Consider the following 47,194-nt stretch of genomic DNA (forward strand, 5'->3'; position numbering starts at 1 on the left):
ATTGCGCGATTATTTTCTAACAACAAATACAAGACCCATTTTTTTCTAATAGTATAGCTTGTATTGATTGCCTCATGGGGCTTCTAGCGATCGCCCTCCCGGAAAGTGACAGAAGAGGGATACAGCAGATTGCAGGTAAATGAGGTACATTAATACCAGTGCATCAACGGGTAAAATGAAAGCTTACTCAATAGACTTGCGAGAAAAAATAGTAAACGCTTACTCTGAAGGTGACACCTCAATCAGAAAAGTAGCCCAGAGATTTGGTGTAGCCAAAAGTTTTGTACAAAAACTACTCTCTCTGAATAAGACTGTTTTTCTTTAAAGAGTCGTCGCGTTTGTAAAAATGGTGTTTACTACACCTCTAATTATTGAATTTCAGCAAATGCCACTTGAACTACAAAATCTCACAGGCGGTTACGCCTTGACACCAATTATCCAAGATATTAACCTCACTCTGCAAACAGGAGAATGGTTGAGTTTAGTTGGTGCTAATGGCTCAGGTAAATCTACTTTACTGAAATTGCTGAGTCATATTCTCTCGCCACAAAAGGGAATAGTGCTACTTGATGGTAAAGCAATTCACTCTCAACCCCCCAATATAGTTGCACAAAAACTAGCATTATTGCCGCAACAACAAACTGTTCCTGTTGGCTTAACAGTGCGACAATTAGTAAGCTTAGGACGCACACCGCATCAAACTTGGTGGCAATGGGAATTAAACGACCAAGATTGGCTCAAAGTTGAAGCTGCAATTAAAAAGACGCAACTAGAAAAATTAAGCGATCGCTTAGTAGAACAACTCTCAGGCGGTGAAAGACAACGCGCTTTTTTAGCTCTAGCACTAGCGCAAGAACCAAAAGTATTACTATTAGATGAACCTACAACTTTTTTAGATATCAACTATCAATTGCAACTATTAGAACTGCTTAAAGAACTGAATCAGCAGCAGGGATTAACTATTATCACAGTTTTACACGAACTGAATTTAGGAGCACGGTATAGTTCCCGTATTGCATTGTTAAAACAGGGTCACATTTGGGAAATTGGTACACCTGAAGAAGTTCTAACACCAAATGCGATCGCACAAGTATTTGGTGTGGAATCTGTGATTATTTACACTCCTGTTGGATTACAGGTTTGTGCTATTTCTGCTGTTTAAGATTCTAGTCCATTAAAGTTTTCATCATAAAAAACCCTTGCAATAATCAGCAAAAGTAGTTTTAACTTTCCTAAACTTTTATTCCGCCATTTATCAACAAGCAAGCTTAAATGAGAAAAAGATACCGCGATCACTTAATTTCTGATTTTGTATAAGGTTCAGATTGGGTATAGTATTTTTCTTTCCCCGTAGTGATTAAAGAGAGATTATTTTAAACTCCAGTCATAAGTAATAATTTTTGTCTACCTAATTTTTGTTTTCGTCAGTTAGAGGTAGACGTATAGTGAATGTGCTACCCTTTCCTGGTTCAGATGTCACATCGATTGTGCCTTGATGTGCTTCAATAATGCAGCGAGATAGATATAGTCCCAAGCCACTACCAGAACGTTGATGTTTCCCTTGACGAAATCGCTCGAATAATATTGCCTGATCTGGTTTAGAAATTCCTGGGCCTGTATCTTGGATATCAATATTCACAGCTACCGGAGTGAGATAGCAATGAATATCTACAGAACCTTTGTCTGTAAATTTAATGGCATTGCCGATGATATTTGTCAAAACTCGCCGCAGTTCTACGCGATCGCCCATGATGATACTTAAAGTTTTGCCTTTCTCAAGGTTTACAGCTAATCCTTTTTCTTCAGCTAGAGGAGTTAACTCTTGGGAAACTTCACTAATTAATTCCTGAATATTGCAGGGAGAAATTTTTAATATTTTACAGCCCGCTTCATGGCGATAAACTTCTAGTAAAGTATTTACCATTTCCAGCAGGTCTTGATTACTGCCAATCATGGTATCAATTATTTCTTGCAATTGCGGTGAAACATCGCAAAACCTGCCTTCCAGCAATAATTTTAATACACGGTTGGAGGCTACTAGCGGTATGCGTAAATCGTGAGTAAAACGCGAGACAAAATCTGCCCGGAGATTAGCCATCTGATCTCGTTCGTCGATACTATGCTTGAGGCGCAGGAGCGATCGCACTCGTGCATGTAGTTCATCAGGATCGAATGGTTTACGAATAAAGTCATCTGCACCAGCATCGAGTCCTTCAACAACACTAGATTCATAGTGAGCCGTGAGCAGCAGAATAGGGATAAATGGTAACGCCGGATTCTGCCGGATGCGTCGAGTGAATTCATACCCATCAATCTCCGGCATCATTACATCTAAAAGAATTATGTCTGGTGGTGACTCCTCAACCATAGTTAGAGCCATTTTGCTATCTTCCACCAAACTAATTTCATAGTCCTCATCTTCTAGGACTGCTTCTAAGACCAGTAGATTGTCAAAAACATCATCGACAACGAGAATTTTATCTTTTTTGACAGTTTTAGTTAAAGACATGGCTAAATAAAAAAAGAAGTGCTTGGCTATCCCTCGCAAATCTAGTAATAGCTTACTTCACCAGCGCTGAGATTATTAAGGATTCACATTTTCCTTTAAAGTTTCCTGGATTAAATATCTAATTTTTAAGTAATTATATTTAAAACTATATTTTTTAATTGTGGTATTTAATACCTTGATATAAGGTATGTTACTCAAACAATATCTGTGTTTGGGTCTTAGGTTGAGGTAGTTTAGTCCCTTTTATGTAGATTATCCTAGTTGTTGCAAGCGCAACTACTTAATAGTCAACCATTCTTGCTTGCTACCAGATTGTCTATAAGAAATTGTTTACCATTAGACATCTATTATCAGGTAAATGTATAAAAATATTTTTTGATTGAATTATACTGTCAAATCGAAACTCTTGCCTTGGAAAAGCTTACGAGATAAGGTAATCTATGTCTAATGATAGATGAAGTTCAGGAACTAATACCAAACGCATTGCTTTTTGTATAAGATCCCGAATAAAAGAACTAGATTATTTTAATCTGTACTTTAGATAAATAACAGTAAAGTTAAGCAACTATGAGTGAAATCAAGATCCTTGTGATTGAAGATCACAACCTGACAAGAATCGGCTTACGGTCTGCCTTACAAACCCAGCCAGAGTTCAACATTGTTGGTGAAGCAGCCAATGCAGCCGATGGCATCAAGCTTCTAAAAACTCTCAAGCCGGATGTTGCTACTATTGACATCGGTTTGCCTGACATGGATGGTATTGAGCTAACACGCACATTTAGGCAATATCAAGCAGAGAATGAAGATTATACTACAAAACTACTAATTTTAACCATGCAAAACAGCGAACAGGCTGTTTTAGCAGCATTTGCAGCAGGTGCAGATTCTTATTGCATGAAAGATATTGAAACTGAGAGACTAGTTGAGGCTGTGCGAACGACCCATGCAGGTAGTTCATGGATCGATCCAGCGATCGCAGACCTTGTACTACAGCAAATACGTCAAGATTTCCCTGATGGCAGTAGAGGGGCATCTGGAAAACGAGTTTTGATTGAAGGTATTGATCCAGATGTTGAGAAAAGTATAGTCACCTATCCTTTAACTCACCGGGAGATGGATGTTTTAGAGTTGATTGTCGCTGGATGTGACAATGCAGAAATTGCGAAAAGGCTCTATTTAACAGTCGGCACTGTAAAAACTCATGTTCGAGGTATTCTCAATAAACTCTGTGTTGCTGACCGTACACAGGCTGCCGTCCGTGCTTTGCGGGCTGGATTAGTACCGTAAATATACTTTTTAATAGTTATTTCTCGGTCAAAAGGATCACCTGTACAAAGATTTATTAAGAAATTGTTACACAGTTTAGTAAAATGACATAATTGACGAACAAATAAGTATTTTTCCTCATATACATGATAGCGGATCAATTTCCCTGGCTTACCGCGATTGTTGTGCTGCCACTCGTTGCTTCCCTGCTCATTCCTGTGCTACCTGATAAAGATGGCAAGCGCGTGCGGTGGTATGCACTGGGTGTAGGTATCGCAGATTTTGCATTAATGTGCTACGCCTTTTGGAAGCATTACGATCCCAGGAGCGCTAGTTTTCAAATGGTGGAAAATTATGCCTGGATGCCTCAGTTGGGTCTTAACTGGGCGGTATCAGTGGATGGACTTTCAGCACCACTTGTGCTTCTAGCGGGATTTGTCACCACACTCTCGATTTTCTCAGCTTGGCAAGTTAATCACCGTCCGCGCCTCTTCTATTTTTTGATGCTGGTGCTGTATTCCGCACAAGTAGGGGTGTTCGTTGCCCAAGACTTGCTGCTATTTTTCATTATGTGGGAAGTAGAACTGATTCCCGTTTACTTACTAGTTTGTATTTGGGGTGGGCAAAGGCGACGTTATGCGGCTACAAAATTTTTGTTGTATACCGCAGCTGCTTCTATATTTATTTTGGTGGCAGCCTTAGCAATGGGGCTATACGGTGGCGGTGATATGACATTTGACATAACTGCCCTCGCTAGGAAAGAATATCCCCTTGGGCTACAACTGCTACTTTATGCAGGGTTATTGATTGCATTTGGTGTCAAGCTTGCTGTTTTCCCGATGCATACTTGGTTGCCTGATGCCCACGGCGAAGCATCATCTCCTGTGTCGATGATTTTGGCTGGTGTGTTGCTGAAGATGGGCGGATACGGACTGATTCGCCTGAATCTTGAGTTGCTTCCCGATGCACACATTTACTTTGCGCCTGTTCTAGCCATTCTGGGTGTCGTCAATATTATCTATGGTGCATTAAACTCCTTTGCTCAGACGAATATGAAACGGCGTTTGGCTTATTCGTCAATTTCTCATATGGGTTTTGTACTGCTTGGGATTGCCTCATTCACTGATTTAGGAATCAACGGCGCGATGTTGCAAATGATTTCGCATGGTTTAATCGCATCAGTGCTATTCTTCTTGGCTGGCGTTACTTACGATCGCACCCACACAATGGTAATGAAAGATATGGGCGGTATTGGTCAAGCCATGCCCAAAGTCTTTGCCCTGTTTACAATCGGAGCAATGGCATCCCTAGCACTTCCTGGTATGAGCGGCTTTGCTGGCGAACTCTCGGTATTCGTTGGGATGACAAGCAGTGATGTTTACAGTTCAACTTTCTGCACCGTCACGGTTTTTCTCGCCGCAGTTGGAGTCATCCTCACACCTATTTATTTACTTTCCATGCTGCGAGAGGTATTTTATGGTAAAGGTGCAGCACTACTATGCGACATTAATAATTCAGGTTCGGAAAATCAAGAAGATGAAGGAACAGTTTGTTTTGGTACAGACTGCCTAGTGCCAGAGGATGCAGTCTACGACGATGCTAGACCGCGTGAAGTGTTTATCGCTGCCTGTTTTCTGCTGATAATTATTGGTATTGGTTTCTATCCCAAGATGGCGATGCAGATGTACGATGTGAAGACCGTCGCAGTGAATGCTAATCTTCGCCAGTCTTATGCTATAGTCTCGCAAACAAATCCCCAGATTTATGCTAAGGGTTTCTTGGTTCCGCAAATTTCAGAGGTTGAGGTAGCGCCAGTTTTGGGAACTTTGAAGTAAGCTTTTTGACGAATAGACTTGTCGAAAAGAGCGATCGCTAACTTGGAGAACTTCTAGGTATTTTTCTGAGGATAGACAGAGTATAGCAATCCTATTTGAGTTGTAAAAATTATTGTAGACGCGCAGTGGCTTGCCGCAGGCTACCGCCAAGCCGCCAAGAGCGGCAAGAAAAGAAGGAAAGAAGTTTACGAATCATTTAAGACTGCTATATTGATAGCTTATCAGAATAGGTGGGCTATCAATTCCCTATTGAAGTTATATTAATGTTAACGATGGACTCTACACCCAACTACAGCGTTCAGTTGCTTTATAAATTAACTAAAAATTAGACTATGAATACCACAAAACAAAAAGTTCAATCTTTGCTGAACCAATTGCCAGATGATTGCTCAATCGAAGATATTCAATACCATCTTTATGTAATTGAGACAGTTAGCCGTGGATTAGAAGCAGCCGACAACATAGAAGCAGTAATTACACAAGAGGAAGCTGAAAAACGTTTGAGCAAATGGCTTATGAAGTAGTCTGATCTTCTAAAGCACTAGAAGATGTAGAAGCGATCGCCACATATATATCTCGTGAATCGACTGCTTATGCTGCATCAGTGGTTCAGAGGATAATTGATGTAACTCGTCAATTGAATAACTTTCCACTCTCAGGTCGAATAGTACCAGAGTTTGGCGAAGATGCTATTAGGGAAAAGTTTGTATACAGTTATCGAATCATCTATCGAATTCAGGGCGACACTGTAACTATTGCAGCAGTGATTCATGGAAAAAAACTATTGGATACACTGGATGCAGATTGAGGTTAAGTCAAAAGCAATATTGGATTACCATAACTCATGAGCAAATCAACCCTTTACATGAGATGCTGGTTGATGATTAGTGAGTTTAGCCAATGTCTGTTGTTTCTGCCATCACTGTTAGTGTTCCCGCCACAACTGCAAATTTAGGGCCTGGTTTTGATTGCATCGGTGCAGCTTTAAAGCTGTACAACGAGTTTAAGTTCACTCGCCAAGAAAGTGGGTTAACTATTCATGTCACTGGTACGGAAGCTGAACGAGTCCAAACTGATGAAAGTAATCTCCTCTACCAAGCGTTTGTCAAGTTCTATCAACATATAGAACAGACACCGCCGACTGTGAAAATAGAGATTAAGTTAGGTGTCCCACTGGCGAGGGGTTTGGGTAGTTCGGCGACAGCAATTGTTGGCGGCTTGGTTGCTGCTAATCAACTTGAGGGTGCTACTCTTTCTCAGTCGCAGGTGATGGAGTTAGCGATCGCAATGGAAGGACATCCTGATAATGTAGTTCCAGCTTTGTTGGGAGGATGTCGTCTCGCTGCTACCACTGGCACAGCTTGGGAAATTTGTGATGTTCCCTGGCATAAAGATGTTGTACCAGTTGTAGCTATTCCTAATTTTGAACTTTCCACTTCCGAGGCGCGGGGCGTTCTGCCAACAGAAGTGAGTCGTGCGGATGCGATTTTCAATACCGCCCATTTGGGGTTATTGTTGCGCGGTTTGGAAACTGGTAATGGACAATGGTTAAAGACAGCTTTGCAAGATAGATTGCATCAGCCCTATCGTAAAGCTTTGATTCCTGGTTATGATGCTCTCAACATCGCAGCCGTTAGTGCTGGTGCTTATGGTATGGTAATTAGTGGTGCGGGGCCGACACTGTTAGCTTTGGCGGATAAGTTACACTCGAAAGCTGTGGAGACGGCGATGTTAGCTGCTTGGCAAGAAGAAGGAATTACAGCCGAGGTGCGATCGCTTTCTCTCGATACCCAAGGCGCAAAAAGCTTTTAATATTTTATTCAGCACTTAAAACTCGGTTTATGGAGCAAATTCAGGCTGAAATGGCGGCGCTTAAATCTCAAATTCAGATTCTCCTAGAAGAACGCGCTGCACTCACTATTAATAATGTCATCTCTAGCGAGAATGATTCACCCCAGGCAATGGTTGAAGCCTATCGCCGTCAAGCCAGGGAAAATGCCCAATTATCAGTTGAACTCCAGGGCATAGATGCAGCGATCGCAGCCCTAGAAACCCAGATCAAGCAAAAACAAGGTAAGTTAGTGCGATCGCAAGTTGCATCAAAAGAACTTATTTTACAACAAGAGCTAGAAGAAGCCAAAGAAGTGGCTCAGTTTCATGCTCAACGCATTAATCAACTAGCAGGTGAACTGGCGACAGAAGTCCGTCTCCTTAAACGTTGTGCTAATGAACTAAGTCCAATGTATTGGCGGATTTATTACAAGCCCTTCATCACTGGGTTTAAAACAATCTCCGTTCCTTATGTCCGCTCTGATGGGGAAGTGTGGACAATTGTCAATCGGATTGTTTAATGCTTTAGCTCCAACTACAAGCGGCTAAAGTATTTTTAGTTTAATCATAAAATATGACGGAATTGTAACGGTGGCCTTAGCTGCCGTTTTTTGTTGACGTTGCAAAAGTTTACATTTAAAATGGAATCGTCAAATTTCAATAAGTATTTATTCTTATTTATCCTGAGAATTTGACATTCAATGAGTATATATTCTTGTCAATAATTAAGATTCCATCTTCTAGGATTCAAGATAGTTTACAAAAGTATAGATTCCTTAATATAATGAAACCAAAAGCGAGAAGGCAAATTGATTGTCAGAAGTGATGAATGCTATTGAATTTCCCTGGCTAACAGCCATAATTTTTTTACCATTGGTGGCTGCCTTAGCCATTCCCCTAATCCCAGACAAAGAAGGTAGAACTGTGCGGTGGTATGGTCTGGGAGTTGCGATCGCCGACTTTGCACTGATGATTTATGCTTTTTGGTATAAGTACGACTTTCAGAGTTCAACACTCCAATTTGTAGAAAACTATCCTTGGATACCGCAGTTAGGTTTGCATTGGGCTGTGGGGGTTGATGGTTTATCGATGCCCTTGCTGCTTCTAACAGGCTTAATAAATACCCTCGCAATATTCGCGGCTTGGAAAGTTACCACCAAGCCGCGATTATTTTATGGTTTGATGTTAGCGATGTACAGCGCCCAACTTGGCGTATTTGTTGCCCAGGATTTACTATTGTTCTTCCTGATGTGGGAAATCGAATTAGTGCCGGTTTACCTGCTGATTTCCATTTGGGGAGGACAAAACCGCCGTTATGCAGCTACCAAATTCATCCTTTACACCGCCGCCGCATCAATATTTATCTTGATTGCCGGTTTTGCAATGGCGTTCTCTGGAGATACCGTCACCTTCGACATGGCAACTCTGGGAATGAAAGAATACCCCAAAACCTTGGAATTATTGGTTTATGCAGGTTTCTTGATTGCCTTCGGTGTGAAGTTACCGATTTTCCCTTTACACACTTGGCTACCTGATGCCCACGGTGAAGCATCTGCACCTGGTTCAATGATTTTGGCTGGTGTGTTGTTAAAAATGGGTGGTTATGCTCTTATCCGCTTCAATGTAGAAATGTTGCCCAATGCCCATGTGACTTTTGCTCCAGTGCTGGCAATTTTGGGTGTGGTTAACATTGTCTACGGTGCGTGCTGTGCTTTTGCTCAAACCAATCTCAAACGCCGCTTGGCTTACTCTTCAATTGCCCACATGGGGTTTGTGCTGATTGGGATTGCCTCTTATACAGAACTAGGTATCAGTGGTGCAGTGCTACAGATGGTTTCCCACGGCTTGATTGCTGCTAGCTTGTTCTTCCTGTCTGGCGTGACTTACGATCGCACCCACACTTTAATGATGGATAAAATGGGCGGTATGGCCAAGGTAATGCCCAAAACCTTTGCTCTGTTTACCATAGGTTCAATGGCTTCTCTCGCCTTACCCGGAATGAGTGGTTTTGTGGGTGAGTTGATGGTATTTCTCGGTATCGCCAGCAGTGATGTTTACAGTTCCAGCTTCAAGGTTGTAGTTGTGTTGCTATCAGCAGTTGGCGTGATTTTGACACCAATTTATTTACTGTCGATGCTGCGTCAAGTATTCTACGGTGAACAAAGTCAAGAGTTACACTTGGATGCTGTAATATCTGATGTCAAACCCCGCGAAATATTTATTACCGCTTGTTTGTTGCTGCCAATCATCGGTATTGGGTTTTATCCCAAATTGGCAACGCAGACTTATGATGTGAAGGCAATAGAATTAGCCGCCCATGCTCGTGAAGTTCTACCAGTCGTTGCTCATCAACAACCATCAAGTCTGTACTCGCGGATTTTCTCTGCGCCAACATTGGCTAATTCTCAAGTTGAAAGTTTGATTAACATTTCTGAGTAAATTAACTTCCCATTAAGGGGTCTGCAAGTAAATTCTAAATTATTAGGGCAATAAAGGGGTGGTTACGAAACCACCCCTAAAATTTTGCCAAGATATATCCTAAAGACAGGTGAAACTCCCAAATATGAATTATGACCATTAACTTACCTATAGCCACAGAAATTATACCAATGGTCTTACAATTGCAACCTGCGATCGCACTAACCGAAGACCAGTTTTATGAGTTTTGTCAGTTAAACCGCGATTTTCGCATTGAACGTAATGCTGCTGGAGAATTAGTGATTATGCCCCCTACTGGTTCCGAAACTGATGAACGCAACTTTAACTTAGTTGGGCAGTTGTGGGTATGGACAAAGCAAGATGGTACAGGGGTAGGATTTGGTTCCAGTGGTGGGTTTACTTTGCCGAATGGTGCGGTGCGATCGCCTGATGCAGCGTGGATAAAACGCGATCGCTGGGAAGCCATACCGCCAGAACTGCGAAAAAAATTTGCACCGATTTGCCCTGAATTTGTGATTGAATTGCGTTCTGAGAGTGATAACTTACGAATTTTGCAAGATAAGATGCAAGAGTATATTGATAATGGCACTCAACTTGGTTGGTTAATTGATAGAAAACAGCGCCGAGTTTTTATTTATCGTCCTAATATTGCGGTTGAACAATTGGATAATCCTAACACGCTTAATGGTGAACCTTTGCTACTTGGATTTGTTTTGGATTTAAGTCAGATTTGGTAGGAAGTAAGCTAGTTTTATAGGAACAAAATCAAAATTATAGGAATCTATGGCGGTGAAAGACATATTCCATGATGCAGTAAAACGCGCTTGGAGAAAGAGGGCTGGCTCATTACTAATGACCCGCTTTTCCTGCGTTTTGGTGGTTTGGATATGTACATCGACCTTGGTGCAGAGAAAGTTTTAACAGCTGAACGAAATCAAGAAAAAATTGCGGTTGAAGTTGAAAGCTTTGTTGCTCCATCTACTACAACTGAATTTAGTACTGCTCTAGGACAGTATCTCAAATATCAATTAGCACTTGAGGAAGAACAACCTGAGAGACTTTTATATTTAGCAGTTCCCTTAGACACCTATCGTTCTTTTTTCACCTTAGAACTACCAGGCTTATTAATCCAACGCTACCAAGTTCGGCTGATTGTTTTCGATCCAGAAGAGGAGGCGATTGTAAAATGGCAAAAGTAGAAGAGTACCGTCAACTTATTCAAGAACTGCTGCTAACTTACAGCGAAATCAAAGCCAGCAACGAAGAAGTCGAAGCAGAAGTTATTTTTGATAGAGAGCGCGTTGGGCTTTGCCCCGCCGTAGGCATCACTACCAAGTTGTTCATGCGGGGTGGTCAAATAAGCGCCGTGTATATGGCTGTGTTTTGCATTTAGATATTAAAAACGAAAAAATTTGGATTCAACACGATGGTACTGAAGGAGGGATAGCCAATGAACTCATTAGTAGAGGCATACCCAAAAAAGACATCGTTTTAGCTTTTCATTCCCCCTTTAAACGGCAATTTACTGAGTTTGCTGTTGGTTAAAGTAATTTCAATTGCTAAACTTTTCGTGATTTAGGATATAGCCAAAAGCTAAACAAACGGCTAACTCTAGGCATGACAATATATGTCAACAGTAAAACCATAGTAATTGTAACGATCAAAGAAATAATCAAAGGTGGTAAACCACGAAGTAGGGGGACTATAAACGTACCCAACAAATTAATCAACACATATACAGCTCCCCAAGTTAGCAATGCTATTTTGTAGCGCGGTGGAGTTTTCAGTGGTTGGCCGGGAAGAGAAAACCAAGCTTCTAATCCACACATTTGTTGAACATAAGGATCAGATTCAACCAAATGCTTACCTTGATTCAGCCAATATTCGCGATCGCGCGATGTCATCCACACCTTCAAATTTTCATAACCGTCAAACCGGAAGATAATCACATATTCATTTCGCACGCCAAGTTGGGGACGAATTATATTTGTCCCCATGTGACCAATATAGGTTCTGGCAACACTAGTAATATCTTTTAACCAAATTTCGTAAGCGTTTTCGCATCCTGGTTTGACAAGTTGTGTAATGACCACGGTTACAAATTGCTCGTTTTGTTCCATCTCCATATCAAGTTAATAGTTCTGAGTTTTTGTAACCGTAGCATGGTTGAGTCATTCTCAAGTTAAGGAATACCCAGTTTTTCCAACTTCAAGCCGAACAACATTAGCAGGAACGACACCAGTGGGTGGAGGTAAAAACATTCCACCATTAGTTACAACATAAATCGCGGTGCGATCGCCCTCAGTTTGACCAAAAGCCACGGCTGTGCTGCCAATTACACCTTGCTCGGCTTGAGCAATAATAGTAGTACTACCATCGGGCGCAATTCGTACTACACTATTGTAAATGTGCGTTGCTCCATAAAGGTTGCCTTCCACATCAAAGGCAAAGTCATCAATATTAGTTTGCTCAACAAAAATTTCCGGTTCACCTGGTTTATTAGTGATATCAATGGGAATCCGCAACAGCAACATTTTTTCCGTATTTGAAACGTAGAGGAAATCACCAAAACGCTTCAAGCCATTTGCAGCAGGAGTGACATTTTCCGAATTACTACGAGCAAGCATTGGATGTTCTAGCCAAATTGATCCACGGCGTTGAGCAATATCAATTAGCCAGATTGCACCGCGATAGGAATCTGCTGTCAAATACTGAGTGCTAGAAAGTGGGGTGATGCCATTGAGAAATATTGCATCTGGCAGTGTCAGCAAAGTTTCCACCGTACCATCACTTTTAACTAGAGAAAGCACGGGTATAGAATCAGCATTCCAGCCTGTTGCCACCAGATTACCGTTGGTAGTCAAAGCAAGACCACTTACTTTACCTTCAACAGTCGCATGAATTTGCTGATTGCCATCTGGGGTAATGCGAACAATCTTGCCGATCTCATGATTGCTTACAAAAATTGTGCCATCTGGTGCGTAGGCATAGCCCGCCGCAGGTATCGCTAAATTTTCTAAAAAAGTATTGACTGGGAACGAGGTAATAACTTTAGCAGGTGCTAATTGAATGGTTGTATCTACGTAAATAGGCGGTAAATCTGCGGAATTTGCCATATTAACCTACCACTGTAATTGAATGGGGCCACCAAACTTTCGTATCTCTGCAAAAAACAGACCATTTGTTTCATTACGACTCGTCAGAATTAAGCTCCTAATCAATTTTATGGGGCAGGCAAGATGCCCAACCCCACAAAATGTTACAGGATACTTTTTTATTTGGAAAATCCCTTAACAGGTTACAGGCTCGATATTACATCCCGTGCTACTGCTAAAGTCTGATCAATATCCTCTTCGGTGTGAGCAAAAGACGTAAATCCAGCTTCAAACTGAGAGGGTGCTAAGTAAACACCATGCTCTAACATTCCGCGATGAAAGCGTCCGAATTTGGCTGTATCAGACTTTTTCGCATCTTCGTAGTTATGAACTGGGCCAGAGGTAAAGAATAAGCCGAACATGGCGCTGATTTGACCACCGCAAGCCGCATGACCATTTTCTTTAGCAATTTGCAGCAAACCATCTCCTAGCTTTTTAGTAATCCGGTCAAGATACTCGTAAGTACCTGGCTTTTGGAGCAATTCTAAAGTTTTAATGCCAGCAGTCATTGCCAAGGGATTACCAGAAAGTGTCCCTGCTTGATATACGGGGCCGGCGGGAGCAACCATTGACATAATATCTCGGCGACCACCATAAGCTCCCACTGGCAAACCACCACCAATCACCTTGCCCAAAGTTGTTAAATCGGGAGTAACGCCAAATTTTTCCTGAGCGCCACCGTAAGCAATGCGGAAACCTGTCATCACTTCGTCAAATACCAATAATGCTCCATACTCGTGAGTCAGTTCCCGTAATCCTTCTAGGAAGCCAGCATCAGGCGCAATAAATCCAGCATTTCCAACAACTGGCTCAAGAATGACACCAGCAATCTCGTCGCGGTTTTCTTCAAACAAAGCTTTAACTGCTTCTAGGTCATTGAAAGGTGCGGTTAGAGTGGTGCTAGTTGCCGCTTTAGGTACTCCTGGTGAGTCTGGCAAGCCAAGTGTGGCAACACCAGAACCCGCCTTCACTAGAAACGTATCGGCGTGTCCGTGGTAACAGCCTTCAAATTTGATGATTTTGTCTCGGTTGGTGAAAGCCCGCATCAGCCGCAAAACTCCCATACAGGCTTCAGTTCCAGAGTTGACAAATCTGACCATTTCGATGCTAGGAACGGCATCAATAACCATTTCTGCCAAAACATTTTCTAGGACTGAGGGAGCGCCAAAACTGGTACCTTTTTCTAAAGCTTCATGTAGCGCTGCAATGACTTCTGGATGAGCATGACCACAAATAGCTGGGCCCCAAGTACCTACATAGTCTATATATTGATTGCCATCTACATCCCAAATATATGCGCCTTTAACACGATCAAAAACGATGGGCTGTCCGCCCACAGATTTAAAGGCACGAACTGGAGAACTGACTCCTCCGGGCATGAGGTTTTGAGCTGCGGCAAAGACTTCTTGTGATTTTGTTGTTTTAATTGTGGTATTTACCAAGGTTCTCTCCTAAATAGTAGGCAATAAAAAGCTCTATCTTAGAATAGGGTCAAACAGTGCTGATAATTTCTATCCTATAGAATTAGCTGAACCATAAAAATAACAATATGTTATGCAAGTCCAATGAAGACTTGACTTTAGATATTCAAACTTGATGATTTGAGGCATAACAAAATCTTTGGCGAACTGTATGCTTGCATCACTTTAGGGGTATGTCACAGCTAGATAACATTGTTCAATTCGAAAAAACATACCAGTTACCCTATTCTGAATGGTATCGTAAATCCATAAATTATTCTCATTAGAGCAAACTAGCAGGTATGTCTTCTAACGATTCGCGATCGCTGCATTACACCATCCCGGTTGATAAAATTCGCTACGATGAACGGGGTCTAGTGCCTGCAATTGTCCAAGACTATCTAGATGGTACTGTCCTGATGATGGCGTGGATGAATCAGGAGTCGTTACAAAAGACTTTGGAAACTGAAGAAACTTGGTTTTGGAGCCGTTCTCGGCAAGAACTATGGCACAAGGGGGCGACTTCTGGACATATTCAAAAAGTACAAAGTATCCGTTATGACTGTGATAGTGATGCGCTCCTCATCGGGGTAGAGCAATTAGGAGATATTGCCTGCCATACTGGAGAACGCAGTTGCTTTCACCAAATAGAAGGTAAAATTGCCCCACCACCAGGAGATACATTGTCGCAATTGTTTCAAATAATATGCGATCGCCGCGATAATCCTACTGAAAGTTCTTACACTTGTAAACTATTTGCAGGTGGCGATAACAAAATTTTGAAAAAGATCGGTGAGGAAACTGCTGAGGTGGTAATGGCTTTTAAGGATGATGAAGCAGATGCGATCGCAGGTGAAGTGGCTGATTTGCTATATCATACTTTGGTTGCCTTAGCTCACCATCAAGTTGATTTAAAATCTGTATATCGCAAGCTCCAAGAACGTCGGCAATAGATCAAAAAAACAATTCATCCTACCGTGGATTTGTGAAAAATCTTTGCTGAATAGTTTTTATTCCTTATCCACTCCAACGGTTATCAGTGATAATACTGCCGTCTGGCATAGTGGTGTTATGGAGAATAACACAGTCAAAGGTGCAATGAGCGGCATCAGCATTCAACAGGTTGGCATTAGTAAAGTCAGCGTTCTCGAAATAAACGTTAGTCAGATCAGCACCAGTCAGGTTAGCATCCCTCAAGATAGTGTCTTCCAGGCAAGACCTATACAAATCAGCACCACTGAGGTCAGCCCCTGTCAGATTAACGCCCTCGAAAAGAACAGTCAGGGAGGCATCTCTGAGGTCAGTCCCAGCGAAGTTAGCACTTCCTCTCACGTAAACACTTTCCAACTTGGCTCTTCTCAAATCAGCCCCAGCGAAGTTAGCACCCACTAATTCCGCATTATCCAACCTGACTCTAAACAAGTTAGCACCACTCAAATTGGAACTGATGAGATTAGCACTACTCAAATTGGCAAAACTCAAGTTAGCTCCACTAAGATTGATACCACTCAAGTCAGCCCCACGCAAATCAACCCCAGTAAAATCTCTTTCTCCAGCAGCATATCGTTGCAACAACTCCTCAGCAGTTATCCTCATTTATACACCTCGGCATTAATTAACACGTATAAAGATAACTTACTAAACCTCTTCGACCCCCTCTAAGTTATTCGCAGGTAGTGATGACAAAATTTTGAAAAAGATTGGTGAGGAAACCGCTGAGGTGGTAATGGCCTTTAAAGATGATGAAGCAGATGCGATCGCCAGTGAAGTTGCTGATTTGCTATATCATACTTTGGTTGCCTTGGCTCACCATCAAGTGGATTTAAAATCGGTATATCGCAAGCTCCAAGAACGTCGGCAATAGAGCAAAAAACAGATCGCCTTAATCAGCCAAAATTCGATTGAGATACTGTAAAATTACCACAGCGATCGCCACACTCAAGATGAAGCATAGCCAGTAACTATTGGTAATAATTTGTGGTTGATCTAACGCCCATCCACCCAAGGGATGACCAATAAAAGAGCCAACAGCCCAGCACAAAGCGTTGATGGAGAAATAAACGCCACGTTGATTTTCCGGGGCTAACTCAGTTACTAAAGAGGCAGCAGATGGGGTGTAAGAGACAATCGCCATAGCAAATACTCCTAATGCCAATATTACCCAAACCAAATGATGAGATGGGGCTGTACCGCTTACCCAAATCAGTCCAAAACCAATTGCCCAAAGAATGGCGGAAACAGTCAACGCGAGTGTGTGAGAACAGCGTTTTAAGATGCTGGTGACAGGTAACTGACAAATAATTGCGAACACCAGATGCCAAGCAAATAATCCGCTAATCGTAGTTTGAGCAAATCCTTCGGTAGTACTTTCTACAAAAACAAAGTTTTTGAAGTAAAGCGGTAGGGTGCTGTGGATTTGAGAAATATAGATTGTGAAAAATATATTAACTGCGATGTAGATCAGGAAACGCCTATCTTTTAATACTGCAATCCAAGAAGCAAAAAGTTCTGTCTTTTCAGGTTCCTCTATTTGCTGTTGTTCCGTTTCATTAATCCCTACATACACAACTCCAAAAAATGCCATAAAAGAGATGGCATCAATCACAAATAGCCATCGATAACTCCCAATTACCGCGATCAAAAACCCAGCCAGCACAATTCCGATCGCTAACCCCAGATTATCAGCTAGTCGGGCGATCGCAAAAGTTTCGCGGCGATTGTCAATTTGGCTAGCGTCAGCAACCACAGCTTCAGCCGCAGGCCAATAGAAACCTATCCCTAAACCGCTAATCAAGCTGCCAATTACCAAAGAAGTGAAATTATTGGTTGCAGCTAAAACTAAAGAAGCAATTGCTGAAATCGCCGTGGCTAGCAACAAAGTGCGGCGGCGTCCCCAGTATTCAGAATCAGCCAAAGAACCACCTGTAATCCGCCCTACAACGCCGGAAATTGAGGCGCTACCCAAGGCTACCCCAACACTGGTTGCAGATAAACCAAGTTGATTAACAAAAAAGATGGGGGCGTAAAACAGGGTAAAGCCAGTACCAACTTCCGACAGAAATCTACCAATTGCGAAAATCCAGACCTGGGGATGTATCGAGGGCAACCACGATGGTAGCTGCGATTGAGAAGCTAATTTCATGAGCTTAAATGTCATAGCTTGGTGACATTTTTGTAATTCTTATCATTGGCTACAATTTTCCTCACTAATTCCACAGGGTTTCCACAGGGATTTTAGCAGTTTTCCACAGGTGCTATACGAGCTAATAGGCTTCTTACCGTCTGACTGGGGATTGTTAATTACAAGTAGCAAAGAAGTTTAAGGACTGAGTTTTTGTAAAGTCAAGTAACAAAAAGCTGGCTTAAATCCCTATTATCTCGTTCGCATTTATTTTTTATACAATCGTTTTTAACATTTCGCAGCATTGACAAACCCACCCCCTCTTGGCGCACAATGATGCGGCTTGCTTTTGTAATCCGTTCAATCGGCTGGCATCAAACGTGTAAAATATATTACCAATAGATGTAAGCGTAGATTGTCAGGATGGCAAAAGAGCGTGTGAAGCCCTAAGCCGCTTCATCGCAAGCAATTTGTCCCTTTTGATTATCCTCGTAGGAGGAAAATCTCATGAAAGCAACGGTTAGCATCTTTACAGAAATTCCTGAAACACTCCACGAATCCTTAAAAAACTACTTAGAAACTCATCCTGATTGGGATGAAAACAGAGTATTAACGGCGGCGTTATCATTGTTTTTACTCCAAAATGGAGATAGCGATCGCCGTGCTGCTCGAGTCTATCTGGAAACTTTGTTCCACCACTCCTCAGTAGAAATGCCCTGTACCGACTCACCAGTAACAGCTAATTTACTAGATACCCCATAAGTACTGGTATGAAAAGCGTTATTTTGGCTCATACCCGATTAATGAGTTATCAGCCACGATCAGCAATATTACAATAAAAAAGATCAGTAAATTCTGATCCTTAAAAGGTTCCAATAGTTTCTCTTGCTGCCAAAACTAGTTAGAAATAACGCCAGATTTAGAATTGAGGCAAGACTTGAGTATATTAGCTGACCGTTAACACTTGTTATATAACGGTTTTCTTTTGGATACAAACACTTTCGTCGGGGCGCACACCTATACGCCCCGACGAACTCCAAACTAAGTACTGTCATATCTAGCAAAACTGTCAGATGGCAAGAAATATTTTCCAGTGGACTTTCTCCCCTGTCCACTGTCTTAAATGGATAAATAAATATCTCAAATAACTACATAGTCTGTATTTGAGAAATATCTACCTATTTTGATTGTCTAAATTTGTCTTTTATTAAGGCCAAATAAATTCACTAAATAGCTCCCCCAAGAGTTAAGAGTCAAGAGTTAAAAAACTCTAGACTATAAACTCAAGACTTAGCTTCCAAGTGCTGGGGATGAGCAGGAGATTCAAACTTATAGCCTACACCACGTACAGTTTGAATTAATGCTGGCTGACTAGCATCAATTTCAATCTTCTTGCGAATTTGGCCGATATGTACATCTACAACGCGCTGGTCGCCGACATATTCATAGTCCCATACCTCTTGAATTAGTTCTGCACGCCGCCAAACTCGGCCTGGATGACTGGCTAAAAAATGCAACAAGTCAAATTCCAGAGCAGTTAAGGGTACTGGTTGGTTATTAAGTGCTACCTCCCGTCGCACTGGATCAATCATAAGTTTTTCAAATACCAAGCGTTTCTGCTCGGCCGTAGTTATCACTCGCTGACGCCTTAAAATAGCTCCGACTCTGACTTCTAACTCTCCTAACCCAAAAGGCTTGGTGAGATAGTCATCAGCACCTTTAGCAAAGCCGCGAATTTTGTCAGCTTCATCAGCACGGCTAGTCAACATTAGAACAAAAACACCATTACGACTTTGCATCTCTTGGCAGAGGTTAAACCCTGTGACATCTGGTAAATTCACATCTAGAATCACCAAATCAGGGTTAAATTGCTCAAATAGAGTTAAGGCTGTCTTTCCATCTTCGGCAGCCTCCACCTGATAGTTCTGTTTAATCAAAAAGCGTTGGATTAAATTCCGAACCGCAGGGTCGTCGTCAACTACAAGAATCTTGGCGGGAGCCATGACCATTACTTTGCACAAAAATTCGTAAGATTAACAAGAGAATTGCGTAAAAACGCAGTTGCCACTTTGGCTCTAACTAAGAATCTACATGGCTAGGGTATAAGAATCCTGATCATTCAAAAATAAATACTCTAATCAGGATTGTGGGTGATGAGAACGCGAAACTTCTGTTAGCCACAGTATATAAGCACTCTGACTTTAGTCGCAACAGTTCTTGACACCAACACATCTCCTTGACCCTAGTTAGGTGGTAACTTAAAACGTTTCAATTTTAAATCGATATGCGGATATATACCACAAGCGATTATTCAGTATAATTAAAAAAATTCTATTAGGGCAGAGTAAATTGCCAAATTTGAAACAGTAAAGTTGATTTTTTCATAAAAACTATGCATTTTTAAGTACTCTCCGTTCAAATTCTAGATTAGAGCCAGAATTAGGCAACGACATGAGGGTATACACGGAGTTATAGCAATATGTTAAAGTGACTATAGTTGAAATTACAAAGTCGATCAAACTAACCCGTGCTACTATCCTGGTAGGGCATAAAATAGGTCGAGACTTTAGTTTCGATCAAAATAAAACCTAAAGCTGTTTTTTCTTAGACATTAAAGACTGCCGCTGATTGAGGCTGAAGTAATAAACTCCCATGAGCGATCAAAATCCCTACGAAAAACTTGGGGTATCAGAAGAGGCTAGCTTCGATGAGATTCAGGATGCTCGTAATCGCCTATTCGAGCAACATAATGGCGATGCCAAGCATTTAGAAGTAATTGAAGCGGCTTACGATGCGATTTTAATGGATCGCTTACGGATGCGCCAGGAAGGTAAAATCAAAGTTCCTGAACGCATCCGGTTTCCAGAGTTGCGAGTGCAATCGCCTCCTAAGGAAAGTCCAACCCCTCGTGAGCAGTCACCTGCATGGCTGCAACGAATGCTGGATCAGCCAACACCTGCGGATATACTCTTACCAGGAGCTTGGTTTCTCGGTTTGAGTTCTATTAGCCTGTTTTATCCAGAGGGAGGCGATCAGGTTTTGCAGTTAGCATTGGTGGTTGGAGTAGGTACTAGTATTTACTTTCTCAATCGCAAGGAAGGCAAATTTGGTCGAGCCGTTTTGTTCACCTTAGTCAGTTTAATTATTGGCTTAATTGCTGGGGGACTAGTTGCTAGCTGGCTCTTATCACAAGTACCATTCCTCAATCTGTCATCGAATCAGTTTTCTACTGTACTGACATTTATATTCTTGTGGTTGGTTAGTAGCTTTCTGCGCTAAATTGATAGCCTTAAGGAAGCTTCTAAAAACCTCTAAAAAGAAGATGCGTGTTATTTATTTTGACATAACACAGGGTAAGGGTACACAGATGTGTACCCTTAACATATATATGGCAGCATATAGTCATCTTTGCTTGATTACTTGTTAAACCTCAAGAACCCTAAAGAGCCAAAGTTACGCTTCGTCTCCACTGCCTGCAAGCCTATCATCTATACATACAGCAGTTTTCGTTCGGATGAAGTATAAAGTTAGAGGTTTTGAGGCTGAAGGGAGAAGCTGGAAACAACGAGATTACAAAGTTTTTTTTCGCATTTCTCACAACTGAGAAATGCGGCTAGAGTTAAGCTTATAGTTACTTGCAAAAATATTTACATACTCAGCACTCTTGATGACTACTGCTGTTTGGTGCAGTAGTCACCTTTAAGATACACCAATCATTTTCTATCAAGTCGGCACTAATTCGCCAGGACGCAATTTTGACCACTTACCTGTTTCCCGCTTAAAGCTAAGACAACCAACAACATCCCATTCCATTTCAATTACATCCTCTTGAGTCCGAATGTTGACGTTGATAGAAGGTTCATTTGGCTCAAAATTTGGTGTTTCGGTCAAGTGAAGCTGTTGGTGCTGCCCTTCTACGGCATGATAGGTAACACAGCTGTCTACATAGTGGCAGTTCACGCAAATACACATAATAGAAACAACTCCAGGGGCCTTTATTGTTAATCTAACTTAAGCCCAACTGTTATTCATGAGTTGGTAGGTAGATTTTTATTACAATGCATAAATTAGTTCTTTCTAACTTATACCAATTTGAAAAATGATTGTGAAAGATGGAGTGCTAAATGCGATTACTACAGCAATCCTAGATAAATTGTGAACAAAAAATCATGAAAACGAACCGCATTTGCCTAGCTTGCTTCTCCGTAATAGTACACAATCTAAAATCGTTCGACTGAGCGTAGCCGTACCCCTTTGGGGAAGCAAGCTACGCGTAGCGTTCCGCAGGAAAGTCTAAAATCCAAAATGGTATTAGCTCCCGAAAATTGGCCTTTTAGTTTGGAATGGCTGCCACAACCTGCTTACATGGTAGGCGGCGCTGTACGAGATGCTATCCTTGGTAGAACTCGCGAATATCTCGATCTAGATTTTGTTATACCATCTAAGGCAGTAAAGGTAGCGAGAGCGATCGCTCATCATTACAAAGCTGGTTTTGTCTTACTTGATGCAGAACGACAAATTGCTCGTGTGGTTTTTCCCCACGCCACAGCCGATTTTGCTCAACAGGAAGGAAATAGTTTAGAAGTCGATTTGCACAGACGGGACTTTACAGTAAATGCGATCGCCTATAATCCCCATACGCAAGAAATTATCGATCCTCTGCAAGGTTGTGTAGATTTACAACAGGGTATTTTGCGAATGGTATCACCTGCAAACTTAGAAGATGACCCTTTGCGATTAATGCGAGGTTATCGCCAAGCCGCCCAACTAGGTTTTACTATTGAGCTAGCTACCCAAGCCGCAATTCGTTCTTTGGCATCACATATCAGCAAAGTTGCAGCTGAACGATTTCGGGTAGAAATTGGCTATCTACTGGCAAATTCTCAAGGTACTCCTTGGCTGACAAGTGCTTGGGAAGATGGTTTACTTGCTCCTTTCTTTAGAAACGCCACTCGTGAAAGCTTGATCAAACTAGCAGCAGTTGACAATGCAGCTGCCTTACTTACAGAAAATTGGCAACAATTAGGGGTACAACTGCAAGAGTATATCCGTGATAGTATCAAAACCACTTGGTTAGGTATTGCCAAACTTGCTTGTCTTGTCAACCCAGACCCAGTATTAGCGGAAATAGAGCTACAGGAACTAACTTATAGTCGCGCTGAAATCCGGGGTGTAACTACTGCTCTGAAAATGTTACCGCAGTTTCAAGTAGTCGATATGTCTTTGCGAGAACAATACTTTTTGTTTCATAACTTAGATATTGTATTTCCCGCTACGGCAGTGCTAGCTGTAGCACTTGATAATTTGCTGGAGGTCATGTCTGGTGACAACCCACCACAGACACTAGTGGCGACAAAGGAAATCAAAGCAAGACGGCGCCAAGTATTAGCATCTTTGATCAACCGCTACCTGAATCCTGATGATCTGGTCGCTCATCCCACTCCATTACTGAGCGGAAAGGAGTTGATTATAGCATTAGATGTTCCAGCTTCCCCAATCATCGGTCAACTGTTGAGAGAAATTGCCGTAGCACAAGCTGAGGGTAAAGTCTCAACACCAACAGAAGCGATCGCTCTTGCACGTCAGTTAATTGATGGTTAAATATACTTAACCAATTTCTGCTGATACTATATTATGCAATGCCTGTGGCGGGCCACACCTACCAATATTTGGCATTATTGGGTAAGGCTGGTAAATCTGCAACCCCAAGTAGCTTAGATGTCCCTACTTAACATAAAATCGCAATCTTTATAGTCAATCCTTGCAATGATATACATCACTTATGCTAATATTTGCTTGACATTCTGACTATATTATTATGTTCTTCCCTAAAATTCAGCTCAAATGGGCAATTTAATGGATTATATAACAGGCTATTCATTTTATGCTCTGGTTAGCCGCCTGAAGACAACCCCGTACATTCGCTTAAGCACTTATCAGAAAAAAAGACTTCCAAGTTCTCATGATAGATGGAGTCTTTAATGCCTAACCTTTTTTGGACAGGATTAACTGCTTATGAATGGACAGCCTTTAATTTTGGTTGTAGAACAGAGTTTACATGATTTAGAGCTACTTAATTCTCATCTAGGAATATTAAATTTCTCATGCATTTGTACCAAACAAGGAGTGAGGGCTGTGGTCTTGGCACAAACTCATCAACCAGATTTAATTTTGCTAGATATGATGCTATCTAATTTGAGTGCTAACCAAGTTATTGATGACCTCAAACACGACTCAAAAACTGCAACTATCCCAATCATTGCATTAGCACCTCTAACAATAGCACAAGAAGATGACTCCACAATACTGACGGGATTTGATGATTGCATTACTAAACCCTATGATTTTAATCAATTAGAAGTGGTAATCACTCGCCACATCAGTCAGCTAAATTCTTGAAAGTTACGTTGGGATAGAGATTCGGAATTACGAACCTCAAGCAATTGATTGAAAACCACAATAATCCCAGTCCGGCCTGTTGCTAAATTTGTGTTTGTCATCAGGTCGATCGCTGGCTTACCAATAATTTCCTCAATCAAAGTTTTTAATTCTGGCTTAATTATTTTCTCTAAATATAATCGCACTTGTTCAGCTAAAGTCTCATAGCCTCCGTTCAGTAGAGTCTGTTCAGCTTGAGTAACAGAGTTTTCTAGAGAAATAACAATTTCAGTATCAAAAAAATGGCAAATGATTTGGCTAGGAGGCTTACCTATTTTCTCATTATATAATTTTATGATCTGCTGTGATATTTCTATTTCTAATTGTTCAAGATGAGTTTGTACCATTAGCAGCTACAATGTCATATTTATCGTTCGAGCCTGAGATTTAAATTATTCAATATTATAGTAGATGATTATGGGATAGTCAGAAAAAATAAATCAAGATTGGACATTAAGTTAGGGGATTAGCTTGATTTATTTGTTATGAATTTATTTAGAAAAATTCCCAAATTTGACGAGAATAAAAGTTGTTAATCAACGATTTTGTCCGTATTGGGTCAATTACTGCATTGCTGACATTGCCGATCATCAGCTCAGGGATATCAGCTTATTTTATGCCAAATAAGCGATCGCCTCCATCTCCCAACCCAAGAATAATAATGTAGCCATAGTCATCAATGGTGGCGGTATACAACGGCACATCAGGATGTACATCACAAAAATACTTTATACCATTTGGTGCAGCAAATAAGCAGACAAACTTTATTGATAAGGGATTAGCCACTGCAAGATTGAGTGCCAATCACGTTGTGATGTGCCTGCTTCGTTAGCGTAGCAATAATCGGCCCGTGTTCAATATGGTAGGCTACTTTCCGTTGAATAGGGATTGGTTTCGGGTGAAAGTGGCTAGGATGGAAAGTAAGAACAATATGCCTGGAAACGTCGTTTTGCTTTGGCATAGTCATTATTTTCTTGGGATGTTTTTATCACTTATTACTCGCTAGGCATCTGTCAACTGCCTCTAGTCAGTTTTTATTTTTATGACTCTAAATGCCTAGTGTGATATTAGTGATATTGCTGAATATAGGAAATTATACAGAAAATTCATAAATAGCAATTAATCCCCGCAAATTTAAAGATGACTTTAAAAATGAATTAATAGATATATTTTGTGAGAAAGTTAATACAAAGGTATATTCACTGATCTCAAATTCATGGATTCTTTATCTATCAATTCCTTACTTGAAGAGTTGAAAAACCCCGATGCCACAGTCCGGGACAAAGCAACCAGAAAAATCTGGCGAATCTGGTTTCAGCAAAAGGGAATCTATGGTCTAGAAATAATTGACCGCAGTCAAAAGTTGCTGGATGCAGGTGAAATTGCTGAAGCTGAAAAAGCACTGACAGCACTTATTAATGACCAGCCAGACTTTGCTGAAGCCTGGAATCGTCGAGCTTTCCTGTATTACAGTATTGGTGATTATCAAAAATCTTTAGCGGATTGTCAGATGGTTGTGCAGATAAATCCAATACATTTTGGGGCACTTCATGGTATGGGCTTATGTTATGCAGCACTAGGAGAGTATGGTCAAGCTATCCGAGCTTTTCAACGCGCCCTAGAAATTCAGCCCTATTCGCTAGTGAATCAAAAGTTGATTCTAGAATGTACATTTAGATTCAGCTACAATGGCAGATAGGAGGGAGCTTTATACTATTTTATAAATCCGTCATCACCCTCATCAACAGCAATTCATTACCTTACTCACCGCAATTTTCTTCAATACGCTTTTATCTGGATAAGTAGCAGCGTTATTGCTGCTTGTACTAACAGCAACCAACCGTCAACTATCAATTCTCGGTTGGATAAAGATTACCTTTGGTATAAACTGGCTAGCACAAGCAGAACATAGTGGATTTTACCAGGCGATGTCTACAACGGGCTGCGCCTACGCCAGTGGTATTTACGAAGACTACGGTTTAAATGTAACTATCAAAATGGGTAGTCCGCAGGTTCTCAGTGGTATTCAATAGTTGATGTGGGTGCGGTAGATTTATTTATAGGTTATGGCATCGATGCCGTGAACGCCATAGCACAAGGTATTCCTAAAATCACAGTCGCAGCAATTTCCCAGAAAGACCCTTAGTGCCTTATTCCACATCCCAACCCAGCAATTAAAATCCTTGCCGATCTTAAAGGTAAAGCAACTTATGTCTTTGCTTCTGCTAACATTATCTATTGACCTTTACTCGAAACAAAGTATGGTTTTAGCGAAGATAAAAAGCGCCCCGACAAATTTCATCCGGCTCCTTTTCTGATTTCGCATAACATTGTCGATATTGCAACTATTTTATGTTTAAAAAATCAAATTTTCCATTGATACCATTTGATTCCATTTTGAGTTGTGCAACATAAAATTCTTTTTGAATTACATCGCCTACTGGCGTAAAAGCAATTTCACCGAGAGGAGTTTGAAATTTTTTTGTTAGTAACTCCTTATTCAATTCTGTACGCAACTGTGGCAGCCTCAATTTGTTAATATTGCTTTTTTTATCTAAAGATTGAAGAGCTTCTACATATACCTGTAAAGCCGCGAAAGCTTGAGCGCTTACTTGGGGTGGTTCTCGATGATATTTTTCAAAGTAAGCTTTGCGAAATGCGCTATTAATTTCACTGGCATATATAGGGCTATAAGCTTGAGCCACAATTACGCCATCACAAAGCGCTCTGCACACAGAAAATATATGAGATGTATTAAAACCATTGCCACCAACAATTATTCCTTTATAACCAAGTTCTCGTAATTGTTTAACTAAATTACCTCCATCTACAGCTAACCCGGATATAATCACCAAATCTGGTTTTAAATTAATGGCATCGCTGGCTTGAGCTTGAAAGTCGGTATCTGTAGTTTGAAACTTTTGGACTGTGACTAAATTCAATCCTAAATTTGTAACTGTTTTCTGAAATATTTCTGTTTCCGACTTATTGAAAGCATCATTTTGAGCGTAGAATACAGCTACTCTTTTGATTTGAGGATTTTGTTTGAGTGCAGCTTTTACTGAATAAGGAGCGACAACTGCAACAGATGAAGAAACACGAGCTACATAATCACCAATTTCGGGAATACCTTTAGCAGTATTTGATGCTCCAATAACTGGAACTCGATTGCGTTCTGCCACGGGATCAGCGCTAAAAGCTTGTTGTGATAAGGTAGGGCCAACAATGCCAACAACTTTATCTTTACTAATTAAAGTTTGAAAAGCATTAATGGCTCCAACTTCATCGCCACCAGTATCTTGATAGACTAATTTAATTGGTCTACCATTGATACCTCCTTTGTTATTAAAATAATTTTCAGCAATTTTTACTCCATCAGTTCCCTCTTGACCAAGTAATGCGACATTGCTCGTTTGTGCAAAAGCAATACCGATAGAAATAGGATTAGCTACACCTGTTGTCACTGTTGGATTATTTGCAGAATTTGCATTATTATTGCCACTTTTACCACAAGCTACCAGCAGTATAGAGGATGTAAATAGTAAGACAGTTTGATGTATGAGCGCTTTTTTCATAATTATTAATTACATTGCAAATCACAGCCGTTGCTTTGATCGCTGCGGCTATTTCTGGTTTACTAATGGCGGTTTTATTCACCCAAAGCAAATGGATTGAACGCAGTTTATTTCCTTATACAGTAATTTTACAAACAACTCCGATAGTTGCGATCGCGCCCCCAAAATTATCTGGATCAAAAATAATACCTTTGCTGCTTTAGTAGTTTGTGCCTGGATAGTCGCTTTTTTCCCCATCGTATCTAACACTACATTAGGACTCAACAGCTTTGACCGAAACTTGCTCAACCTATTTCAACTTTACAAAGCTTCTTGCTGGCTGCTATATTTCCATGTATCCAGGGCCATACCCATTTCTCACAACTGGGTGGGTGTATTAATTTTTCTCAGCTTGAGCGCCCTATCTGACCTTATATTAATTAAGTGGCATGAAAGTGTAGTGAAAGAAGAAAACTAGGATTTTAAAACGCAAAGGAACGCAAAGGTTTACGCAGAGGAACGCAGAGGAATAATTCTCTGCGAACCTTTGCGTTTCCCTCAGTGACTCTCTGCGTTAAAAAAAGGATATATCAGTTATGACGACAAAATTAGATGCCCTAATTAATTCTTTAGAAGGCATAGAAACCATTACCGACTCCGCCCAAGTGGCAAAATTATCCCAAGATTATCACACCTTTAGCCCGGTGCTGGTGCCGAAACTAGAGGGAAAAGTTGGGGATATTGTAGTGCGTCCCGCCAATGAAGCAGAGGTTTTAAAAGTTGCAGCCGCCTGTGCTAAATACCGTGTACCTGTAACTGTGCGGGGTGCTGGCACCGGAAATTATGGGCAGTGCGTACCGTTGTATGGTGGCGTAATTTTAGACATGACGCGGATGCAAGAGATTCTTTGGGCAAAACCGGGGATGGCGCGGGTAGAAGCCGGAGTGAAGCTGGCGGCTTTGGATAAAAAAACACGAGAAATTGGCTGGGAAATCGGTATGGCACCCTCCACATATCGCACAGCTACAATTGGCGGATTTATTGCTGGGGGAAGTGGGGGCATTGGCTCGATCCAATATGGGTTATTAGGCGATCGCGGTAATATCTTAGCATTGCGAATAGTAACTGTAGAAGATGAACCCCGTGCGATCGAATTACGCGGCGACGATGTGCAAAAGGTGAATCATGCTTGGGGAATTAACGGCATTATCACCGAAGTTGAAATCCCATTGGGGCCAGCTTATCCTTGGGCAGAAGTGATTGTCACATTTGACGAGTTTATGATGGCAGCGAAGTTTGGTCAGGCTCTTGGCAATGCTGATGGGATAATTAAGAAGTTAATTTCTGTCTTTGCATCCCCAATTTCCCAATATTTCCACACCCTACAAGAGTACATTCCTGAAGGAACTCACTCAGTATTTTTGATAATTGCCGAACCGAGTTTGGAATTCTTACCGGGTTTGGTGCAGCAATATGGCGGCCAGATTACATATAAAAAACCAGCCGAGGAAACAGCCAAAGGTATACATTTAGCAGAATTTTGCTGGAACCACACCACCTTACACGCCCGGAGTGTAGATACTGGAATTACCTACTTACAAAGTATGTTTCCTGCGGATAAAAGTTTGCAACAAGTAGATCGGATGTATCATCATTTCGGCGATGAGGTAATGATGCATTTAGAATTTTTTCGGATAAACGGTGTCGTAGTTCCTGGTGCTTTGCAACTTGTGCGCTACACCACAGAAAAACGCCTTAATGAGATTATCTCCTATCACGAAGAACAGGGTGTGAGTATTGCCAATCCTCATACGTATATTATTGAAGACGGCGGCAGAAAAGTTATTGATCCTCAGCAGTTAAAATTTAAAGAAATCGTTGATCCTTATGGGTTGATGAATCCTGGTAAAAGCAAGGTTCTTCAATTCCAAATTCCAAATTAGCAAACTACAGAAATAGAAATCATAACTTTCTCTGTATATTTGTGTAACCTTCTTCTAAAAAGCTAGTTGCTGGGCGTTTATAATTTGTGGTTTGATTTTAAGAGCCGTGGGGATAACCCAAAATCCAACATTCCAATAATCGCCCATGATTGAAATTGACGGTTCCTATGGAGAGGGAGGCGGACAAGTTCTTCGCACTTCCTTAAGCCTAGCCGCCATCACTGGCGAACCCATAAGGATTACAGGCATTCGTGCTGGACGTAAAAAGCCAGGATTAGCAGCACAACATTTAACAGCAGTTCGGGCGGCGGCGAGAATTTGTAATGCCCAACTACAGGGTGATGCTTTGGGTTCAACGCTGCTGCAATTTATTCCAGGTAGTGCTGTGCAAGCTGGAATTTATACCTTTGATGTTAGTAAAGCACAACAAGGTGGTTCTGCGGGTGCGATCGCTCTGGTTTTACAGACAATTCTCTTACCTTTAGCACTAGCAACGGGGAATTCTCAGGTAACGCTAAAGGGTGGAACTCATGTCAACTTTAGCCCGACAGCGACTTACATTGAGCAAGTTTATCTGCCTACACTGCAACGCATGGGTGTAGAAGCCCAAGTTAAGTTAGGCGCTTGGGGGTGGTTTCCCCAAGGTGGGGGAGAGGTAGAGTTACAAGTGGATGGTGGTGGTAAAATCGGCGGGATCAACTTGTTGGAACGGGGCAATTTACAACAAGTGCGGGGAATAGCAGTGGTAACGGAATTGCCTTCTCATATTCCCCAACGGATGGCGAATCGGGCGGAAAATTTGTTACGAGAAGCCCATTTGAAAGTTGCTGTACAGACTTTGCGCGAAAGAGGTGTTGCACCAGGGGCGGGTATTTTTCTCACTGCTGAGTATGAGAACAGCTTGACTGGCTTTGGTGGGTTTGGGCGTTTGCGGTTGTCGGCGGAAACTGTTGCAGAGATTGCTTGTCAGCAACTACTTGAGTTTCATCACACTGGCGCAGCAGTGGATGAACATTTAGCAGATCAGTTATTATTGCCGGCGGCTTTAGCTTCACACGAAAGTCATTATCGGGTGGCTGAAGTGAGTCGACATTTGACGACGAATGCAGCAGTAATTGAACAATTTGGGTTGGCGCAAATTACGGTAAATGAAGCTGAAAAAGTAGTGTCAGTAAAGAGTTTGACTACATAAAATAAGTGTTTATTAGTTTAGTAGTGCTTTTTGATAAAGTATCATTGCGATCGCATTTGCGGCTTTAACTAGCAGCAAAATCAGTAAATTTTCGTTTGTATGGGGCTTTAAAAGCCAAAACTATATCTTGTTTAGGAACTCCAGCTTCTACTAATTCATTAGCCACTCCGATTTCCGTTCCATCGCGTTCGATCCAAATTTTGCCATCTTTAATTTCTACATAAATAATACAACCAAATATTCGGGTTAGCTCTTGCCAACCAATATTCATAACTTGATAGCGATCGCGTTCAGTATCAAATAACAATTTAACTTCTGTCTGACTATTTGAGTGATTTTTGGCATGAATTTCCAAAATTTTTTGGACTATTTCTTGATAATTTAGTTTCTCCATATAACTATCTCCTCTTGAACTGGATTAAAAATTAGTAATTTTAGTTGATATTCGCCAATAATTCTTTGAATAAACTTCCGACTAAAAAACTCATTATAAACATCTACTGGAACTGCTAAATACAAAATCCGGTCGGGTTCTGTCAACCTCAATGCTGAACGGTAGTTGAGGCATTGACCAAGAGCTAGATGAAATTCCGTTACGTCTGAGGCTCCTAAAAAGGATTTTATCTCTACTGCTATTTTTTTACCAATTTTTTCAGCAGCTAAAATTCTCTCTGCTGTTAAGTCTATGTAAAAATCAATATCCTCAACTTGAATAAATAGATGCTCATCAGTAATTGTCCATTTATCTTTTTCAAGGGCAGTTTTAACTATATTATGAAATATATCTCTAGCTGGCATACATAAATTAAATCTAATTTACCACTACTCATACCATAAAGCGATGTCTACGACGGTCACTGAATCTCGACTCACTTCGACGCCGCTCAGTGCAAGTCGCTCGATTACCGCGTAGCGATGCACTGAGCGTAGTTGAAGTGTCGAAACTCAGTGCAAGTCGCTCGATTACCGCGTAGCCGTACCCCTCCGGGGAAGCAAGCTACGCAAAGCGTCTCGTAGAGAAGTGCAGGCTACGCCTACGCCTTTCTCCTCACACAAAAGCGATCGCCTACGACACTGAAATCAGCGCAATAACTTACCGTGAGTGAGGTGAAAGGTTAAAGAAGGTAGTAGGCAAGGGAGCATTTGCAATTAAACCCGTAAAGCTGAATTTATTGCAACAATAAGCAACTGACAAATTTACTAGGCGACTGCAAGTAATATTGAAACTAACTTGAGTCGTTCCTGATACTTGGTATTTACTGAAAATAATTAGACAGTATTGAAGTAGCTGTTAAAAAACATGGTAAAAAATTTATTAGTGACAGCTATGCAATTGGAACAAAACCGTGATTGATGAGCAAGAAATAGAAAAATTGTGGCAAGCTTTCAAGGTATTAGACGTAGACGGTAACGGATCGATCTCAACCGACGAATTGGGGGAGGTAATGCGATCGCTAGGGCAAAATCCTACGGAAACGGGGCTGCGTGACTTAATCAAAGAGATTGATGTTGACTTGTCAGGCACTATCGACTTTGAAGAATTTAAAACGCTGATGGTAGCTAAAGTAGGCGATCGCGAAAGCCGCCTCAAGTTAGCATTCAGCGCCTTTGATGAAGACAATAGCGGCCAAATTACTACCGCCGAGTTACGGAAAGTAATGAGTCAGTTTGGGCTGACAGACGCAGAGTTAAAGGAGATGCTACAGGAAGTAGATCATGATGGCGATGGCTCAATTGATTTTCATGAATTCTGTCAGCTAGTACCGGAAGAGTTAGAGAGCAAAACAGGTTATAAAGATTCACCAATTTCTCTTGACAGTTCGCTCAAAACAGTTTCCACTAACACTACAGGAGTTGTTGCCACCACACAGCCTAATCTCCAAGAAGCAGGCAACACAACTCCAGAGTTGGCACAACTAAAAGAACAGTTGGCGCAACACCCAAACTCACCAAATCAAAAAAAAAGTGGAACCTCCCGCTTACAAATGCAGATTGGTTTGTTTCGGCTAATTCAAGGAGCAGCTTATCGTAGTTTTCGGGAAAGTTTCTCTGCGAACCATGAAACTCACTTGCGCGTCAAAAATCTGCCGTACAGAATTACTGACTTTGTGGAATTTGTCAAGCAGGCGATCGCGCTTTACAAAGGATTAGGTGTAGTAGAAGAGGCTTGCCACCCCGTATTGGATGCAGTAGTTGAATCGATTGCCGATGAATATGCTCGATTGCAGGATCGGATCAAAAACTGGAAAACAGTGGCAAAGACTCCCGAAATGTTGGCAGAAGAGAAAGCGATTTTAGAGGCGCGGAGTAAATTTGCTAATGTCAAAGAAAAGTTTGCTGCCGGAGTCGAGTTTGCAATTACCATCAAAAAGAAAAGTCTTAGCTTGGGTGACATTGTAGAAGGTGTGTTGGCGATTAACGAGCTTAATCGGCTCAGAGCAATAGAAATGAATGAAGAGATGGCTCCACCTCCTCCTGAATCTCAGGGAAATCCCAAGGACTATTTAAAGAAGTGGAACCGCGTCATCCTTTCGCAGGCGACGGAGGAAGTTGATGGTGCAATGATGCCAGTGGCATATTGGTATGAAGATTTTATGCCAAAGTTATTAGCAGCCTTTAGTGTGTCTACGGCAGCAGATATCCAAAGCAACACCGTACCTGATGAGGCGGCTTTGGATGAGTGGTATAACTGCACCAAAAAATCAGGAGAATTTAGCCGCTACGGAGCAGATGTTGCCGAAAACTTTCTCCATTGCACTCCAAAGGAGAAACTGATGCTCAAACAAGCATGGCGGTTAACGCATCACTACCTAAATGGAGTGCAGAAACGGCGCGAACGCCTAGAATTTGGACGAGAATCAGGTGCGCTATCGCAGTATGTAGCATTCATTGATGTCTATCTGAATCGGACTGAAGTGAAGGATTCCCAAATGCGCGTCAGCTTCCCCTATTACATCGGCCCAGCAGTGTGGCGCTTCTTCCACACCACGGCTGAAATCGTGACTACCAAGACAGACGAAGAACAAAAAGCCGCAATAGCAATCTTCAAAGACTTCTTCCAACTTTTTGCCACGATGTACCCCTGTCCTTATTGCCGTCACCACCTGAATATGTACGTTGTGCAGAATAAAGAGATAGATATGTATCCGGTGGAATACCTTGTACTTGGACGCGATCCTAATCTTAGCGACTTTGAGGTGTCACTGGAGGCAAAATTATCCACCGTAGTCGATGGTTCCTCTCTGCGTTTATTCTTCTGGAAGTTACATAATACCGTTTCCTCTTCCATTGCGCGATCGGAGGAGTGGTATCACAAGGATGAGAAGGCATTTTACACTACCCGCTTTTGGCCCAGTCTTGACTCAGAGCTAGCAAGAGCCAATGCTCTCAAATATACCAGCATTGAAACTGCTCGTATTTACAACATTTATGGAATGCTCAAACCATTGGCAAGACTAACAGGAGTGAAAACGGAATTGCCAAAGCTGTTGCAAAAGGGCGATACAAATAACCTCAAGGAAGCATGTATAGTTGCACAGAACCACATTAGAGATTTAGAAGAAGCTATTATCCGTGGCGAGTTTCTGCAAGAGACATACTACTTTGAGCCTGAACTTACCGATAAAGCTCCCCTCTTCACCCCTGAAGAAGAAGAGTTTGCACGAACTGGTATGTTCATAGAAACCGCTTAAAATAATTTGTAATTCGTAGTTAAGAATTCAATTACGAATTACGAATTACGAATTACGAATTACGAATTTGTCCTTTTTTCTTGCCGTTCTTTGAGTTTCAACATGATTTCTGCGTGCATCTCGCGGGTAATTGGGTAAAAATACGTTAAAACTAAGCCAAAAATCAAACAAACTGTCGGTATGGGGCCAACGGCAACGCGAATAGCAAACAGTGCTGATTCCGGTTGGATGGGTAGTGGACTTCCGGCTACAGATTCTTTGAAACCAGCTACTTGCAAAGCATTTCCTACTAAAAATAGCCCAAAAGCTAAACCAAATTTTTGCAGCAAAACCATGAAGCCATAAAATATACCTTCTCTGCGTTGTCCGGTTTGGAGTTCATCTAATTCAATCACATCTGGAATCATTGACCAGGGAATTAGATAAGCTGTAGATACACCAATACCCGCCATCACAGCCATTATATACATCAAAACTATTTGACCAGGTTGTAAGAAAAATAGTCCGGTGGCGGCGATTATCCATAAACTCATTCCCAGAAAATAAACAATTTTTTTCCCGATTTTCTTACTCAACTCACCCCAGACAAATAGCATCAGCAGGGAAGTTACTTGGACTGCAATCAGTACTGTTTGTACGTCTGCAAATTTTAGACCCATACAATTGACTACAAAATAAGGAATAATGCTGGCTGTTATCTGCACACCTAGCCAAGAAAAAAGATATATACCAATAACAAATAAAAAAGGTCGGTTACTGAAGACAATTTTTAACTGTTCGCCGAAAGAGAGAGATGCAGGTTCCTCGGCTTGGATACGTTTGGCTTCAAAAGCCATGATGCGATCGCGGACTCCAAAAACGCACCAATATAATCCTAAAATCGAAATTACAGTACAAATTGCTGCTAAAACGAGATATGCTCGTTTGAGATCGGCAATCTGCGAAAAAACAATTTGCGCTAAAATCAACGACAGAATGCTGCCACCAATGGAAAATGTAAAGCGAAAGCTGTTAAGACTGGTGCGTTCGTCATAATCTTGAGTTAGTTCTGGAGTCATCGCCGTATAAGGCAAATTCACAACCGTGTAAAAGGACTGAGATATCACCCCAATCGCTACGTAGTACAAAAACAGTGGCCAAATATTCTCACTCTGATTTGCGCTAAATTGCGGTACAATCCACTGCAAGAAGAAGAAAATTCCAAAGGGGATTGCTCCATAAAACATCCAAGGAAGACGACGACCCCAACGCCGAGATTTCGTTTTGTCAGTCATGAACCCGACAAGCGGATCGTTTACGCCATCCCAGATTTTGCCAATCATCAAAATAGTGCCAGCTACACCCGCAGGAATACCAGCAACACTGGTAAAGAAAATCAGCAGATAAAAGACGGAGATATTTGCAGTAATTGCTGGCCCTAAATCCCCTGCACCGTAAGCCAGCTTTGTTTTTAAATCGAGTTTTTCACTGAGAATATCTTGTTGGGCATTGCCATCAGCAGTAGAATCATTCATAAAACTTTGCACTCATACTAAAATAAAAAATCTGCGTAGGCATAGCCCGTCGTAGACATCGCCTTCAATACTAGCTATCTACCACTCCCGTTAGACTTATGCCAGACCTTTACGTTTCTTGGTCAGATTATCACCAAAAAATTGAACAACTGGCTATTCAGATTTATCAATCCGGTTGGGAATTTAACCAGATTATCTGTCTTGCTAGAGGAGGACTACGAATTGGAGATGTTCTTTCGCGTATATACCAGCAACCACTGGCAATTTTAGCAACCTCATCTTACAGTGGCACTGGTAAGCAAGAAAGAAGTAATTTAATTTTCTCCCGTCACTTGACGATGACTGCTGAAAGGTTAGGTTCGCGCATTCTCCTAGTGGATGACTTAGTAGACTCTGGAATCACACTGGAACAAACTATACCTTGGATCAAGCAAAATAGTGATTTTCCCATTGAGAAAATTCGCACTGCCGTACTTTGGTATAAAGCCTGTTCTGTTATCAAACCCGATTATTATGTCGATTATTTGCCTGATAACCCGTGGATTCACCAACCTTTTGAACACTACGAGCAGATGAATCTTGCTGAACTTGCAGGTAAGCTCAATAAAGTGAGGAGTTAGGAGTTATAAGCAAAGGCAGTTTTAGTTAAAAAGAAGTATGATTCCTACAGTGGTTGCATCTTGCTCCTTAATCCCCTTTTTGCTTGCAAAAAGGGGAAGCAATACGGAAATATGGCGTTGCTGATTCCATGTATGAAAACGATTTTGCATAATACCAAAATCCTTGTAGAGACGTAGCAGTGCTACGTCTCTACATCTAGATTCATACTTCAATTCAGCAACGCCGGAAATATTGTAATGTTGATGATGAATATTGCAGTATTAATAAGGAATATTGGAATGTTGATCAGAAATCTTGCAATATTCCTTATGGATGTTGTAATGTTGGTGAGGAATATTGTAGTATTGATAACGAATATTGTAATGTTGATGAGAAATATTATAATATTCCTTATGAATGTTGTAATGTTGATGATGAATATTGCAATCTTGGTAAGAATAACTTCTACATTTACAGTCACGGACAATAAAGTGGCGATCGCTAATGAGTTAATATAGGTTGCGATCGCACCACAGATAACTCTACATCAAATCTTCCACTTACGTAGGAGTTAGTTCAATGGGCAAGGTATTCCAATGCCATATCCCTGTGCGTAATCAATTCCTAGTGCCGTAATTCGCTCTAAAATCGCGTCATTTTCTACAAACTCAGCAATCGTCTGAATACCCATCACACTGCTAATGCGCGTAATTGCTGTCACGATCGCATTATCCACAGGATTCTCGACAATGTTACGAATAAAACTCCCGTCAATTTTGAGGTAATCTATAGGCAGAGACTTGAGATAGGCAAACGATGACATCCCTGCCCCAAAATCGTCCAATGCGAAGCGACAGCCCATCCGTTGAAGTTCTTGAATGAACTTCCTGGCTTTGAGCAGATTAGCGATCGCCACAGTCTCGGTAATCTCAAAGCAAATATGCTGGGGTAAGATGGGGTGTAGGGTAAACTGCTCATGCAAAAAGTCAATGAAGCGATCGTCATTGATGCTAGAGCCAGAAAGGTTAATTGCATAGATGCTTTGTTTATTGTCAACAACCCTTGACCAATTCTTGAACAGAGTCCGAATCACCCAGCGATCAATCAGGTGCATCAAGTTGTAGCGTTCTGCTGCTGGAATAAACGCCATCGGCAGCACTAATTTTCCCTGCTCATCCCGGAGCCGCAGCAGCACTTCATAATGGTCGGTGTTTTGCTCTGTCGGGATAATAGCGGCAATCTTTTGAGCATAGAGACAAAACCAATCACTTTCTAAGGCTTGAGAAATGCGGCTGACCCACTGCATCTGCCCACGCTGTTGGAGTCGCTCCTGGTCGTCAGTCTGAGCAACGTACACGCGATTGCGCCCCCGGTTCTTCGCGCTATAGCAAGCGGCATCAGCCGTGCTGATAATCTCTGCAAGGCTCTCGCTATTCGTGTCGATACCAACCAAGCCGATACTTGCTCCAATTGAGAATACCTGCTCTTGCCAAACAAACCGGAACTGTTGAACACACAAAAGCAGATTGTTGGCAACTCGTAAAGCTTCATCAAGCGTACACTGATTGAGTAATACGCCAAATTCATCGCCGCCTAAGCGTGCAAGTGTGTCAGTTTTCCGAATCTTCTCCTTCAATAAGACAGTAATTTGACGCAGTAATTCGTCTCCAGCCACATGACCACAGGTATCATTGACGATTTTGAAGTGATCGAGATCCAAATAGCACAACGCATGAACCTGGTAGTCTAACTTGGCAAGGCGCAATGCTTGTTCAACCCGCCGCTCAAATTCTTGGCGATTTACCAATCCCGTTAAAGCATCATGGGTTGCTTGCCAGGATAGCTGACGCGACAACTTGCGGTTCTGAGTCACATCATGAAACACCATAACCGCGCCAATAACTTCTCCCTGACGATTGCGAATGGGCGCGGCGGAATCTTGAATCGCAATCTCTCGATCGTTCTCAGTAATTAAGACGGTATGGTTTGCTAAATTGACAACTCGATTTTCCTGTAATGCTTGCTCAATTGGGTTCTGAACTTTCTCCCGTGTGGTTTCATGCACAATTTTAAAGATTTCTTCTAACAGCACCCCTTGTGCGGATGCTTCACTACATCCCAGCAGAGATCCTGCAACTGGATTCAAGTATTGAATCCTACCAAAGGCATCTGTGGTGATCACTGCATCTCCGATCGATTGCAACGTCACCTGAGCTAATTCTTTTTCTTGAAAAAGTGTTTCTTCGATTTGCTTGCGTTCTGTAATATCTTGAATAGCTCCATACAGTCTAATAGTCTTACCTTGAGTATCATAAGCTACCTCTGCTCTTGACTCCAGGTAGCGCAATGAGCCATCAGGTCGGATAATGCGATATTCAAGAGCGAAAGGAGTTTTATTGGCGATCGCCCCTAGTAGATGCCTCTGCAACACTGGTCGGTCTTCTGGATGAAGCATCTGCATAAATGCAGCCTGTGTCGGTGCTGATTCAGCAGGATTTAAACCGAAGATGCGGAAGGTTTCGGCTGACCAAATTTGTCTTTGAGATTCTAAATGCCATTCCCAACTACCCAGATGGGCAATCTTTTGAGCAGTAGCTAGCAGTGTTTCACTACGACGGAGTTCTTCTTCGGCTTGTTTGCGTTCGTTGAGTGCGACTTGCCGTTCTGTAACATCTTGGGCAGTCCCGTAGAGGCGAATTACTTTTCCATCCGCGTTGAATTCTGCATGTCCAATCCCTTCAATATAAATAGTAGACCCGTAAGTTGGAGACGCCCGCAGAATGAGTTTGTAGGATTCGCCAGTTGACATTGTTCGCTCAACAGCTTGGGCTAATTTTCCTGCATCTTCTGGCAAGTACAGTTGCAGATTTTCTTGGTAGTTCGGCTCAAGAAGTGCCGGATCTCGATTAAACAGGGTGAAAAGCTGCTTTGACCAGGTTATTTTGCCACTAGCAAGATCAAACTCCCAATTACCGAGACGAGCAACTCGCTGAGATTCTTCTAATAAAGCTTCATTCTTGCGTAGTGTTTCTTCACCATGTTTGAAGTCGGTGACATCCACCACCAGCCCATCCCAAGCTACACGGCCATCCTGCAACAGGCGTGGTGTGGAACGAAAATGAAACCATTTCAGCCGAGCGCTGGGCGTTTGGATTCGCACTTGTATATCAAACACTGAGAGATTCCGCCAGGATTCATCCTCTGCTGCCAACAGGAGCGGTGCGTCCTCTGGGATAAACTGGCGATAGAGTAAACTTGAATCTTTCAGTGCGTCTTCTGCCTTGACTTCCATCAGTCTTTCAATCCCCGCGCTGATATAGTCAAAGCGATTGCTGCCATCAAATTCGCGGATTACCTTATAAATTGCCCCATTAGGCAGATTATCGCCAATTCTCCGCAACATAGCTTCCCGTTCTTGTAATGCGAGTTCTGCCTGTTTGCGTTCACTAATTTCCCGCTCCAGTTCTTGATTGGCTGCCTCAAGTTGTGCAGAACCGGGGAGAATAAGTACTTTTGGTATCAAAGGTATAAGTTCACAAGCTGTGTAGACTGAAACTAGGGCTGTAATAGCTTTAAGGCAACCACTCAACCAATAAGTTGGATACCAGAGCGTCCAAATCTCCATCAGGTGGGTAGTGCCACAAGTAACAATAAATGTTGCAAATAGCAGAAATATCCAGTTGAAGGGAAAATTTTGGCGCTTGCGGACAAAATAAAGTAGCGTGATCGGAATGGAATAATAAGAAAGCGCAATTAAACTATCGGATACAATATGCAACCCCACTAATTCTGGTTTCCAAAGATAGCAATGACCGTGGGGAATAAACTGCTTATAAGCAAGAAGGCTTTTCCAAAATTCCAGCATCACGTTGTCTCAAACAAAAGTTGTTTTACTTAAGTAGTAGTTGATTATATTACCCAAATCCCTTCAGCATTGGGTAACTTGGCGCCCCTAGCATCGTGGTTACTTTAGCATAATTGGCGAACCTGGTAGCGGAGAGAGTGCTATCTTTAGCAACTATGTGACATAAAATCCACGTATTCTTTATTACAACTCTCAACTTGATTGCATACAAATGAGCGATCGCAATAACAGCGCATCTACCATACACGAAAATTCATAAGAGAGTTGACCTGGGGAACATCCTAAGGTCAAGATAAAAGAGTTAGATATCTGTCAAAGTCCTAAGCACATCTGATGTCGCCTGATTTCCTTTCATTTCCCTGTTTTTTGGGTAAACACGAAAGGTAAGGGCGATAATTATTAACGCGGCAAAAAACTTAAAAAGTACGCACGGATTGCTAAGACGTGCCTGGACGCAGAGGGTTAAATGCGCCGTTGCACCCCGATGAAGCGTCAAGAAATAGCTGATTAAATCAAATTCTAAGCGATTTAATCATATATTTTGTAGCAGCTACTTGTGGAAAAGAAAATTTAGGTGTGAATGTTGTTATGAAAGTTGGCGATCGCGTCCGCGTTAAAGATTCGGTGGTAGTGTATCATCATCCTGAACATCGAAATCAGCCTTTTGACATCAAAGGCACAGAAGGCGATGTAATCGGTATTGCCACCCAATGGCAAGGTAGACCCGTAAGCGCTAATCTGCCGGTTGTAGTCCAGTTTAATAAAAAGTTTAAAGCTCATTTGCGTGAAAATGAGCTAGAAATCATCTAAATCACTTATCGGCGGCGAAACCACTGAAAAATATTCAGTTCGCCGCGCATTCTTTTAAGTTCTTGGCGGTTTTGTTCTGCTGTTGTATAATACCAATCACAATAACGTTGAAAATCTGACCGTGACCGAACTTCGTGGTAAAACTGGTGAGTTGTTTGGTAAGCGGCAAAAGCTTCCTCAACTTGGGGTTGAGGAGATGGCATAATATAGGGTAAATTTTTAGACATAAAATTAATTGAGTTAGTTATTAATCATTAGTATTAAGAGTTTAGAATTGAGGCAATCACAATTAGAGCCAACCGCGTAAGCGATAAACTAAAGAACCAATGTACTCTTTTAAAGCGGTGGTAAATTGGTGTAAGTTGTCGGTATCAGGTAATAAATTCAGTATAGCGGCTTTGGGAGTGCTGCCGAGTTCTTGCAGTTCACCCTCACTAACCAGAAAGTCAGTTGGTGCAGGAATAACATTGATTCCTTGACGCTGGAAAATCTGAAGCGATCGCGGCATGTGCATTGCCGAAGTTACTAATAATACCTGACGAATGCCACGAGACGACAAAATCTTTCGGACATTTACAGCATTTTGATAAGTATTGAGAGAATCAGGTTCTTGGACAATCGCTTCCGATGGAATACCGATAGATGTAAGTATTGTTGCCATATCTGCCGACTCTGGCGAACCACTTCCACGCCAATCAATGCGGCCGCCGCTCAGAATGATTATAGGCGCTTTTTTTTGGCGATACAGTTGTGCAGCGTAGATTACGCGATCGCCTGCTTCACTCAAATCGACGGTAGGTCTTGGAGGAAAAGCTGATTTAGTTGCACCACCCAAAACCACAATCGCTTCTGCAACTGGTATTTGGGCGGGTGGAAGATTTTGCCATTCTAGCGATCGCACTAAAGATTTAGCAATCCAAGCATTGCTACAAAATAGCAATAAACTTAAGGCAAAAGCAATTGCGATCGCAGCAGTTCGCGGTCGTTTCCACAACGTAACTAATGCTACAACCAAGCTCACGCAGGCTAATCCTAGTGGATAAAAAAATAGTGGCAGTAATTTGGATAAATATAAAAACATATTATTAGGGCATGGGGCAGGGGAGCAGGGGAGCAGGGGAGTAGGGGAGCAGGGGAGCAGGGGAGCAGTTGCAGTAAGTCTTTCCCCTCTGCCCCTCTGCCCCTCTGCCCCTCTGCCTCTTATGCCCAATCCCCAAATTACTACTTTTCCCAAAACTTGAAATTGAAACTATTTCCAGGAGCGCGACGGTAACGGCGACCGGCTCTTCTGATTTGCCGTTTGTTGATCCTCTCGTTTGTTGGTTCAACTTCGCCCTCTTCTGGCTCTTCAATTTGCAACTGAGTTCTAGTTTCTTCTTTACTTCCCCACCAAGCAGTAATCCAGCCTCCAGCTAAAGCGCCTATTCCACCTAGCAAGATACTCATGGGTGCTGGATAGCCCAAATATACAAAGCCCAGCATAAAAAATAACCAGTATTTCAATCCTGTATCAACACCATCAGATGAGGCGACTGCTGGAGCTTGGGGGCTATTATCAGTTACATTGGTGATCCAGCTTAAGATGAAACCGCCCATGATTCCTAAAAAGATGCTCAGGGCTGGTGCGGAGCCAGTCATTATTAATATAAATGTTAAAAATGCCCCAAATAATAGTTGAGAAAAGAAGCTGGGAGAAATACTGAAAAGGTCGTTCTTTTTGTCTGCCATAAAATAAAAAACTTATTTAACTAATTACTCATGACGCTCTCTTCGAGACGCTAAAAGCGTAGCTTGCTTCTCTGAAAGAGTACGCGGACTCGCTAACGTAATTCCTAATTTTCGATTCAATTATGAATTACGAATTACGAATTACGAATTATTTTAATTGTGCCTGTTGTGGCTGAGTTGTATCCCAAATCTTTACATAAGGTTGTTCCTCTTCAGTGAAAGGTTCAGCTTGTTTGATTTGTGAGGCTAATAAATCGGCGGTAGCATCAGCAATATCACCAGTGCGATTATTCAAACGCTCTTTTAGAACTTCAAGCGGTGCTGTGCATTGGATAATCTGAACGGGGAGTTTGTGCTTTGTAGCTTGTGCGATCGCTTCTTGCCTTAACTGCCGTTTGTCATACTTGGCATCCAAAATCACCGAAAAACCTTGTTTAGCCAGGATAATTCCCAATTCCAGCAGCCTTGTGTAAGTTTTCTTAGTCATTTCAGGAGTATACAAATCATCGCCACCTCGTTCCCACAAAGAAATTCCCCCTAAATACTTCCGTACTGCATCAGAACGCAGGTGAATCGCTCCCAGTTTACGAGCTAAAAACCTTGCTGTGGTACTTTTACCAGAACCCGACAACCCCGACATCAAAATTAGTTGTCCCAGCTTTGGTTTAGTGTATTCCCAAGCCTGTTTGTAATAGTCAGTGGCAGTTTTTCTCGCTTCTTCCTTCGCCGTCGCGGGTACACTCGAATCATCGAGCAAAAACGATGTCACCTTTGCCCGGACATAAGCCTGACGGCTTAAATACAAGGGCAGAACCTGTAAACCTTCCCAGTCCCCAGTTTGCTCTATATAGGCATTCAAAAACGCATTACTCAAGTCTTGACGCTGCCGTGCTTCCAAATCCATCACTGTAAACGCCACATCGTACATCACATCGACAAAGCGAAACGACTCATTAAATTCAATGCAATCAAACAACAAGATTTTATCGTGCCACAGGGCAATATTTCTCAGGTGTAAATCCCCGTGACATTCACGAATATAATCGTTGTGAATTCTGCTAGCAAATAATTCTGGACGTTCGGCAAAAAATTTATCTGTATATTGCTTTGTTTCTGTAAATTGCTCTTGAGTCTGGGGGCCACCAATATACTTCTGAGTTTGCTGATAATTCTCATCAAAGGCAGCCCGAACATTTGGCACTTCACCAAAAGTACGAATGTAATTATTCGTCTGTGCTTGGGCATGATATTGAGCCACCACCCGTCCCAACTCATCTAGGCGTGTCTCATTTAACTTACCTTCTTCAAAAAGTGTACTTAATAGCGACTCTTGAGGAAACTGGCGCATTTTCAGCACATATTCTACAGCCTCGGCTGTTCCCGCTAACTGGTATTGTTCCCCTACCAAAGTTATGGGCAAAACTTCTAAATACAGTTCACCAGCACCGCGCTGATTTAGGCGTAACTCTTCCTGACAAAAATGCTGCCGCTTATCTAAGGTAGAAAAGTTCAAAAAGCCAAAATTCACAGGTTTTTTCAGCTTATAAGCGTAATCCCCAGTTAACAGCAGATAAGAAGCGTGGGTTTGAATTAGTTGAATAGGTTCTGTTACCGTATGGGGATAAAATCCAGGCTGCAACATTTGCTGAATTAAAGCTGGAAGAGTCGCTTCTGTCATCTCTGTCCTCTACGGTTCAAATACAAAAAAACCAGGAGTTTCCTCCTGGCTATCATCAAAAATTATTACACACTTACGTAGCTTCAGAGGTTGTTTCACTCTCTGCCTCAGCTTCTTCCTCAGCAGCAGCGCTGATTTGCGGCTGCGAGACGCTAACTACGACTCGCTCCGTATCACCAAGAACTGTGACACCTTGAGGCAAGACTAACTCGTGAACACGCAAGCTGTCTCCGATTTTCAGGTTAGAGACATCAATTTCAATTATTTCCGGGATGTTTTCTGGCGCACAGCTGACTTGCAACTCAGTGATAACAGTGTCTAAAAAACCACCTTCTTGTTTAACACCAACAGCAGTTCCCACATAGCGCAGAGGTACTTCTACAGTGGTGTCGCCGTGGCCAGCAACCGCGAAAAAGCTGAGGTGGTAAGGCGTACCTTTGGCTGGATGGATTTGAAGTTCCCGCAGCAAGGTTTTACCGCGCCAAGGTGCATCAGCAATATTCAACTCGATCAAGGTGTTGTTAACGGAAGCTCTTTTGAGCAAACGCTCAACAGTTTTAGCTTCAATGGTCAAAGAAATGGATTCTGTACCCTTATGACCATACAAATTGGCAGGTATCAGTCCAGCACGGCGCAAAGCTCTTGGCTTGCTGCCTTCTGGACGTTTTTGAGATTCGACTGTAATAGCCATAAAAGTTGTCCTTTGTCAGTTGTCAGTTGTCCTTTGTCCTTTGTCATTAGTCATTTGCTAATGAACCTTCGGTTTCGCCAGTTGCTCATGGGGGAAACCCCCTTGGCGCTAGCCTCTCCCTTTGGGAGAAGACCGCACTGGCTCACCAACAACAAATGACTAATGACTAAATTTACGCACTAAGTAGGGTAGCAGGTGTACCGTCGGGGTGCAATAAAGCGCGTTTAGGCCCGTGGATGGGGTCTTCTACGATTATGGTTTGATCGCGGCTGGCTCCTAATGAGACGATCGCGATCGGAACTTCCATCAATTCGGCTAAGAATTTGAGATAATCCAATGCTCGTTGTGGCAAGTCTTCTAGAGTGCGGCAGTGAGTTGTTGACACTTTCCACCCTGGTAAGGTTTTGTAGATGGGGCGACATCTAGCAAATTGACGAGAACTGGTGGGGAAGTGTTCGCTGCGTTGGCCATCTATGTCATAAGCGACACAAACTTGGATTTCCTCTAATTCATCGAGAACATCCAGTTTGGTGAGCGCCATACAATCCATACCGTTAATCCGCACGGCATAGCGACCGATGACCGCATCAAACCAGCCACAGCGGCGTTTGCGTCCGGTGGTTGTGCCAAATTCAGCACCGCGATCGCACAATAATTCTCCCAATTTTCCATCCAATTCCGTGGGAAATGGCCCCTCTCCGACACGGGTTGTATAGGCTTTTGACACGCCAATTACCCGGTCAATCATTGTTGGCCCTATCCCTGTACCAACACAAGCCCCCCCAGCCACAGGGTTAGAGGAAGTGACATAAGGATAAGTTCCGTGATCTAAATCAAGGAGCGTACCTTGTGCGCCTTCAAATAAAATATTGCGCCGTCGCCAAATCGCATCCGATATTTTCAACGATGTATCAACAACGTGAGGTCGTAAGCGTTCTGCGTAGCCCAAATATTGCTCAATCACCTCTTCTGGATCTAGAGGTGGCAAGTTGTAAAGCTTTTCTAAAATGACGTTTTTATAATTAATCGTCCACTCTAACTGCTCACGTAGTCCATCAGGATCCATTAAGTCTAAAACTCGGATGCCTGTACGCTCAGATTTGTCAGCATAAGTCGGCCCAATGCCCCGACCTGTTGTGCCGATCTTATAGCTTCCCCGTCGTTCTTCAGATGCCTGGTCAATCAACCGATGATAAGGCATTGTTACGTGGGCTGTCTCAGATATCAGCAGGTGGTCAGTGGAAATATTTAATTCTTTTAGTTGGTCGATTTCTGCGATCAAAATCTGTGGATCGATCACTGTTCCACAGCCGATAATGCAATCGGTATTTGGATACAAAATCCCAGAGGGAATCAAGTGCAGTTTAAAGGTTTGACCTTTAACTACAATCGTGTGTCCAGCATTGACACCCCCTTGGTAACGCACCACAACATCTGCGGAACGGCTGAGTAAGTCAGTTATTTTACCTTTTCCTTCATCGCCCCATTGGGCACCTATGACAATGACGTTAGCCAAGAGCTTATATTAAGAAGTAAAGTTTCCACAAACTATAATTATTAACACATTGTGTGAATCATGTCAATAATCAAAATACTCTAATTTATCGGGGTACTTAGGGATATATACAACGTTTTACTACCAAGAAGATGATTTTTCAAACATCCTTTTATTGTTAAAAAACTTAGTTGTTAATTTATTGAAATATCTTGAAGCGGATTGAGTTTTACAAAGTCATACCAATTTTAACGTGAGTTTAGTGAACCTCTCCCAGACAACCTGCCTCTCCCACGGGGAAAGGGCTACGGTGTACACACAAGTGTTGGTGCAGTGTATCTATCCCGCCTCGGAATAAATTCCAAGTCTCATAACGAAA

The 47,194-nt window shown here is 42.0% G+C and carries 42 protein-coding genes and 6 pseudogenes; 26 read left to right on the forward strand and 22 right to left on the reverse strand.

The window, feature by feature from the left end; all coding sequences use genetic code 11:
- Positions 1–385 precede the first annotated feature (385 nt).
- Positions 386–1,162, forward strand: coding sequence for an ABC transporter ATP-binding protein (locus tag RMX98_RS28535; protein ID WP_322681912.1), 777 nt, complete (start codon positions 386–388; stop codon positions 1,160–1,162).
- A gap of 246 nt (positions 1,163–1,408) precedes the next feature.
- On the opposite strand, the gene RMX98_RS28540 is transcribed toward RMX98_RS28535, so the two are convergent.
- The gene (locus RMX98_RS28540; protein WP_322681909.1) at positions 1,409–2,509 is read right to left on the reverse strand and encodes a hybrid sensor histidine kinase/response regulator; all 1,101 of its coding nucleotides are present in this window, start codon (positions 2,507–2,509) and stop codon (positions 1,409–1,411) included.
- A 567-nt stretch (positions 2,510–3,076) separates the two neighbouring features.
- On the opposite strand from RMX98_RS28540, the gene RMX98_RS28545 reads away from it, so the two are divergent.
- The 11 genes and pseudogenes from RMX98_RS28545 to RMX98_RS28595 all read left to right on the forward strand — a co-directional run bounded on the left by RMX98_RS28545 (position 3,077) and on the right by RMX98_RS28595 (position 11,424).
- Positions 3,077–3,796, forward strand: a complete 720-nt coding sequence (locus tag RMX98_RS28545; RefSeq protein WP_322681908.1) for a response regulator transcription factor — start codon at positions 3,077–3,079, stop codon at positions 3,794–3,796.
- Positions 3,797–3,921: 125 nt separating this feature from the next.
- Positions 3,922–5,610, forward strand: coding sequence for an NAD(P)H-quinone oxidoreductase subunit 4 (locus RMX98_RS28550; RefSeq protein ID WP_322681907.1), 1,689 nt, complete (start codon positions 3,922–3,924; stop codon positions 5,608–5,610).
- A 332-nt stretch (positions 5,611–5,942) separates the two neighbouring features.
- Complete coding sequence (locus RMX98_RS28555) at positions 5,943–6,134, forward strand: hypothetical protein (RefSeq protein ID WP_322681906.1); 192 nt, start codon at positions 5,943–5,945, stop codon at positions 6,132–6,134.
- Positions 6,119–6,418, forward strand: a pseudogene (locus RMX98_RS28560) (type II toxin-antitoxin system RelE/ParE family toxin). Before RMX98_RS28555 ends, RMX98_RS28560 begins: the two are co-directional and overlap by 16 nt.
- 92 nt (positions 6,419–6,510) lie before the next feature.
- Positions 6,511–7,422, forward strand: a complete 912-nt coding sequence (gene thrB, locus RMX98_RS28565; protein WP_322681905.1) for a homoserine kinase — start codon at positions 6,511–6,513, stop codon at positions 7,420–7,422.
- 29 nt (positions 7,423–7,451) lie between these two features.
- Entirely contained in the window at positions 7,452–7,961 is a 510-nt protein-coding gene (locus RMX98_RS28570; protein ID WP_322681904.1) for a hypothetical protein, read from the forward strand.
- Positions 7,962–8,265: 304 nt separating this feature from the next.
- On the forward strand, positions 8,266–9,879 hold the full coding sequence (locus tag RMX98_RS28575) for an NAD(P)H-quinone oxidoreductase subunit 4 (RefSeq protein WP_322681903.1): 1,614 nt from the start codon (positions 8,266–8,268) through the stop codon (positions 9,877–9,879).
- Positions 9,880–10,010: 131 nt separating this feature from the next.
- Positions 10,011–10,616 (forward strand): Uma2 family endonuclease, encoded by a 606-nt coding sequence (locus RMX98_RS28580; protein ID WP_322681902.1) that lies wholly within the window; start codon positions 10,011–10,013, stop codon positions 10,614–10,616.
- Positions 10,617–10,662: 46 nt separating this feature from the next.
- Positions 10,663–11,078, forward strand: a pseudogene (locus tag RMX98_RS28585) (XisH family protein).
- Entirely contained in the window at positions 11,066–11,272 is a 207-nt protein-coding gene (locus RMX98_RS28590; RefSeq protein ID WP_409881634.1) for an element excision factor XisI family protein, read from the forward strand. The pseudogene RMX98_RS28585 and the gene RMX98_RS28590 overlap by 13 nt, the downstream one beginning before the upstream one ends.
- Complete coding sequence (locus tag RMX98_RS28595) at positions 11,188–11,424, forward strand: XisI protein (RefSeq protein ID WP_409881635.1); 237 nt, start codon at positions 11,188–11,190, stop codon at positions 11,422–11,424. Before RMX98_RS28590 ends, RMX98_RS28595 begins: the two co-directional genes overlap by 85 nt.
- Before the next feature lie 14 nt (positions 11,425–11,438).
- Here the strand turns inward: RMX98_RS28595 and RMX98_RS28600 are convergent, their stop codons facing one another.
- From RMX98_RS28600 to hemL, 3 genes are all read right to left on the reverse strand, one after another.
- Positions 11,439–11,999, reverse strand: a complete 561-nt coding sequence (locus RMX98_RS28600) for an antibiotic biosynthesis monooxygenase (protein ID WP_322681911.1) — start codon at positions 11,997–11,999, stop codon at positions 11,439–11,441.
- A 57-nt stretch (positions 12,000–12,056) separates the two neighbouring features.
- The gene (locus RMX98_RS28605; RefSeq protein WP_322681901.1) at positions 12,057–12,995 is read right to left on the reverse strand and encodes an SMP-30/gluconolactonase/LRE family protein; all 939 of its coding nucleotides are present in this window, start codon (positions 12,993–12,995) and stop codon (positions 12,057–12,059) included.
- A gap of 182 nt (positions 12,996–13,177) precedes the next feature.
- Positions 13,178–14,476, reverse strand: coding sequence for a glutamate-1-semialdehyde 2,1-aminomutase (gene hemL / locus RMX98_RS28610; RefSeq protein WP_322681900.1), 1,299 nt, complete (start codon positions 14,474–14,476; stop codon positions 13,178–13,180).
- Between the two features lie 320 nt (positions 14,477–14,796).
- Between hemL and hisIE the strand changes: the two genes are divergently transcribed.
- Entirely contained in the window at positions 14,797–15,447 is a 651-nt protein-coding gene (gene hisIE, locus RMX98_RS28615) for a bifunctional phosphoribosyl-AMP cyclohydrolase/phosphoribosyl-ATP diphosphatase HisIE (protein WP_322681899.1), read from the forward strand.
- 64 nt (positions 15,448–15,511) lie between these two features.
- Here hisIE and RMX98_RS28620 read toward each other — a convergent pair whose 3' ends face one another.
- Positions 15,512–16,090 carry a pentapeptide repeat-containing protein gene (locus tag RMX98_RS28620; protein ID WP_322681898.1) on the reverse strand — a complete coding sequence of 193 codons (579 nt, stop codon included), beginning with the start codon at positions 16,088–16,090 and terminating at the stop codon, positions 15,512–15,514.
- A gap of 49 nt (positions 16,091–16,139) precedes the next feature.
- Here RMX98_RS28620 and hisE point away from each other — a divergent pair.
- Positions 16,140–16,358 (forward strand): annotated as a pseudogene (gene hisE / locus RMX98_RS28625) (phosphoribosyl-ATP diphosphatase); the annotation flags it as partial.
- 18 nt (positions 16,359–16,376) lie between these two features.
- On the opposite strand, the gene RMX98_RS28630 reads toward hisE, so the two are convergent.
- On the reverse strand, positions 16,377–17,636 hold the full coding sequence (locus tag RMX98_RS28630; protein WP_322681897.1) for an MFS transporter: 1,260 nt from the start codon (positions 17,634–17,636) through the stop codon (positions 16,377–16,379).
- Positions 17,637–18,122: 486 nt separating this feature from the next.
- Here RMX98_RS28630 and RMX98_RS28635 point away from each other — a divergent pair.
- Positions 18,123–18,314: pseudogene (locus RMX98_RS28635) on the forward strand (DUF2811 domain-containing protein); the annotation flags it as partial.
- A gap of 584 nt (positions 18,315–18,898) precedes the next feature.
- On the opposite strand, the gene RMX98_RS28640 reads toward RMX98_RS28635, so the two are convergent.
- Positions 18,899–19,618 carry a response regulator transcription factor gene (locus RMX98_RS28640; RefSeq protein WP_322681896.1) on the reverse strand — a complete coding sequence of 240 codons (720 nt, stop codon included), beginning with the start codon at positions 19,616–19,618 and terminating at the stop codon, positions 18,899–18,901.
- A gap of 649 nt (positions 19,619–20,267) precedes the next feature.
- On the opposite strand from RMX98_RS28640, the gene RMX98_RS28645 reads away from it, so the two are divergent.
- Positions 20,268–20,894 carry a CPP1-like family protein gene (locus RMX98_RS28645; protein WP_322681895.1) on the forward strand — a complete coding sequence of 209 codons (627 nt, stop codon included), beginning with the start codon at positions 20,268–20,270 and terminating at the stop codon, positions 20,892–20,894.
- Between the two features lie 444 nt (positions 20,895–21,338).
- Here the strand turns inward: RMX98_RS28645 and RMX98_RS28650 are convergent, their stop codons facing one another.
- Complete coding sequence (locus tag RMX98_RS28650; RefSeq protein WP_322681894.1) at positions 21,339–21,587, reverse strand: Ycf34 family protein; 249 nt, start codon at positions 21,585–21,587, stop codon at positions 21,339–21,341.
- A 333-nt stretch (positions 21,588–21,920) separates the two neighbouring features.
- Between RMX98_RS28650 and RMX98_RS28655 the strand changes: the two genes are divergently transcribed.
- Both RMX98_RS28655 and RMX98_RS28660 read left to right on the forward strand, forming a co-directional pair.
- Positions 21,921–23,216 carry a CCA tRNA nucleotidyltransferase gene (locus tag RMX98_RS28655; protein WP_322681893.1) on the forward strand — a complete coding sequence of 432 codons (1,296 nt, stop codon included), beginning with the start codon at positions 21,921–21,923 and terminating at the stop codon, positions 23,214–23,216.
- Between the two features lie 414 nt (positions 23,217–23,630).
- Complete coding sequence (locus tag RMX98_RS28660) at positions 23,631–24,014, forward strand: PleD family two-component system response regulator (protein ID WP_322681892.1); 384 nt, start codon at positions 23,631–23,633, stop codon at positions 24,012–24,014.
- Here RMX98_RS28660 and RMX98_RS28665 read toward each other — a convergent pair.
- The 3 genes and pseudogenes from RMX98_RS28665 to RMX98_RS28675 form a co-directional block, all read right to left on the reverse strand.
- On the reverse strand, positions 23,999–24,400 hold the full coding sequence (locus RMX98_RS28665; RefSeq protein ID WP_322681891.1) for a DUF2294 domain-containing protein: 402 nt from the start codon (positions 24,398–24,400) through the stop codon (positions 23,999–24,001). The two genes, RMX98_RS28660 and RMX98_RS28665, sit on opposite strands and share 16 nt — an antisense overlap.
- A gap of 262 nt (positions 24,401–24,662) precedes the next feature.
- A pseudogene (locus RMX98_RS28670) lies at positions 24,663–24,845 on the reverse strand (uracil phosphoribosyltransferase); the annotation flags it as partial.
- Positions 24,838–25,014, reverse strand: a pseudogene (locus RMX98_RS28675) (hypothetical protein); the annotation flags it as partial. The pseudogenes RMX98_RS28670 and RMX98_RS28675, both read right to left, overlap by 8 nt.
- Positions 25,015–25,269: 255 nt before the next feature.
- Between RMX98_RS28675 and RMX98_RS28680 the strand changes: the two are divergent.
- Positions 25,270–25,752 (forward strand): tetratricopeptide repeat protein, encoded by a 483-nt coding sequence (locus tag RMX98_RS28680; RefSeq protein ID WP_322681890.1) that lies wholly within the window; start codon positions 25,270–25,272, stop codon positions 25,750–25,752.
- A 115-nt stretch (positions 25,753–25,867) separates the two neighbouring features.
- Positions 25,868–26,086 (forward strand): hypothetical protein, encoded by a 219-nt coding sequence (locus RMX98_RS28685; RefSeq protein ID WP_322681889.1) that lies wholly within the window; start codon positions 25,868–25,870, stop codon positions 26,084–26,086.
- A 312-nt stretch (positions 26,087–26,398) separates the two neighbouring features.
- Here RMX98_RS28685 and RMX98_RS28690 read toward each other — a convergent pair whose 3' ends face one another.
- On the reverse strand, positions 26,399–27,628 hold the full coding sequence (locus RMX98_RS28690; protein ID WP_322681888.1) for an ABC transporter substrate-binding protein: 1,230 nt from the start codon (positions 27,626–27,628) through the stop codon (positions 26,399–26,401).
- Between the two features lie 14 nt (positions 27,629–27,642).
- Between RMX98_RS28690 and RMX98_RS28695 the strand changes: the two genes are divergently transcribed.
- The 3 genes from RMX98_RS28695 to rtcA all read left to right on the forward strand — a co-directional run bounded on the left by RMX98_RS28695 (position 27,643) and on the right by rtcA (position 30,742).
- Positions 27,643–27,831, forward strand: coding sequence for a hypothetical protein (locus RMX98_RS28695; RefSeq protein WP_322681887.1), 189 nt, complete (start codon positions 27,643–27,645; stop codon positions 27,829–27,831).
- A gap of 372 nt (positions 27,832–28,203) precedes the next feature.
- Entirely contained in the window at positions 28,204–29,550 is a 1,347-nt protein-coding gene (locus RMX98_RS28700; protein ID WP_322681886.1) for an FAD-binding oxidoreductase, read from the forward strand.
- A 145-nt stretch (positions 29,551–29,695) separates the two neighbouring features.
- On the forward strand, positions 29,696–30,742 hold the full coding sequence (gene rtcA, locus RMX98_RS28705) for an RNA 3'-terminal phosphate cyclase (RefSeq protein ID WP_322681885.1): 1,047 nt from the start codon (positions 29,696–29,698) through the stop codon (positions 30,740–30,742).
- Between the two features lie 64 nt (positions 30,743–30,806).
- Here the strand turns inward: rtcA and RMX98_RS28710 are convergent, their stop codons facing one another.
- Together RMX98_RS28710 and RMX98_RS28715 are read right to left on the reverse strand one after the other, a co-directional pair.
- On the reverse strand, positions 30,807–31,136 hold the full coding sequence (locus tag RMX98_RS28710) for a XisI protein (RefSeq protein WP_322681884.1): 330 nt from the start codon (positions 31,134–31,136) through the stop codon (positions 30,807–30,809).
- Positions 31,124–31,540, reverse strand: a complete 417-nt coding sequence (locus RMX98_RS28715) for a XisH family protein (RefSeq protein ID WP_322681883.1) — start codon at positions 31,538–31,540, stop codon at positions 31,124–31,126. The genes RMX98_RS28710 and RMX98_RS28715 overlap by 13 nt, the downstream gene beginning before the upstream one ends.
- Positions 31,541–32,088: 548 nt before the next feature.
- On the opposite strand from RMX98_RS28715, the gene RMX98_RS28720 reads away from it, so the two are divergent.
- Positions 32,089–34,434: an EF-hand domain-containing protein gene (locus RMX98_RS28720; protein ID WP_322681882.1), complete on the forward strand. Its 2,346-nt coding sequence runs from the start codon at positions 32,089–32,091 to the stop codon at positions 34,432–34,434.
- A gap of 59 nt (positions 34,435–34,493) precedes the next feature.
- Here the strand turns inward: RMX98_RS28720 and RMX98_RS28725 are convergent, their stop codons facing one another.
- Positions 34,494–35,948, reverse strand: a complete 1,455-nt coding sequence (locus tag RMX98_RS28725; protein ID WP_322681881.1) for an MFS transporter — start codon at positions 35,946–35,948, stop codon at positions 34,494–34,496.
- A 98-nt stretch (positions 35,949–36,046) separates the two neighbouring features.
- On the opposite strand from RMX98_RS28725, the gene RMX98_RS28730 reads away from it, so the two are divergent.
- On the forward strand, positions 36,047–36,568 hold the full coding sequence (locus tag RMX98_RS28730) for a phosphoribosyltransferase (RefSeq protein WP_322681880.1): 522 nt from the start codon (positions 36,047–36,049) through the stop codon (positions 36,566–36,568).
- A 551-nt stretch (positions 36,569–37,119) separates the two neighbouring features.
- Here the strand turns inward: RMX98_RS28730 and RMX98_RS28735 are convergent.
- Complete coding sequence (locus RMX98_RS28735) at positions 37,120–40,413, reverse strand: EAL domain-containing protein (protein ID WP_409881637.1); 3,294 nt, start codon at positions 40,411–40,413, stop codon at positions 37,120–37,122.
- A gap of 588 nt (positions 40,414–41,001) precedes the next feature.
- Between RMX98_RS28735 and RMX98_RS28740 the strand changes: the two genes are divergently transcribed.
- On the forward strand, positions 41,002–41,223 hold the full coding sequence (locus RMX98_RS28740; RefSeq protein ID WP_322679469.1) for a ferredoxin-thioredoxin reductase variable chain: 222 nt from the start codon (positions 41,002–41,004) through the stop codon (positions 41,221–41,223).
- Positions 41,224–41,228: 5 nt separating this feature from the next.
- On the opposite strand, the gene RMX98_RS28745 is transcribed toward RMX98_RS28740, so the two are convergent.
- The 6 genes from RMX98_RS28745 to RMX98_RS28770 all read right to left on the reverse strand — a co-directional run bounded on the left by RMX98_RS28745 (position 41,229) and on the right by RMX98_RS28770 (position 46,836).
- Complete coding sequence (locus tag RMX98_RS28745) at positions 41,229–41,450, reverse strand: hypothetical protein (protein WP_322679467.1); 222 nt, start codon at positions 41,448–41,450, stop codon at positions 41,229–41,231.
- A gap of 62 nt (positions 41,451–41,512) precedes the next feature.
- Entirely contained in the window at positions 41,513–42,304 is a 792-nt protein-coding gene (locus RMX98_RS28750) for a YdcF family protein (RefSeq protein ID WP_322679466.1), read from the reverse strand.
- A gap of 140 nt (positions 42,305–42,444) precedes the next feature.
- Positions 42,445–42,951 carry a hypothetical protein gene (locus RMX98_RS28755; protein WP_322679465.1) on the reverse strand — a complete coding sequence of 169 codons (507 nt, stop codon included), beginning with the start codon at positions 42,949–42,951 and terminating at the stop codon, positions 42,445–42,447.
- A 148-nt stretch (positions 42,952–43,099) separates the two neighbouring features.
- A complete protein-coding gene (locus tag RMX98_RS28760; RefSeq protein WP_322679464.1) occupies positions 43,100–44,629 on the reverse strand; it encodes an AAA family ATPase in 1,530 nt (509 codons plus the stop codon).
- 73 nt (positions 44,630–44,702) lie between these two features.
- Positions 44,703–45,320, reverse strand: coding sequence for a 50S ribosomal protein L25/general stress protein Ctc (locus RMX98_RS28765; RefSeq protein ID WP_322679463.1), 618 nt, complete (start codon positions 45,318–45,320; stop codon positions 44,703–44,705).
- A 172-nt stretch (positions 45,321–45,492) separates the two neighbouring features.
- Positions 45,493–46,836, reverse strand: coding sequence for an adenylosuccinate synthase (locus tag RMX98_RS28770; protein WP_322679462.1), 1,344 nt, complete (start codon positions 46,834–46,836; stop codon positions 45,493–45,495).
- Positions 46,837–47,194 lie beyond the last annotated feature (358 nt).

Source organism: Nostoc sp. DedQUE02, from assembly GCF_034531035.1.
GTDB lineage: Bacteria > Cyanobacteriota > Cyanobacteriia > Cyanobacteriales > Nostocaceae > Nostoc.

Bases quoted from the DNA above. Each gene is read 5' to 3' on its own strand.
- RMX98_RS28590 (WP_409881634.1), top strand. From the start codon at position 11,066: ATGGCAAAAGTAGAAGAGTACCGTCAACTTATTCAAGAACTGCTGCTA.
- RMX98_RS28755 (WP_322679465.1), bottom strand. From the start codon at position 42,951: ATGGCAGACAAAAAGAACGACCTTTTCAGTATTTCTCCCAGCTTCTTT.
- RMX98_RS28655 (WP_322681893.1), top strand. From the start codon at position 21,921: ATGGTATTAGCTCCCGAAAATTGGCCTTTTAGTTTGGAATGGCTGCCA.
- RMX98_RS28715 (WP_322681883.1), bottom strand. From the start codon at position 31,540: ATGCCAGCTAGAGATATATTTCATAATATAGTTAAAACTGCCCTTGAA.
- hisIE (WP_322681899.1), top strand. From the start codon at position 14,797: ATGTCTTCTAACGATTCGCGATCGCTGCATTACACCATCCCGGTTGAT.
- RMX98_RS28680 (WP_322681890.1), top strand. From the start codon at position 25,270: ATGGATTCTTTATCTATCAATTCCTTACTTGAAGAGTTGAAAAACCCC.
- RMX98_RS28665 (WP_322681891.1), bottom strand. From the start codon at position 24,400: ATGGTACAAACTCATCTTGAACAATTAGAAATAGAAATATCACAGCAG.
- RMX98_RS28725 (WP_322681881.1), bottom strand. From the start codon at position 35,948: ATGAATGATTCTACTGCTGATGGCAATGCCCAACAAGATATTCTCAGT.
- RMX98_RS28760 (WP_322679464.1), bottom strand. From the start codon at position 44,629: ATGACAGAAGCGACTCTTCCAGCTTTAATTCAGCAAATGTTGCAGCCT.
- RMX98_RS28575 (WP_322681903.1), top strand. From the start codon at position 8,266: ATGAATGCTATTGAATTTCCCTGGCTAACAGCCATAATTTTTTTACCA.
- RMX98_RS28650 (WP_322681894.1), bottom strand. From the start codon at position 21,587: ATGTGTATTTGCGTGAACTGCCACTATGTAGACAGCTGTGTTACCTAT.
- RMX98_RS28535 (WP_322681912.1), top strand. From the start codon at position 386: ATGCCACTTGAACTACAAAATCTCACAGGCGGTTACGCCTTGACACCA.
- RMX98_RS28645 (WP_322681895.1), top strand. From the start codon at position 20,268: ATGAGCGATCAAAATCCCTACGAAAAACTTGGGGTATCAGAAGAGGCT.
- RMX98_RS28730 (WP_322681880.1), top strand. From the start codon at position 36,047: ATGCCAGACCTTTACGTTTCTTGGTCAGATTATCACCAAAAAATTGAA.
- RMX98_RS28620 (WP_322681898.1), bottom strand. From the start codon at position 16,090: ATGAGGATAACTGCTGAGGAGTTGTTGCAACGATATGCTGCTGGAGAA.
- RMX98_RS28580 (WP_322681902.1), top strand. From the start codon at position 10,011: ATGACCATTAACTTACCTATAGCCACAGAAATTATACCAATGGTCTTA.
- RMX98_RS28605 (WP_322681901.1), bottom strand. From the start codon at position 12,995: ATGGCAAATTCCGCAGATTTACCGCCTATTTACGTAGATACAACCATT.
- RMX98_RS28640 (WP_322681896.1), bottom strand. From the start codon at position 19,618: ATGGCTCCCGCCAAGATTCTTGTAGTTGACGACGACCCTGCGGTTCGG.
- RMX98_RS28660 (WP_322681892.1), top strand. From the start codon at position 23,631: ATGAATGGACAGCCTTTAATTTTGGTTGTAGAACAGAGTTTACATGAT.
- RMX98_RS28745 (WP_322679467.1), bottom strand. From the start codon at position 41,450: ATGTCTAAAAATTTACCCTATATTATGCCATCTCCTCAACCCCAAGTT.
- RMX98_RS28735 (WP_409881637.1), bottom strand. From the start codon at position 40,413: ATGCTGGAATTTTGGAAAAGCCTTCTTGCTTATAAGCAGTTTATTCCC.
- RMX98_RS28540 (WP_322681909.1), bottom strand. From the start codon at position 2,509: ATGTCTTTAACTAAAACTGTCAAAAAAGATAAAATTCTCGTTGTCGAT.
- RMX98_RS28690 (WP_322681888.1), bottom strand. From the start codon at position 27,628: ATGAAAAAAGCGCTCATACATCAAACTGTCTTACTATTTACATCCTCT.
- RMX98_RS28700 (WP_322681886.1), top strand. From the start codon at position 28,204: ATGACGACAAAATTAGATGCCCTAATTAATTCTTTAGAAGGCATAGAA.
- RMX98_RS28630 (WP_322681897.1), bottom strand. From the start codon at position 17,636: ATGAAATTAGCTTCTCAATCGCAGCTACCATCGTGGTTGCCCTCGATA.
- RMX98_RS28600 (WP_322681911.1), bottom strand. From the start codon at position 11,999: ATGGAACAAAACGAGCAATTTGTAACCGTGGTCATTACACAACTTGTC.
- RMX98_RS28710 (WP_322681884.1), bottom strand. From the start codon at position 31,136: ATGGAGAAACTAAATTATCAAGAAATAGTCCAAAAAATTTTGGAAATT.
- RMX98_RS28550 (WP_322681907.1), top strand. From the start codon at position 3,922: ATGATAGCGGATCAATTTCCCTGGCTTACCGCGATTGTTGTGCTGCCA.
- RMX98_RS28570 (WP_322681904.1), top strand. From the start codon at position 7,452: ATGGAGCAAATTCAGGCTGAAATGGCGGCGCTTAAATCTCAAATTCAG.
- RMX98_RS28765 (WP_322679463.1), bottom strand. From the start codon at position 45,320: ATGGCTATTACAGTCGAATCTCAAAAACGTCCAGAAGGCAGCAAGCCA.
- thrB (WP_322681905.1), top strand. From the start codon at position 6,511: ATGTCTGTTGTTTCTGCCATCACTGTTAGTGTTCCCGCCACAACTGCA.
- rtcA (WP_322681885.1), top strand. From the start codon at position 29,696: ATGATTGAAATTGACGGTTCCTATGGAGAGGGAGGCGGACAAGTTCTT.
- RMX98_RS28545 (WP_322681908.1), top strand. From the start codon at position 3,077: ATGAGTGAAATCAAGATCCTTGTGATTGAAGATCACAACCTGACAAGA.
- RMX98_RS28750 (WP_322679466.1), bottom strand. From the start codon at position 42,304: ATGTTTTTATATTTATCCAAATTACTGCCACTATTTTTTTATCCACTA.
- RMX98_RS28555 (WP_322681906.1), top strand. From the start codon at position 5,943: ATGAATACCACAAAACAAAAAGTTCAATCTTTGCTGAACCAATTGCCA.
- RMX98_RS28740 (WP_322679469.1), top strand. From the start codon at position 41,002: ATGAAAGTTGGCGATCGCGTCCGCGTTAAAGATTCGGTGGTAGTGTAT.